Annotated in this window: 50 protein-coding genes, 6 tRNA genes and 2 pseudogenes (1 of these 58 running past the window's edge); 41 read left to right on the top strand and 17 right to left on the bottom strand. The window is 45.6% G+C overall.

Features of this window, described 5'->3' with window-relative positions:
• The 5 genes from H3001_RS05020 to H3001_RS05000 all read right to left on the bottom strand — a co-directional run.
• Positions 1 to 265, bottom strand: partial view of a glycosyltransferase family 4 protein gene (locus H3001_RS05020; RefSeq protein WP_178244536.1) — the beginning only. The gene continues 1,007 nt to the left of window position 1, outside the view; only the first 265 of its 1,272 coding nucleotides appear in the window; it begins with the start codon at positions 263 to 265; its stop codon lies beyond the left edge, outside the window.
• Between the two features lie 16 nt (positions 266 to 281).
• Entirely contained in the window at positions 282 to 2,225 is a 1,944-nt protein-coding gene (locus tag H3001_RS05015) for a glycogen debranching enzyme N-terminal domain-containing protein (protein WP_181214246.1), read from the bottom strand.
• A gap of 569 nt (positions 2,226 to 2,794) precedes the next feature.
• A complete protein-coding gene (locus H3001_RS05010) occupies positions 2,795 to 3,553 on the bottom strand; it encodes a lipocalin family protein (RefSeq protein ID WP_181214245.1) in 759 nt (252 codons plus the stop codon).
• Positions 3,554 to 3,720: 167 nt separating this feature from the next.
• Positions 3,721 to 4,248, bottom strand: a complete 528-nt coding sequence (locus tag H3001_RS05005; RefSeq protein WP_181214244.1) for a histidine phosphatase family protein — start codon at positions 4,246 to 4,248, stop codon at positions 3,721 to 3,723.
• A 19-nt stretch (positions 4,249 to 4,267) separates the two neighbouring features.
• Complete coding sequence (locus tag H3001_RS05000; protein WP_181214243.1) at positions 4,268 to 4,462, bottom strand: hypothetical protein; 195 nt, start codon at positions 4,460 to 4,462, stop codon at positions 4,268 to 4,270.
• 189 nt (positions 4,463 to 4,651) lie between these two features.
• Between H3001_RS05000 and H3001_RS04995 the strand changes: the two genes are divergently transcribed.
• A complete protein-coding gene (locus tag H3001_RS04995) occupies positions 4,652 to 5,326 on the top strand; it encodes an MIP family channel protein (protein WP_178244532.1) in 675 nt (224 codons plus the stop codon).
• 67 nt (positions 5,327 to 5,393) lie between these two features.
• Here H3001_RS04995 and H3001_RS04990 read toward each other — a convergent pair whose 3' ends face one another.
• Complete coding sequence (locus H3001_RS04990) at positions 5,394 to 5,948, bottom strand: 1-acyl-sn-glycerol-3-phosphate acyltransferase (protein WP_178244531.1); 555 nt, start codon at positions 5,946 to 5,948, stop codon at positions 5,394 to 5,396.
• A gap of 5 nt (positions 5,949 to 5,953) precedes the next feature.
• Positions 5,954 to 6,226 (bottom strand): hypothetical protein, encoded by a 273-nt coding sequence (locus H3001_RS04985; RefSeq protein WP_181214242.1) that lies wholly within the window; start codon positions 6,224 to 6,226, stop codon positions 5,954 to 5,956.
• A 248-nt stretch (positions 6,227 to 6,474) separates the two neighbouring features.
• On the opposite strand from H3001_RS04985, the gene H3001_RS04980 reads away from it, so the two are divergent.
• The 3 genes from H3001_RS04980 to H3001_RS04970 all read left to right on the top strand — a co-directional run bounded on the left by H3001_RS04980 (position 6,475) and on the right by H3001_RS04970 (position 9,585).
• A complete protein-coding gene (locus tag H3001_RS04980; RefSeq protein WP_178244529.1) occupies positions 6,475 to 8,118 on the top strand; it encodes a diphosphate--fructose-6-phosphate 1-phosphotransferase in 1,644 nt (547 codons plus the stop codon).
• Positions 8,119 to 8,240: 122 nt separating this feature from the next.
• Positions 8,241 to 9,203, top strand: a complete 963-nt coding sequence (locus H3001_RS04975) for a glycoside hydrolase family 25 protein (protein ID WP_181214241.1) — start codon at positions 8,241 to 8,243, stop codon at positions 9,201 to 9,203.
• Between the two features lie 13 nt (positions 9,204 to 9,216).
• Positions 9,217 to 9,585 carry a YccF domain-containing protein gene (locus H3001_RS04970; RefSeq protein ID WP_178244527.1) on the top strand — a complete coding sequence of 123 codons (369 nt, stop codon included), beginning with the start codon at positions 9,217 to 9,219 and terminating at the stop codon, positions 9,583 to 9,585.
• Positions 9,586 to 9,734: 149 nt separating this feature from the next.
• Here the strand turns inward: H3001_RS04970 and H3001_RS04965 are convergent.
• A pseudogene (locus H3001_RS04965) lies at positions 9,735 to 11,935 on the bottom strand (DUF4838 domain-containing protein).
• A gap of 257 nt (positions 11,936 to 12,192) precedes the next feature.
• Here H3001_RS04965 and H3001_RS04960 point away from each other — a divergent pair.
• The 4 genes from H3001_RS04960 (at position 12,193) to mnmA (ending at position 18,941) form a co-directional block, all read left to right on the top strand.
• Positions 12,193 to 15,069 (top strand): golvesin C-terminal-like domain-containing protein, encoded by a 2,877-nt coding sequence (locus tag H3001_RS04960; protein ID WP_181214240.1) that lies wholly within the window; start codon positions 12,193 to 12,195, stop codon positions 15,067 to 15,069.
• 166 nt (positions 15,070 to 15,235) lie between these two features.
• On the top strand, positions 15,236 to 15,577 hold the full coding sequence (locus tag H3001_RS04955; protein WP_178244525.1) for a hypothetical protein: 342 nt from the start codon (positions 15,236 to 15,238) through the stop codon (positions 15,575 to 15,577).
• Between the two features lie 118 nt (positions 15,578 to 15,695).
• A complete protein-coding gene (locus H3001_RS04950) occupies positions 15,696 to 17,768 on the top strand; it encodes a YgiQ family radical SAM protein (RefSeq protein ID WP_246368486.1) in 2,073 nt (690 codons plus the stop codon).
• Positions 17,769 to 17,837: 69 nt separating this feature from the next.
• Complete coding sequence (gene mnmA / locus H3001_RS04945) at positions 17,838 to 18,941, top strand: tRNA 2-thiouridine(34) synthase MnmA (RefSeq protein ID WP_181214239.1); 1,104 nt, start codon at positions 17,838 to 17,840, stop codon at positions 18,939 to 18,941.
• A gap of 136 nt (positions 18,942 to 19,077) precedes the next feature.
• On the opposite strand, the gene H3001_RS04940 is transcribed toward mnmA, so the two are convergent.
• Positions 19,078 to 19,677, bottom strand: coding sequence for a MarC family protein (locus H3001_RS04940; protein WP_178244523.1), 600 nt, complete (start codon positions 19,675 to 19,677; stop codon positions 19,078 to 19,080).
• 168 nt (positions 19,678 to 19,845) lie between these two features.
• On the opposite strand from H3001_RS04940, the gene H3001_RS04935 reads away from it, so the two are divergent.
• The 5 genes from H3001_RS04935 to H3001_RS04915 are packed head-to-tail and all read left to right on the top strand — an operon-like array spanning position 19,846 to position 25,280.
• Positions 19,846 to 20,526, top strand: a complete 681-nt coding sequence (locus H3001_RS04935; RefSeq protein WP_178244522.1) for a Crp/Fnr family transcriptional regulator — start codon at positions 19,846 to 19,848, stop codon at positions 20,524 to 20,526.
• A 36-nt stretch (positions 20,527 to 20,562) separates the two neighbouring features.
• Positions 20,563 to 22,611: a M3 family metallopeptidase gene (locus H3001_RS04930; protein WP_181214238.1), complete on the top strand. Its 2,049-nt coding sequence runs from the start codon at positions 20,563 to 20,565 to the stop codon at positions 22,609 to 22,611.
• An 18-nt stretch (positions 22,612 to 22,629) separates the two neighbouring features.
• Positions 22,630 to 23,118: a DUF4847 family protein gene (locus H3001_RS04925; protein WP_181214237.1), complete on the top strand. Its 489-nt coding sequence runs from the start codon at positions 22,630 to 22,632 to the stop codon at positions 23,116 to 23,118.
• 17 nt (positions 23,119 to 23,135) lie between these two features.
• Positions 23,136 to 23,582: a deoxycytidylate deaminase gene (locus H3001_RS04920; protein WP_181214236.1), complete on the top strand. Its 447-nt coding sequence runs from the start codon at positions 23,136 to 23,138 to the stop codon at positions 23,580 to 23,582.
• Positions 23,583 to 23,594: 12 nt separating this feature from the next.
• On the top strand, positions 23,595 to 25,280 hold the full coding sequence (locus H3001_RS04915) for a S41 family peptidase (protein ID WP_181214235.1): 1,686 nt from the start codon (positions 23,595 to 23,597) through the stop codon (positions 25,278 to 25,280).
• Between the two features lie 108 nt (positions 25,281 to 25,388).
• Here the strand turns inward: H3001_RS04915 and H3001_RS04910 are convergent, their stop codons facing one another.
• Both H3001_RS04910 and H3001_RS04905 read right to left on the bottom strand, forming a co-directional pair.
• Entirely contained in the window at positions 25,389 to 26,999 is a 1,611-nt protein-coding gene (locus tag H3001_RS04910; protein WP_181214254.1) for a RagB/SusD family nutrient uptake outer membrane protein, read from the bottom strand.
• Between the two features lie 21 nt (positions 27,000 to 27,020).
• The gene (locus H3001_RS04905) at positions 27,021 to 29,900 is read right to left on the bottom strand and encodes a SusC/RagA family TonB-linked outer membrane protein (RefSeq protein WP_394367792.1); all 2,880 of its coding nucleotides are present in this window, start codon (positions 29,898 to 29,900) and stop codon (positions 27,021 to 27,023) included.
• A 442-nt stretch (positions 29,901 to 30,342) separates the two neighbouring features.
• Between H3001_RS04905 and H3001_RS04900 the strand changes: the two genes are divergently transcribed.
• On the top strand, positions 30,343 to 30,891 hold the full coding sequence (locus H3001_RS04900; protein WP_181214233.1) for a 5-formyltetrahydrofolate cyclo-ligase: 549 nt from the start codon (positions 30,343 to 30,345) through the stop codon (positions 30,889 to 30,891).
• Positions 30,892 to 30,893: 2 nt separating this feature from the next.
• On the opposite strand, the gene H3001_RS04895 is transcribed toward H3001_RS04900, so the two are convergent.
• Positions 30,894 to 31,184 (bottom strand): DUF721 domain-containing protein, encoded by a 291-nt coding sequence (locus H3001_RS04895; RefSeq protein ID WP_181214232.1) that lies wholly within the window; start codon positions 31,182 to 31,184, stop codon positions 30,894 to 30,896.
• A complete protein-coding gene (gene recF / locus H3001_RS04890; protein ID WP_181214231.1) occupies positions 31,181 to 32,302 on the bottom strand; it encodes a DNA replication/repair protein RecF in 1,122 nt (373 codons plus the stop codon). Before recF ends, H3001_RS04895 begins: the two co-directional genes overlap by 4 nt.
• A 157-nt stretch (positions 32,303 to 32,459) precedes the next feature.
• On the opposite strand from recF, the gene H3001_RS04885 reads away from it, so the two are divergent.
• The 8 genes from H3001_RS04885 (at position 32,460) to H3001_RS04850 (ending at position 34,387) form a co-directional block, all read left to right on the top strand.
• The gene (locus H3001_RS04885; protein ID WP_181214230.1) at positions 32,460 to 33,137 is read left to right on the top strand and encodes a tetratricopeptide repeat protein; all 678 of its coding nucleotides are present in this window, start codon (positions 32,460 to 32,462) and stop codon (positions 33,135 to 33,137) included.
• A gap of 123 nt (positions 33,138 to 33,260) precedes the next feature.
• Positions 33,261 to 33,758 (top strand): 6,7-dimethyl-8-ribityllumazine synthase, encoded by a 498-nt coding sequence (gene ribH / locus H3001_RS04880; protein WP_181214229.1) that lies wholly within the window; start codon positions 33,261 to 33,263, stop codon positions 33,756 to 33,758.
• Positions 33,759 to 33,825: 67 nt separating this feature from the next.
• A tRNA-Tyr gene (locus tag H3001_RS04875) sits at positions 33,826 to 33,908 on the top strand.
• Between the two features lie 9 nt (positions 33,909 to 33,917).
• A tRNA-Gly gene (locus tag H3001_RS04870) sits at positions 33,918 to 33,990 on the top strand.
• A gap of 37 nt (positions 33,991 to 34,027) precedes the next feature.
• Positions 34,028 to 34,110, top strand: a tRNA-Tyr gene (locus H3001_RS04865).
• Positions 34,111 to 34,117: 7 nt separating this feature from the next.
• Positions 34,118 to 34,190, top strand: a tRNA-Gly gene (locus tag H3001_RS04860).
• 33 nt (positions 34,191 to 34,223) lie between these two features.
• Positions 34,224 to 34,306 (top strand) — tRNA-Tyr (locus H3001_RS04855).
• A gap of 8 nt (positions 34,307 to 34,314) precedes the next feature.
• Positions 34,315 to 34,387, top strand: a tRNA-Gly gene (locus tag H3001_RS04850).
• 53 nt (positions 34,388 to 34,440) lie between these two features.
• Here H3001_RS04850 and H3001_RS04845 read toward each other — a convergent pair.
• From H3001_RS04845 to H3001_RS04830, 4 genes and pseudogenes are all read right to left on the bottom strand, one after another.
• Positions 34,441 to 34,920, bottom strand: a complete 480-nt coding sequence (locus tag H3001_RS04845) for an N-acetylmuramoyl-L-alanine amidase (protein WP_181214228.1) — start codon at positions 34,918 to 34,920, stop codon at positions 34,441 to 34,443.
• A gap of 251 nt (positions 34,921 to 35,171) precedes the next feature.
• Positions 35,172 to 35,600: pseudogene (locus H3001_RS04840) on the bottom strand (HU family DNA-binding protein); the annotation flags it as partial.
• Positions 35,601 to 35,787: 187 nt separating this feature from the next.
• Positions 35,788 to 36,060: a DUF4248 domain-containing protein gene (locus H3001_RS04835; RefSeq protein WP_246368484.1), complete on the bottom strand. Its 273-nt coding sequence runs from the start codon at positions 36,058 to 36,060 to the stop codon at positions 35,788 to 35,790.
• A 42-nt stretch (positions 36,061 to 36,102) separates the two neighbouring features.
• Complete coding sequence (locus H3001_RS04830; RefSeq protein WP_181214226.1) at positions 36,103 to 36,537, bottom strand: HU family DNA-binding protein; 435 nt, start codon at positions 36,535 to 36,537, stop codon at positions 36,103 to 36,105.
• Positions 36,538 to 36,847: 310 nt separating this feature from the next.
• On the opposite strand from H3001_RS04830, the gene H3001_RS04825 reads away from it, so the two are divergent.
• The 19 genes from H3001_RS04825 (at position 36,848) to H3001_RS04735 (ending at position 57,426) form a co-directional block, all read left to right on the top strand.
• Positions 36,848 to 37,171: a hypothetical protein gene (locus tag H3001_RS04825; protein WP_181214225.1), complete on the top strand. Its 324-nt coding sequence runs from the start codon at positions 36,848 to 36,850 to the stop codon at positions 37,169 to 37,171.
• 619 nt (positions 37,172 to 37,790) lie between these two features.
• Positions 37,791 to 38,228, top strand: coding sequence for a BT0820 family HAD-type phosphatase (locus tag H3001_RS04820; protein WP_181214224.1), 438 nt, complete (start codon positions 37,791 to 37,793; stop codon positions 38,226 to 38,228).
• A gap of 36 nt (positions 38,229 to 38,264) precedes the next feature.
• On the top strand, positions 38,265 to 39,062 hold the full coding sequence (locus H3001_RS04815) for a polysaccharide biosynthesis/export family protein (protein WP_181214223.1): 798 nt from the start codon (positions 38,265 to 38,267) through the stop codon (positions 39,060 to 39,062).
• 32 nt (positions 39,063 to 39,094) lie between these two features.
• Positions 39,095 to 41,509, top strand: coding sequence for a GumC family protein (locus H3001_RS04810; protein WP_181214252.1), 2,415 nt, complete (start codon positions 39,095 to 39,097; stop codon positions 41,507 to 41,509).
• A 58-nt stretch (positions 41,510 to 41,567) separates the two neighbouring features.
• Positions 41,568 to 42,674: an MraY family glycosyltransferase gene (locus tag H3001_RS04805; protein ID WP_181214222.1), complete on the top strand. Its 1,107-nt coding sequence runs from the start codon at positions 41,568 to 41,570 to the stop codon at positions 42,672 to 42,674.
• 19 nt (positions 42,675 to 42,693) lie between these two features.
• Positions 42,694 to 43,668 (top strand): SDR family oxidoreductase, encoded by a 975-nt coding sequence (locus H3001_RS04800; RefSeq protein ID WP_181214221.1) that lies wholly within the window; start codon positions 42,694 to 42,696, stop codon positions 43,666 to 43,668.
• A 32-nt stretch (positions 43,669 to 43,700) separates the two neighbouring features.
• Positions 43,701 to 44,966 carry a nucleotide sugar dehydrogenase gene (locus H3001_RS04795; protein ID WP_181214220.1) on the top strand — a complete coding sequence of 422 codons (1,266 nt, stop codon included), beginning with the start codon at positions 43,701 to 43,703 and terminating at the stop codon, positions 44,964 to 44,966.
• A gap of 10 nt (positions 44,967 to 44,976) precedes the next feature.
• On the top strand, positions 44,977 to 46,077 hold the full coding sequence (locus H3001_RS04790) for a glycosyltransferase family 4 protein (RefSeq protein WP_181214219.1): 1,101 nt from the start codon (positions 44,977 to 44,979) through the stop codon (positions 46,075 to 46,077).
• Between the two features lie 14 nt (positions 46,078 to 46,091).
• The gene (locus tag H3001_RS04785; RefSeq protein WP_181214218.1) at positions 46,092 to 46,712 is read left to right on the top strand and encodes a DapH/DapD/GlmU-related protein; all 621 of its coding nucleotides are present in this window, start codon (positions 46,092 to 46,094) and stop codon (positions 46,710 to 46,712) included.
• Between the two features lie 2 nt (positions 46,713 to 46,714).
• Positions 46,715 to 47,788, top strand: a complete 1,074-nt coding sequence (locus H3001_RS04780; protein WP_181214217.1) for a polysaccharide biosynthesis protein — start codon at positions 46,715 to 46,717, stop codon at positions 47,786 to 47,788.
• Between the two features lie 23 nt (positions 47,789 to 47,811).
• Positions 47,812 to 48,963: a capsular polysaccharide biosynthesis protein CapF gene (locus H3001_RS04775; protein WP_181214216.1), complete on the top strand. Its 1,152-nt coding sequence runs from the start codon at positions 47,812 to 47,814 to the stop codon at positions 48,961 to 48,963.
• Between the two features lie 17 nt (positions 48,964 to 48,980).
• Positions 48,981 to 49,376: a WbuC family cupin fold metalloprotein gene (locus tag H3001_RS04770; protein WP_181214215.1), complete on the top strand. Its 396-nt coding sequence runs from the start codon at positions 48,981 to 48,983 to the stop codon at positions 49,374 to 49,376.
• Between the two features lie 8 nt (positions 49,377 to 49,384).
• The gene (wecB, locus tag H3001_RS04765) at positions 49,385 to 50,569 is read left to right on the top strand and encodes a non-hydrolyzing UDP-N-acetylglucosamine 2-epimerase (protein WP_181214214.1); all 1,185 of its coding nucleotides are present in this window, start codon (positions 49,385 to 49,387) and stop codon (positions 50,567 to 50,569) included.
• Between the two features lie 3 nt (positions 50,570 to 50,572).
• Positions 50,573 to 51,331 carry a WecB/TagA/CpsF family glycosyltransferase gene (locus tag H3001_RS04760; protein ID WP_181214213.1) on the top strand — a complete coding sequence of 253 codons (759 nt, stop codon included), beginning with the start codon at positions 50,573 to 50,575 and terminating at the stop codon, positions 51,329 to 51,331.
• Positions 51,332 to 51,343: 12 nt separating this feature from the next.
• On the top strand, positions 51,344 to 52,696 hold the full coding sequence (locus H3001_RS04755; protein WP_181214212.1) for a lipopolysaccharide biosynthesis protein: 1,353 nt from the start codon (positions 51,344 to 51,346) through the stop codon (positions 52,694 to 52,696).
• Positions 52,683 to 53,900, top strand: coding sequence for a hypothetical protein (locus H3001_RS04750; RefSeq protein ID WP_181214211.1), 1,218 nt, complete (start codon positions 52,683 to 52,685; stop codon positions 53,898 to 53,900). Before H3001_RS04755 ends, H3001_RS04750 begins: the two co-directional genes overlap by 14 nt.
• Positions 53,897 to 55,087 (top strand): glycosyltransferase, encoded by a 1,191-nt coding sequence (locus tag H3001_RS04745; protein WP_181214210.1) that lies wholly within the window; start codon positions 53,897 to 53,899, stop codon positions 55,085 to 55,087. Before H3001_RS04750 ends, H3001_RS04745 begins: the two co-directional genes overlap by 4 nt.
• Positions 55,074 to 56,276 (top strand): glycosyltransferase family 4 protein, encoded by a 1,203-nt coding sequence (locus H3001_RS04740; protein WP_181214209.1) that lies wholly within the window; start codon positions 55,074 to 55,076, stop codon positions 56,274 to 56,276. Before H3001_RS04745 ends, H3001_RS04740 begins: the two co-directional genes overlap by 14 nt.
• Positions 56,277 to 56,313: 37 nt before the next feature.
• Positions 56,314 to 57,426 (top strand): glycosyltransferase, encoded by a 1,113-nt coding sequence (locus H3001_RS04735; protein WP_181214208.1) that lies wholly within the window; start codon positions 56,314 to 56,316, stop codon positions 57,424 to 57,426.
• Positions 57,427 to 57,671: the final 245 nt, after the last annotated feature.

Below are 57,671 nucleotides of genomic sequence, written 5' to 3'. Positions count from 1 at the left end.
AGTCGTAATACAACTGCGGATCCATATAATGTCCTACGCGGCTGTTCACATAGTCCCACTGTACATCGCGCCATACGATGGGCACACTGTTCATACCTATGATTTTCAAGAAACTCTGATCTTCATCTCCCCACGGCTTGGGAATACAGAACGTGATATCCATATCCGGCTGCTGCGACATACCTTTTGTCAGTCCATAGCTCGCAGTACCCAAACCTCCTAAAATATGAGGAGGAAATTCCCAACCAAACATTAAAACTTTCATAGTCTTTCCCCCTTATTTACTGATTTGCATATTTTTCCAATAAATTGATTGTTCTCAGAATTTGTGCCACATTCATAGCGAACGACACAGCTCCACGACCCTGGAACGGCGGGTTACCGTCGAACAGTTCAGGAATAGAGCCGATACAGTGGCATGACATCTGATCTTCGTAGCTGATAAGCTGGCGTTCTACAAATGAGATGGCACTCCGCTTGTAGATCTTCAAATATGCTTCCAGGTAAAAACCTTCCAGCCACGGCCATGCTGTACCCTGATGATAAGCATAGTCACGCTGCAACTGCGGTCCTACATAGTTCGGATTGTAACCTCCACTCTTCGGGCTCAGTGAGCGGATGCCCTTCGGAGTCAGCAATTCCTTGGTCACGATATCCAGGACTCCCTTCTTCTGTTTGGCATCGAGCGGAGAATAATCGAAGGCTGCGGCAAAAATCATGTTCGGACGGACACTCCAGTCCATTACCATACCGTCTACATAATCGAGCAGGTATCCGTATTCATTCAGGAAGGTATTTACAAAGGCTGTTTTAGTCCGTTCGGCAATTTCCTTCAGTGCATCGGCGAACTCATTGTCACCGGCTTCACCCAGCAGGTCTGCCACAAACATCAGTGCGTTATACCACAATGTATTTACTTCTACAATGTATCCGCTTCGCGGAGTCACCGGGCGGTTGTTTACCGTCGCATTCATCCAGGTAACGGCCTTATCCTTACCCTCGGCATATACCAGTCCGTTATCATGTACCTGGAAGTTCGGATGCTTGCCCTCACGCAAGTAATTCATGATGTCTTTCAGCAGGGTAGCATATTTGTTGCGGGCCTCATCCCGTGAAACCATCTTCGCATACTGCTGGATGGTCCACACTGCCCAGAGAAGCACATCCGGATGTTCCAGCTCATACACTCTCAGTGAAGAAGGCTCATTGTTCATGAACGCATAGATAGCCTTTGAGGCTGTAGCCATCACTGCTTCGAACTTATCCAGTTCATTGGTGGCGATTGTGAGTCCCGGCAATGAGATAAACATATCCCGGGCGCGGCATTTGAACCAAGGATATCCAGCCAGGATATACGATTCTCCATCCTGCTTGTTCAGGAACTGATGAGCCGCATTGATCAGGCAGTTCTTAAAGTTGTTACGCGGAATACGGCGTTCCACCTCTGATTCAAAAATCGCATTCAGTTCTGCAGGATTGATCTCAGATACACCTCCCGAGAACACGATGGGTTCTCCCATCTTGATTTCTGTCTCGAAATATCCCGGTACATACAGGTCCTCGTTGAAATCATATCCCCTTTCCTGTTCTTTCGGGTATTCAATTCCGCGATACCAGTCAGGAATAAAGCAGAACGTATTCTGGCAGCTGGTCTGCATGAACAGTTCCGGATATCCCGGATACATGCAAGTCTTGATACCATTAGGAATCTCATCGTAATGGCGGTTGGCCTGACTGTTTTCATGAGTATACTGACGTACACTTCTGAAGGCCAGGAACGGCCGCAGTCTCAAGATGGTCTTTGAATGAGCCTGAAGCAAAGTGTAACGGATCAGAATACGGTTTTCATGATGAACAAACACTTTTTCTTTTTTCAACACCACGCCCCCTACTCTATATATAGTAGTAGGAACTTTCTCAACTTCAAACTCACGGATATACTTGTGTCCGCGAGGACTGAAATTATCGCCGTGATACTTATGAAGCCCCAAATTGAATTCAGCCCCGTGCTGTATCACCGTTTCATCAAGAGATGAAAGTAACACATGGTTTTCGTCATCCAGCTCCGGTATAGGGATAACTAACAAACCATGATATTTGCGAGTGTTGCAGTCTACAATAGTAGAGCAGTGGTACGCTCCCGAACGATTGGTACGGAGAATTTCTCTAGGTAAAGATTCCTCCAAATTCGTCATCAGCGTTTTGTCAAATCGTAAATAACTCATAGCTGTATATTAAGGTTATAATAATTTAATACAAATCCAAAAAAAATGTTATCATGCCCAAATTTAGTAATTAAATAAACAAAGCAAAATTAAAATCTATATTTTTTTCATCCTCATGTACAAAAAGTTTCAACTAAAACCTTTTCTTTTTGGACATCCGTCTGAAATTATGCTGAAAGACAGTGTTTAATAATTCAAAATCAGCAAAAAGGAGAATCATCTGCTTTGGAAATTCTATTCAGGCAAATTTACATTTTATACGTATCTTATTCAACAATCTGTCATTTTTACACAATAGCCTTTCATGTGCACGCACACTTGGAAAATTATGCGATTTTTTCTTATATTTTTTGTTTTAACCCAAACATAATTGTCCATATCAAACGAGCATTTTTTCTGTATCTTCCCCTCATTTTGTCATACATTTTTTACATCATAGAAACAGTTTTATATTAATCCGGCAATGCAGATCAGTTATATAAGAAACTTTCCATATGACCCACCGGATGCCTCTCCTTCCGCTCTCCGCAATATTTCTTCAAAAACAGAAGTCGGACACGGCAAAACCGTTACTGCAACTCAAGCGAATAATTCAATTCGGACTGAATGCGGTGCATCTGACGGTCCAACATCACCAGCTTTGTTCCCATTTTCTCAAAGCTCAGCTTTTCCATTCCATCGAAAGAAACCAACTGGATAACCACCGCATCCGGGTCATCTGCATGTCCCCTCAGCGTAAACTGCCGTCCCTGGAAATAATACATACGATCTTTTCCGTCTTCCGCCTCAAGATACTTCATGGAAGCCTGAAAAACGCCGTCCCCGCTATGCTCATAATGACTGATGGAAATCCGGTATACGATTCCCGGGCAAGAAGCTGCAGGAAGTGTACCCGCATAGGTTTCCGTCACCAGCTGTCCCGCATCGGTTCTTCTCACCAGCGAGTCAAGTACGTCTCCGCTCTGTTTCACACTGTCACGGCAATACACCCGCTGATAGGTTCCATGCTTCCCCAGCACAAGGGTATCCGCCGTATGCTTCACAATGTCCATCGTATCCTCAAACTGGATAGTCTGTCCATTGCCCACACTTCTTCCGGAGAGCACCAGCCGGTCCTCAGGCAAAAGGTTCCACTTGTCATACAGCAGCGTTTTCATACCGATGGACGAAGCCTTTCCTCCTTCCTCGAGTCTGACACCCTGGATAATCTGTGAGTTGACCGGCATCACTTCATACCAGTCCCCCATCAAGTCTGTTTCAGCATGTTTCTCCTGAGTATGACAGGCCGTGCAGCACAACAGGATGCCTAAAGGAAGTATTGTTTTCATAGATAAAATTTACTAATCGATATTATTATTCCCCGATGCAAACGTACAAACAATATTTAAGAAATCAAACGATTTCCATCAACTTTATTCCTGAGTTTCTATTCTTTTCTTATGCAGAAACCAGCCTGCGCTCCAGATACTGCTTTTCCTTCTTACTGCAGGAGGAATCAGACCTCAAACCAGCGCGCTTCCCCATTTCCCATCCGGTTGACGGTATGCAGCTGCCCGACCGGTACCCCCGTGAAATGTGCGATCAGCGAGTGCAGGAACAAACCATGAGAGACCAGCAGCACCGTTTGTCCGGCATACTCAGTCCGCAACTTATCCGCTACCCTGCCGGCACGGTCATAAAGCATCTCCTTGGTTTCCACATCCGCAGGCAACTGCTGCAGGTTGACCTCGGCGATTTTCATCCCCGTCAGGCTGCCCCAGTCTATCTCCCTAAGCATCGGCCACTGGAGCCACTTTATCTGCTTCCCGTCCAGCAGCAGTTCCACGGTGTCCTTCACCCGCTTCAGGTCACTGCTGAGCACCACGTCAAAATCATTCAGGTCGAGTTGTGAGCGCAAGGATATGATCTGCATCCTGCCATTTTCCGTCAGTCTTCCGGGCATATGTCCCTGAAGGACACGGGAGATGTTTTCTTCCGTCTCTCCATGCCGCACCAGACAAATTCTCAATGTTTTCTTTTCCATAAAATAAATTCCTTTCACATTACAGACTGGCAGTCAGGGTACTCTTCGTTCCATCTGTTCCCCGGATTGCCATCCGGCGCATAAAAGTAATCATTTCACCGGTACCGTCCAACCGCAAGCGGCGGAATCTGACGGCAGACAGGGCTTCACGAAACGGCCCTTCCCCGTCCGGAATCACTTTTCCAGTGTCATCGAACGACAAAAAGCCCTTCAAAATTGTTTTTCCCGTTTTTTTTCACTATATTCGGCGTAGCATCATTCTGCAAAGATACCGTGACACAGCGGAAATCCCTCCGACAGACTTGCCGATTACTTTAATACAATCTGTGCCATCACATTCAGGATATATGCGGTCCTGCATGATAAATTAAAGAAGTAAAACCAACCATTAATTGTTTGCCCTATGAAAAAGTACGTAGCTGAATTAATCGGAACCATGGTCCTGGTATTGCTGGGATGTGGAAGTGCAGTATTTGCAGGGAGTGCCGCCGACACCGTAGGAGCCGGCACGGGAACTTTGGGAGTAGCCTTAGCCTTCGGGCTTTCTGTAGTAGCCATGGCGTATACCATCGGTAACATATCCGGATGCCATATCAATCCGGCCATCACACTGGGCGTATGGCTGAACGGCAAGATGACAAACAAAGACGCCTTCATGTACATGCTTTTCCAGATTACCGGAGGAATTATCGGCGCACTGATTCTTTCCTTGCTGGTCAGCACCGGAGGGCACGCCGGTCCGACAATGACAGGTGCCAACACCTTCGACAGCGGAGAAATGGCACAGGCATTCATCGCCGAGGCAGTGTTCACCTTTATCTTTGTACTTGTAGTATTAGGATCCACCGACGAAAAGCGTGGAGCCGGTAACCTGGCAGGCCTTGCCATCGGTCTGACCCTTACCCTGATCCACATTGTATGTATCCCCATCACGGGTACCTCCGTCAACCCGGCCAGAAGCATCGGTCCGGCCATCATGGAAGGCGGACAGGCTGCCAGTCAGTTATGGCTCTTCATCGTAGCCCCCTTCCTGGGAGCCGCATTCAGTTCACTGGTATGGAAATTCCTGAAAAAATAAGCGGTAATTCCTGAAAAATAAAAAAGAGGCCTTAGGGCCTCTTTTTTTATCTCGTCTGCTTTACCAATCAAATCTCTCCAAGATCGAATTTCTCCGGATGCTTTCCCTTGAACTGCTTGAAGTAAAGTTTGATTTCACGCATATCTTTCTCTACATCTCCGCTGGGCATAAGATACTTGCCAGCAGTAATACATTTTTTCTCATAATCGATACCTATCAAGACAATAGGCACCTCCGCTTTCAGCGCGATAAAATAAAATCCTTTTTTCCAGTTAGGATTTGCCGAGCGGGTACCTTCGGGAGTGATGGCCAGATGAAACTTGCGGCTCTCCCTGATGCGCTGGGCAACCTGATCCACCAACGACGTACGCTTGCTCCGGTTGACCGGTATGCCTCCCATCCAGCGGAAGAATATACCCAAAGGAAAGAAGAACCATTCCTTTTTCATCATGAAGCCAGACTCACGTCCGATAGCCGAGATAAAAAGCTTACCGATAAACAAATCCCAGTTCGTGGTATGAGGCGCCGCACAGATGATGCATTTATCAAAATCCGGCACCGACACCTCTGCTTTCCATCCCAGCAGGCGGAAATAAATAAAACGGCAGATAGCTTGTTTCATCCCGCTTATTTAGCCAGTTCTTCCATTTTGGCAGAGATTTTCTCTACACCTGCCTGCAAGTCCGCATTCAGTTTCTTATAGAATCCCTTCACATTACCCGGTTCAGTATAACTTACGCGGCTGATCAGATCGTCTCTGAGCTGTGCGATTTCAATGAACACATGGTAATAAGCCTGTTTCTTTTCCTGAGTAGCATTCACAGCATCCATTGCACACAAACCTGTCAACACAGTTGTAATATAATTGATATTCTTCTTCAAATCTCTTCTATTAGCCATAATTCCATTTTTTTAAGTTATAAAATTAAGTTGTCGGGGGTAAAGATAATATTTTTTCCCGAATAATCCACTTCTCTTTCAAAAAATCGAATTTTTAAATAAAACCACCCCGGCCACACTCCTCATCCCCCAAGGTTTCGCACCCATAATGGAAATTTTATCGGCATACGTTTTTATATTTCCGAAAAAAAAGCGAAATTTGCACCACAGAGTGAATTTTATACACCTTATAAAATATAAAAACAATTATGACAAAAAGTGCATTACAAATTGCGAGAGCTGCTTACCAGCCTAAATTACCAAAAGCATTGAAAGGTGCGGTTGCAGTCAAAGAAGGAGAAGCTACTCAGTCTGTAGCCGATCAGGAAGCGATTCAGAAACTGTTCCCTAACACTTACGGTATGCCACTGATTCAGTTCGTAGAAGGAACTGAAACATCACACGCTCCGATGAACGTAGGTGTAATTTTGTCTGGTGGTCAGGCTCCGGGCGGACACAACGTAATTTCCGGTCTGTTCGACGGTATCAAGAAATTGAACCCTGCCAACAAGTTGTACGGTTTCATCCTGGGTCCTGGCGGCTTGGTTGACCACAAATATAAAGAACTGACTGCCGACATCATCGACGAATACCGTAACACAGGTGGTTTCGATATCATCGGTTCAGGACGTACTAAACTGGAAACAGTTGAACAGTTCGAAAAAGGTTATGAAATCCTGAAAGAACTGGGTATCAAGGCACTGGTAATCATCGGTGGTGACGACTCTAACACTAACGCCTGCGTATTGGCTGAATACTACGCTGCAAAGAACTACGGTATCCAGGTAATCGGTTGCCCGAAGACTATCGACGGTGACTTGAAGAACGAAATGATTGAAACATCATTCGGTTTCGATACTGCCTGCAAGACTTATGCAGAAGTAATCGGTAACATCCAGCGCGACTGTAACTCAGCACGTAAGTACTGGCACTTCATCAAACTGATGGGTCGTTCAGCATCTCACATTGCATTGGAATGTGCATTGCAGGTACAGCCGAACATCTGTATCGTATCAGAAGAAGTGGAAGAAAAGAACATGTCACTGGACGATGTAGTAACTTACATCGCTAAGGTAGTAGCCGACCGTGCTGCTGACGGCAACAACTTCGGTACTGTACTGATTCCGGAAGGTCTGATCGAGTTCATCCCGGCTATGAAGAGCCTGATTGCCGAACTGAATGACTTCCTGGCTCACAACGGTGAAGAATTCAACAGCATCAAGCGTTCTAAACAGCGTGACTACATCATCAGCAAGCTGTCTGAAGCAAACTCTAAGATCTACGCTTCTCTGCCGGAAGGTGTAGCTCGCCAGTTGTCTCTGGACCGCGACCCGCACGGAAACGTTCAGGTATCTCTGATCGAAACAGAAAAGCTGTTGTCTGAAATGGTTGCTACTAAATTGGCTGCATGGAAAGAAGAAGGCAAATACGTAGGTAAGTTCGCTGCTCAGCACCACTTCTTCGGTTACGAAGGACGTTGCGCCGCTCCGTCAAACTTCGATGCTGACTACTGCTATGCACTGGGTTACACTGCATCTATGCTGATGGCTGCCGGCAAGACTGGTTACATGTCATCAGTACGCAACACAACTGCTCCTGCTGAAGAATGGATCGCAGGTGGTGTGCCTATCACAATGATGATGAACATGGAACGTCGTCACGGTGAAATGAAACCGGTTATCCAGAAAGCATTGGTTAAACTGAACGGTGCTCCTTTCAAGGCATTCGCTGCTCAGCGTGACACTTGGGCTAAGGAAACAGCTTATGTTTACCCGGGTCCTATCCAGTACTTCGGTCCGACTGAAGTTTGCGACCAGCCTACTAAGACTCTGCAGCTGGAACAAGCTAAATAATCATCTTTTTCTCTGTAAAGAATAAGGAAACTATAAAAAGGCTGTTTTGAAATAACTGGTTTTATTTTAAGACAGCCTTTTATTTACTCACTCACACTACTGACTTCTAAAGAATAATAGATATGGTAAAAGAACCGCCCATCACGGTGGTAAATAAAACTCCCCGCACCCGGACACGAAAACGAACCGCTTCCAGCTCTGCCCCGGCAGAGAAAAAGTACAGAAAGACAACGGGTGGGCAAAGACGAAGCAAGAAAAGCAACTCCCCCGGCAAGAAGGAACATTCCACACCTGCCTGGCTCTATTACCTGCTGATGGGAGTAACGGCTACCTTGTTCATCGCCGGATTCTATTATTTCTTTATCCGTCCGTATGCCTACCGCTGGAAACCTTGCTACGGGGCAAAAGCCTACGGAGTATGTGTACCGTCGGGATTCAGCGTTCACGGCTTCGATGTATCACACCACCAGGGAAGAATCAACTGGGAGAAACTGCAGAAGACCCAGCAGACACCTTTCCCTATTCAGTTCGTTTTCATGAAGGCATCCGAAGGAGGAGACTTCAGCGATACTGCTTTTATCCGCAACTTCAACCATGCGCGTGAGTACGGCTTTATCCGCGGGGCTTATCACTTTTACAACCCCAAGACAGACGCGGAAAAACAGGCCGATTTCTTTATCCGCTCCGTTCATCTGGAACCGGGCGACCTGCCTCCGGTACTCGACATCGAGAAAAAAGGCAGTGACATGGACCGCCTGCGCAACGACCTGAAAATATGGCTTCGGAAGGTAGAGCAGCATTATCGCGTGAAACCGATACTCTATACTTCCTACAAATTCAAGACCCGCTACCTGAATGATTCCATCTTCAATACCTATCCGTATTGGATTGCCCACTATTACGTGGACTCGGTACGCTATGAAGGAGAATGGAAATTCTGGCAACACACGGATGTGGGTACATTGCCGGGAATCGACGAACGGGTGGACTTGAATGTTTTCAACGGAACTTTCGAGGAACTGAAGGCGATGACCATTCCGGCTCCCGATTCTTCCGCATATACCTCTGACACATTACATCCTTAACCGGTTTTATTTCATGAACATCTTACTCAATCTACTATGGCTCATATTCGGAGGCTTCATCATCTGCCTCGAATATATTATCGGCAGTTTCTTGCTGATAATCACTCTGGTTGGAATCCCTTTCGGCCTGCAGACACTCAAACTGGGCATGCTGGCACTCAGCCCTTTCGGCAGACAAATCGTCAGCAGTCCCTGCACCGGCGGATGCCTGTCTACCCTCATGAATCTTCTTTGGATTCTGTGCGGAGGCATCTGGATTTCCATCACTCACCTGCTACTGGGCGCTGTCTGCTGCATTACCCTCATCGGTATTCCTTTCGGCATGCAGCATTTTAAGATGGCCGGACTGGCACTTACTCCTTTCGGCAAGACGATTGTCTGAACGGCCGGCATATTCCGACCTTTATTTACCCATATAAAAAGAGCTGCTCCTTCGCATTCCGGAACCTTTTCCGGTCCGACGAAAGAACAGCTCTTTTCTATTTTACCGCCTCATCCGTCCTCAAACGGACGATTGAGAACATCTGTTTCTTATTCCACAGTCACCTCATCCACGAAGAACCATGACGGATGTCCCACTCCATAATGCCAGTGCGGACATACCTTCGTACCGGTCACCTCTACCTTGATATAACGGGCTTTCAGCGGAGTGATGGATTCGGCCTTAACCTCGCGGAACAATACCTGGTTCGAACGGTCTTCCGGCATCTTGATTGAATCCCACAACGTATAGTTTTCTCCATCCAGAGAATAGCTGTACGATACTTCCAGCGGGAAGAGAATCCACGCACCAATCTGATGCAGGAAATCGGCAGACACCTTGCGCACGTCCTTCACCTCACCCAGATCGACGACAAAGGCACCGTCCTTGCCTTCCCAGCCTACCCAGCTCTCTACATAGCTTGCACCGCCATACAGTCCGTCGGTCAGGGCCGTACGTCCGGTTTCCGCATACTTGCCGGTCGGTTCTGTCAGATAAGTCACCTTAGCCCCCAGTGCCAGGTTATTCTTATTATTCGTCATATAACGTTCACGGTACAACTTACAGTAGTCGAGTGAGTAATTGGAGCGTTCGTTCAGCACCGGATTACCGAAGAATTCAGCCTGCTTCTCGAAATAATTCAACTTGCTTTCCACCAAGGCAAAATCCTTCTTCTCGTCCGTACGCAGCAGTTCAAGTTCCGAATACAGCAACGGCATGCGTGTCCGTTTCACACGTGTCAGCAGCACCTCATCATCGGCCACCGCTTTTTCAGCCGCATCAAACAGTTTGTTGTACCTGCGCATCAGTTCCGGTCTCAGCATACCCTTCTTGTGAGAAACCGGAGAATCGTAAATCCACAGGCGGTGTCCGCTGCCCAGCAACGCGCCTTCCATCACCTTGATGTACTGATAAAGATACGTACCCGCCTTACCGTAATATCCGTTCAGGAAGTGCTTCATCAGCGCATCCACATCCGCATCCGGATTCCACATCAGTTTAGAGACCAGATAAGCACGCAGTTCCGCGAAATCACCGCAGTAGCTGCCGCCGATCTGTGAGAAATGCATCTTCACATGATGGTCACGGAAAGTCTGGATATTGTCCTGCAGGATATGCAGGTTAGGGAACGGCGACATCATTCCGTCGAAATTGATTCCGTAGTCCCATACAAACAAGTTGTCCGAAATCTTCGACCATCCCTCAAGCGCCTTCATGAAATACTGGCCGCTGGCGTTCTCCTTCAGAGAAACCTCCCGTTCGCAGTCGATATCACACAACATGATTACCACGTTCGGCAACGGCTTCACGTGCTTCGGCGGATTCATCGTATACAGATAAGCCAGGGTCGCAAATTCCTTGTCCGGGAAACGGGCCGCCAGTTTATTGACAAAATGAATCACACTGCCCGAAAGAGCACCTTCCTCATCGTCAATCTTCTTACACTCCGGACACGTACAGTTAGTGTAGTTACCGTCGTTCTGGCTCACACAAATCAGTTTCTGCTCTGGATTAGCCTTGAAGATGGAGTCGATGCGCTGTGCCACAATCTCAAACACCTCCGGATTGCTCAGACACCACTGGCTGGCCTTGCCCGGATGGCGTTTTCCGTTGAAGAATGAATAATATTCCGGATGCTTCTCCCCGTATACGGCCGAAGGAAGCAGTTTGTCGAACGTATGTACCCAGTAGCCGGCCGCAAAAGCCTCATTCGGTTTTTCCAGGCGGTTCCACCACTTATAGATTGTATCCGAACGCATGGCATAGCACTGCGTCTGACGATAACGGAAAGCCGGATTGTCAATCTTCTCAATCAGCGGAAGCGAAATGTTGTCCGTCTGCTTCAGCGAATATTCATTTTCTCCCCAGTAATCTACTCCCAGATAATCCTCCAGCAAAGATACCGCACCGTATACCACTCCATTGGCATTTCCTGAAATCTTCAGGATGCCCCCGGCGGTCGACAGACTGTATCCGTCTTCAGTCACTCCGGCAGGAGCCTGTCCTCCGATCAGGATATCCCTTTGCGGGCTTCCTTGCCGGAAACTACCGGCAACTGAGAATCGGAGATCCGCTGAATAAACAACTGCAGGATATTGGCAGCCGTACGGTTTACCCGCGTATCGTCTTCGAGTACAATGGCTGCCTTCGATTTTCCGTTTTTCACTAGTTGCACCTGTGCGCTTACATTCAGACAAGCTGAAGCCCCCAACACACACAGGGCCGTTTTAGAAAGATGTCTAAGTTTCATCATAATATTACATTTATACCTATTAGTTAATAGTTCTGTCAAAGGAGTTACATAAAAGTAAGACAAAGGTAGGAAATTATCTTAAAAACCAAACAAACAATCCTTCTTAAAAGCCCCCTCTGTCCTTTCTTTTTTATTTTCTCTTCACACCGTTATCACAAATAAATCACTACTTTTGCAGTCGGTGCATGCGGTATCAACCAAAGAGAAAGATACCGGCCGCATCCGTTTTACATCAAAATAGATTAAACTGTTCCATGAACCGAAGAAATCTTTTTCATATCTTATTCATGGCAGCCGCCATGAGTCTTCAGGCACAGAGCCTGGAGAACAATGTCCAGCAGCGACTCAGCGACTTCTTCTCCAATTATCAGACCTCCTATGCCCATATCGGCACCTGCCGTCTGGACAACGTGGAGATCAATCACGAGGAAAAAGCCGTCAGCATTTATGCCAACCCCACTTTCGGATACCAGCCGTTTACGGAAGAGAATGTCCAGGCCATCTACCGCTCCATCAAGCAGGTCCTCCCGGGACCGGTCAACTACTACAGACTGACGGTATATGCCGACGGGCAGCCCATTGAGAACCTGATTCCGAACGCCTTCCGCAGCAAGACCAAGAAAGACAAGAGCCGCTTGTACACACAGGCCGACCGGCCGGTGGCTCCCTGGGTCGAGAACATCTCCCGCCCCTACACCATCAGCCGCGGTCTTCAGAACCGTCACCTTGCCGTCTGGCAAAGCCACGGACGCTTCTACAAGCAGAGCAAGGGAGAATGGGTATGGCAGCGTCCCCGTCTTTTCGCTACGACCGAAGACCTCTTCACCCAGTCGATTGTCGTCCCTTACCTGATACCGATGCTCGAAAATGCCGGAGCCGTCGTCTTCACCCCGCGTGAGCGCGACTGGCAGCGCAACGAGGTAATCGTGGACAACAATACCAGCACCCGCGGAAGCAGCTACCTGGAAATCAACTACAAACGGAAATACCGCTGGCAGGAAAGCCAGCTCCCGGGATTCGCCCAGAAATACCAGACCTATCCCGAGAACCACAATCCTTTTACCGACGGAACCGCCCGCTTCATCCGCACGCAGCCGAAACCGGAGAAAGCCTTTGCCGAATGGATTCCCAACATTCCGGAGACCGGACGCTATGCCGTATACGTCAGCTACCAGACCCTTCCGGAGAGCGTATCCGATGCCAAATACCTGGTGTTCCATAAAGGAGGTGTCACGGAATTCAAGGTCAACCAGCAGATCGGGGGCGGCACCTGGGTCTATCTGGGTACTTTCGAGTTCGACCGCGGACACAACGATTACGGTATGGTAGTACTCAGCAACGAGAGCAAGCAAGACGGAGTAGTCTGTGCCGATGCCGTCCGTTTTGGCGGGGGTATGGGAAACATCCTTCGCGGAGGACAGACCAGCGGAATGCCCCGCTACCTGGAAGGTGCCCGCTACTGGGGCCAATGGGCGGGAATGCCTTATTCCGTCTACAGCAAGAGTCAGGGAGAGAACGACTACAACGACGACATCAACGCCCGTTCACTCATGGTCAATTACCTGAACGGAGGTTCCGTGTATAACCCCGGAGAAAAAGGACTGGGAGTACCCCTCGAACTGACCCTGGGAATGCACAGCGATGCCGGCTTCAAGAAAGACGACGCACTGGTTGGCTCCCTGGGCATCTATACCACCGGATTCAACGACGGAAAACTGAACAGCGGCATTTCCCGTTATGCTTCGCGCGACCTGAACGACCTGGTGCTGACCGGTCTTCAGCGCGACATTTCTTCCCGGATGGGAGTCGAATGGGCCCGCCGCGGCATGTGGAACCGCAACTACAGCGAAACCCGCCTGCCTTCCGTCCCGTCGATGATCCTGGAAACCCTCTCGCATCAGAACTTCTCGGACATGCAACTCGGCCACGACCCAGCGTTCAAGTTCGTCGTAGCCCGCTCCGTATACAAATCCCTGCTGCGGTTCACCGCCGAGATGCACCGTAAGGAATACACCGTCCAGCCGCTGCCGGTCGACCATTTCGCCATCCGCGAAGGAGAAAAGAAAAACACCTTCCGGCTGACATGGAATCCGGTATCCGACCCGCTGGAACCCACGGCAGAGCCACAGGGATACGTTGTCTACACCCGAATCGGCTACGGCGGATTCGACAACGGCACCTATACCCGGAATCCCGAACTCACGGTCAAGGCCGAACCGGGACTGGTCTACAGTTTCAAGGTAACGGCAGTGAACCGCGGCGGCGAGAGCTTCCCGTCGGAAATCCTGTCGGCCTACCGCGCCAAGAAGAGCCGGGGCACCATCCTCATCGTCAACGGTTTCCACCGTGTCAGCGGACCCGCCTCCTTCTCTACGGCCACCCAACAGGGATTCGACCTGCAGACCGACCCCGGAGTACCCTATCTCCGTACCCCGGAATACTGCGGATACCAGCAGGACTTCGACCGCTCCAAGGCAGGCATCGAGACCAAAGGAGGCTTGGGATACAGCGGCAGTGAACTCGAGGGTACCCTCATGGCGGGCAACACCTTCGACTACCCGTTCGTCCACGGCAAGGCCATCCAGCATGCCGGAGGCTATTCCTTTGTCTCCTGCAGCAGTGAGACCCTCGAAAGCGGTTCCGTCTCACCCGAGGAATATCCCATTGTCGACTTCATCTACGGAGCCGAGAAAGCCCCTCTCAGCAGCCGGGTACAGGAAGTCCTCACCCAGTATTGCCGTCAGGGCGGAAACCTGCTGCTCAGCGGGGCCTACCTGGGTAACCTCGGAAGTCCGTCTTTCATGTCGCAGACCCTGAAGTACACCTACGGAGGCAGCCTGAAACACTTGTTTTCCGGCGAGGTCAGCGGAGCCGGCATCCGCTTCCGCGTGCCCCGTACGCCCAACGAACAGGTATATGCCATACCGGCCCCCGACTGCATCCTGCCCTCCGAAGGTGCTTATGCCTCCTTTGTCTCTACCGAAGGCGGATACGGAGCCGGCACCGCTTATCAGGGCAAGGATTACCGCACCTTCGTCCTGGGAGTGCCCCTGGAAGCCATCACCGAGGCAGACTACCGCACCCATCTCCTGCGGGCAGCCCTGCAGTTTTTCGGATATCCGGAGAAATAACAACCCCGGATATCCGGGAAGAATCGCCCCGAAAAGTGTCAGTTCTCACTTTTCGGGGCTACTTTATGACCGGTCCGGAATTTTTACCCGAAAAGTTGTCCGATTTCCGTGGCTATATCAGAAAAAAACTTAACTTTGTTCCTATAAACTCTAAAAACAAAAAGCTATGTACACTATACAGACTAACGCCTCAGGCACACGCAGCATGGAAATTTCGGATGCACATTTGCAGACCATCGAAAAATATTCACTCTTCCAGCATCTTATCGACAGCAACGGTATCATTGACGAAAGCGTGCTCGACAAACTGAAACTGAACGTACGCTCCCTGCTCTCTTCACTCGAAGGCGATACCAAGGACCTGCTCGACCTCTGCCTGGACGTCATCTACCACAATAACATGAAGGCTTTCGGCCTGCATCAGCTCGTGCTGCTCTACATCGACTGGGAAAAGAACAGACAGGAAGAGAACGACGACCAGGACCAGACAGCCACTACCGAAGGATAAGCAGACAAATCCCTCGGCAAGAGATAGTAAATCATCCAGTGTAAACACATACAGATACGGATATCAATTCCCGAATCATATTCAGATTATAGATTAGAATAAGCAAAAACCATTTATTTTGAAAGAGTATAAACTGACCGACTGGTTACCCACCACCAAAAAAGAAGTGGAACTCAGAGGCTGGGAAGAATTGGATGTCATTCTTTTCAGTGGCGATGCATACGTTGACCACCCTTCCTTCGGAGCTGCCGTTATCGGCCGCATGCTCGAAGCACAGGGACTGAAAGTAGCCATTATCCCCCAGCCCAACTGGCGAGACGATTTGCGTGATTTCAAGAAACTCGGCCGTCCCCGTCTGTTCTTCGGCGTCTCTGCCGGATGCATGGACAGCATGGTCAACAAATATACGGCCAACAAGCGGCTCCGGAGCGAAGATGCCTATACGCCCGACGGACGGCACGACATGCGCCCCGAATATCCCACCATCGTTTATACTCAGATTCTCAAAAGCCTGTACCCCGACGTACCCGTGGTCATCGGGGGAATCGAGGCTTCCTTGCGGCGTCTCACCCATTACGACTATTGGGAAGACAAGGTACGTCCTTCCATTCTGGCCGAATCGGGTGCCGACCTGCTGATTTACGGCATGGGCGAAAAGCCCCTGACCGACCTCTGCCGACGGATGAAAGCCGACGGAAAAATCCCTTCCGACCTGCTGCAGACAGCCTATCTGGTACCCCGCAGTGAATTCAAGGAGGCCGAAAACGACCTTCGTCTGTTCTCTCACGAGGAATGCCTGGCCGACAAGAAGAAGCAGGCGCAGAATTTCCGGCACATCGAAGAAGAATCGAACAAGTACGAAGCTTCCCGCATCTGGCAGGAAACCGGAAAGCAGGTAGTCGTAGTCAATCCGCCTTACCCGCCCATGACCCAGGGCGAGCTGGACATGTCCTTCGACCTGCCCTACACCCGTCTGCCTCATCCCAAATACAAAGGCAAACGCATTCCGGCTTTTGATATGATCAAATTCTCGGTCAACCTCCACCGCGGCTGTTTCGGGGGCTGTGCCTTCTGCACCATCTCCGCCCACCAGGGAAAATTCATCGTAAGCCGCAGCAAGGAAAGCATCCTGAAAGAGGTAAAAGCCATCTGCGAGATGCCCGATTTCAAAGGTTACCTGAGCGACCTGGGAGGTCCTTCAGCCAACATGTATGCCATGCACGGCCGCGACGAGCAGCTCTGCCGCCGTTGCAAGCGCCCTTCGTGCATCCACCCCAAGGTCTGCCCCAACCTGAATACCGACCATCGTCCGCTGCTCGACATCTACCACGCCGTCGATGCACTTCCGAAAATCAAGAAGAGCTTCATCGGAAGCGGGGTGCGCTACGACCTCCTGCTCCACGAGAGCAAAGACCCTGAAGTCAACCGCAGTACGGCCGAATACACCCGTGAACTGATTACGAAGCACGTCAGCGGTCGACTGAAAGTGGCCCCCGAGCACACCAGCGACCGGGTACTGTATCTGATGCGCAAGCCGCCGTTCGAGCAGTTCTACCGCTTCAAGGCGATTTTCGACCGCATCAACCAGGAGCAGAACCTCCGCCAGCAGATTATCCCGTACTTCATCAGCAGCCATCCGGGCTGTTCCGAAGAAGATATGGCAGAACTGGCAGTCATCACCAAGAAGCTCGACTTCCACCTGGAGCAGGTACAGGACTTCACTCCGACTCCCATGACCGTGGCCACCGAAGCCTGGTATACCGGTTTCCATCCCTACACCCTGGAACCCGTATTCTCGGCCAAGACTCCCAAGGAGAAACTGGCACAGCGCATGTTCTTCTTCTGGTACAAACCCGAAGAACGCCGCAACATCATCAATGAGCTGAGACGCCTCAAACGCAACGACCTCATCGACCAGTTGTACGGCAGCACCGCAGGATACGGAAACAGCGGAAACGGATACGGCGGATACGGATATGGCAGCAACAAGGGCCGCACCGACGGAAACCGTACCGAAGGGAACCGCCCGGCCGACCACCGTAGCAACGGCAATGCCGGATACAGAAGCCGGAACAACGGATACGCGGGCAATGGATACGGAGACAGCGGATACGGCACCGGCAGACCGGGGAAAAAAGAAAACCGGGCCCCTGGCAGTACACCGAAAGGCCGCAACAAAACCCGTCACTAAAACAAAAAACAAGTTTCATTTGTTTAATGAATAAAGAGAAATTAAATCATAACCCTTTATTTTAGACAAATGAACATAGCAACACTGATATCGGGAGGAGTGGACAGTGCCGTAGCCGTACACCTGCTGCGCGAACAGGGCCATCGTCCCGATTTGTTTTATATCCGCATCGGCATGGACACCGACGACGGACTGAGCTGCACCGCCGAAGAAGACATCGAACTGGCCACTGCCACCGCCCGGAAATACGGACTGAAACTGGAGATCATCGACCTCCACCAGGAATACTGGGAGCGCGTGGTCAGCTATACCCTCGATAAGGTACGCCGCGGCCTCACCCCCAACCCCGACGTGATGTGCAACAAACTCATCAAGTTCGGCTGCTTCGATGAAAAAGCCGGTCACGCCTACGACAAGATTGCCACCGGCCACTATGCCTCAACCACCGAGATCGACGGCCGCACCTGGCTCTCTACCGCCAAAGACCCCGTCAAGGACCAGACCGACTTCCTCGCCCAGATCAACTACCTGCAGGTTTCCCGCCTGCTCTTTCCCCTGGGCAACTACCTCAAGGAAGAAGTCCGTCAGATAGCCCTCGACGCCCGCCTGCCCAGTGCCCGCCGCAAAGACAGCCAGGGCATCTGTTTCCTCGGAAAAATCAACTACAACGATTTCATCCGCCGCTTCCTCGGAGAACGTCCCGGAGCCATCATCGAACTGGAGACCGGGCGGAAACTCGGCACCCACCGCGGCTTCTGGTTTCACACCATCGGCCAGCGCAAAGGACTGGGCCTCAGCGGCGGTCCCTGGTTTGTAGTCGACAAAAACATTGAAGAAAACATCATCTACGTCTCCCACGGATACGATACCGAAAAACAATACGGCCACCAGTTCCGCCTGGAAGACTTCCATTTCATTACCGACAACCCCTGGCAGCCGGTCGGCCACACACCGTCCGACGGTCAGGCAGACCACCTTTCCCACGAAGTCCGGTTCAAGATCCGCCACACCGACACCTTCCAGCGCGGCTTCATCACCCCCGACCCTCAAGGAAAAGGCTACCTCATCCGCAGCGACGAACGCATCCAGGGCATCGCCCCCGGACAGTTCGGTGTCATCTACGACGCCGACGCCCGTCTCTGCATCGGCAGCGGCGAGATCCGCCTCCGCTGATTCCCCTTTACACATCCCTCAGAAACAGAAACAGCCGGCCTGCATTGCAGACCGGCTGTTTTTTTGTCCCTTGCTGTCTATCGCTCATCTATCTTTATAATATTGTTGCCGTGTCAGCCCGACCCTTCAGGCCCACTCACTTCAACTGCTGGAACTGCTCAATCAACTGAGTCAGGTTCGCCGTAAACAGACGCGCCGAAATCGCCAGCAAAATAATTCCAAAAAATTTCCGGATGATATAAATACCTCCCTGTCCCAGCAACCGTTCCACCCGGTCGGTCAGTTTCAGTACAATGTACACCCACACCATATTCAGCGCAAGCGCCAGGATAATATTCACGGAAGCATACTCCGCACGCAGCGAAAGCAAAGTCGTAAAGGCCCCCGCCCCCGCCAGCAGCGGAAACACCAGCGGCACCAGCGTCGCCTCCTTGATAGGCCCCGTATTCTTGAAAATCTCAATATCCAGAATCATTTCCAGCGACATCAGAAAAATCACAAACGCACCCGCCACTGCAAACGAAGCGATATCCACCTGAAACAGTTTCAGCATCATATCTCCGGCGAAGAAAAACCCCACCAGCAGCGAAGAAGCAATCAGCGTCGCTTTCACCGCATTCACCGCACGTCCCTTCTGCTTCAGGTCCAGAATAATCGGAACCGCCCCGATAATGTCAATCACCGCAAACAGTACGATGAACGCACTCACCAGTTCCTGAAAATTAAAATTTCCCATACAATCAATCGTTTTTATTAGTCTAGTACCACAAAGTTAGCAATAAAAACAATTCACTCCAAGCATTATCAGACGGTAAGAAACGATAAAAAAGCTAAAAGCCCTCCGCCGTGTCGAAATAATCGCTACTTTTGTATGTTAAAATATAACTTAATAAAGTTAACGCGCATGCAAGAAACGATGTACGAGAAGCTCCTGCTACTTCCTCTTTTTCAAGGGTTATGCATGGAAGACCTTACAGCGATAATCGAGAAGGTTAAATTGCATTTTACCAAGTACAAGCCCGGAGAATACCTGGTCCGTCAGAACGAGACTTCCGGCAGCCTCATTTTCATCATACAGGGAAAAATCTGCTCCGAAGCCGTTGACAGCCACAACCGTTACACCTTGTACGAGACCCTCGACGCCCCTACCGTACTCGAGGCCTACTCCCTGCTGGGCATGCATCCCCAGTATACAGCCTCTTACGCTGCCCTCACCGAAGTCAGCAGCGTAACCGTCGATAAGGCTGCCGTACTTTCCGAACTCAACCAATACGAAATCTTCCGTCTGAACTATCTCAATCTCCTGAGCAACCGTGCCCAGACCCTGCACCACAAGCTCTGGAACACCTACAGCGGTACCACCTGGCAAAAGATAGTCCACTTTCTGCAGCTACGCTGTACCCGTCCGGTAGGCGAGAAAAAACTGTTCATCCGCATGGAAGACCTCGCCACGTTCATCGACGATACCCGCATCAACGTATCGAAGACCCTGAACGAAATGCAGAACCGGGGCCTGCTCACCCTGAGCCGCAAAGCCATTCAGATACCCCATCTCGAAAAGCTAAGCGCCCAGTGCCCCCGCTAACACTCAGTAAGAACAAAAGAAAAAAACAGAAACCATATGAATACATCAGTAAACAATCCATTTTTACAACCATACGCTACCCCGCATGAGACCGTACCTTTTCATCTCATCCGGCTGGAGCATTACGAACCTGCCATCCGCGAAGGGATGCGTCAGGAAGACGAAGAAATCGCGGCCATCGTAACCAACACCGAAGCGCCCACCTTTGCCAACACCATTCTGCCGCTGGCCGAATCCGGCAAACTGCTGGAGCGTGTCACCACTGTCCTCTTCAACCTGATGAGCGCCGAGACCTGTGACGAACTGGAAGCCATTGCCGAAAAGATGATGCCCGAACTCTCGGAACACAGCAACAACATCAGCCTGAGCCCCGAGCTCTTCGCCCGCGTCAAGGCAGTGTACGAACAGCGCGAGACACTCACCCTCACCCCCGAGGAACGACAGTTGCTCGAGAAAACCTACGACGGTTTCCGCCGCAACGGAGCCAACCTGTCGGATGCCGACAAGGAAACCTACCGTCGCCTCAGCATGGAACTCAGTACCCTCACCCTCCGCTTCTCGCAGAACCACCTGAAAGAGACCAACCGCTACGAACTGGTCCTCACCCAGGCCGAACAGCTCCAGGGACTCCCCCCGAGCGCCGTAGAAGCCGCGGCCCATACCGCCGCCGAGAAAGGCAAGGAAGGCTGGGTCATCACCCTTCAGGCCCCGAGCTACGTACCCTTCATGAAATACAGCGACTGCCGCGACCTGCGCCGCGAACTCTACATGGCCTACAACACCCAGTGCACGCACGATAACGAACAGAACAACTTCGACATCGTCCGCCAGCTAGTCAACCACCGCATGGAACTGGCCCGTCTGCTCGGTTACACCGACTATGCCGACTACGTGCTCCGCAAGCGCATGGCCGAAGACAGCGCCCACGTATACCGCCTGCTCGACGACCTGCTCGAAGCCTACACTCCGGCCGCACACCGCGAAGTAGCCGAAGTAGAAGCCCTGGCACGCCGCCTCGAAGGCGACGACTTCCAGCTCATGCCCTGGGACTTCTCCTACTACTCCGAGAAACTGAAAAACGAAAAATACCAGTTCGATGAAGAAGCCCTGCGCCCCTACTTCGAACTCAGCCGCGTCAAGGAAGGCGTCTTCGGCCTCGCCACCCGCCTCTACGGCATCACCTTCCGCCGCAACCCCGACATCCCGGTCTACCACCCCGATGTCGACGCCTACGAAGTATTCGATACCGACGGCAGCTACCTTGCCGTCCTCTATACCGACTTCCACCCCCGCGCCGGAAAGCGCTCGGGAGCCTGGATGACCAGCTACAAGGAACAGTGGACCGAAGCCGACGGCACCGACAGCCGTCCGCACGTCTCCGTGACCATGAACTTCACCAAGCCGACGGCCGACAAGCCCGCCTTGCTGACCTTCTCCGAAGTCACCACCTTCCTCCACGAGTTCGGCCATGCCCTCCACGGCATGTTCGCCCGCACCCGTTTCCAGAGCATGAGCGGTACCAACGTCTACTGGGACTTCGTGGAACTGCCCTCGCAGTTCATGGAGAACTTCGCCATTGAGAAAGACTTTCTCCACACCTTCGCCCGTCACTACCAGACCGATGCCCCCATTCCCGACGAATGGATACAGCGCATCGTCGACGCCTCCAACTTCAACGTCGCCTACTCCTGCCTCCGTCAGGTCAGCTTCGGCCTCCTCGACATGGCCTGGTACACCCGGCGCGAACCCTTCAGCGGCGACGTAGCCGCCTACGAGCGTCAGGCCTGGCAGCGCGCCCAGCTCCTTCCGCCGGTCGACGGCACCTGCATGTCCGTCCAGTTCGGACACATCATGTCGGGCGGCTACTCCGCCGGCTACTACAGCTACAAGTGGGCCGAAGTCCTCGATGCCGATGCCTTCTCCGTATTCAAGCAACACGGCATCTTCGACCGCGCCACAGCCGACTCCTTCCGCCAGCACATCCTGTCGAAAGGCGGCACCGAGCACCCGATGACCCTCTACAAGCGCTTCCGCGGCCAGGAGCCCACCATCGACGCCCTGCTCAAACGAAATGGAATCAAGTAAAAAACAAATAACCACACCATGAAGAAAAAAATCAGACTGCTGCATGTCCTCTCCCTCCTTCTGCTCCTGCCCCTTACCCTGGGCAGCTGCAAGCAGGAAGACGACATCAACGAAATCTTCGCTTCCGGCCAGATCTGGCACTGGAGCGGATCATACACCACCGACAACTGGGAACACGACAACGCCTACACCGATGCCCTCACCCGTGAGCAGAAGGCAAAGATCAACAACTCCCCCAACGCCTACCTCATCCAGTTCAAGGACGACGGCAGCCTCGAGGGAAAAGGCGAGAAAATCCAGTTCACCGGTACCTGGAGCGCCGACGGCAAGAGCAAAAGCTTCTCCGTCCGTCTGAACCCTTCGGGCCAGTACGGCGAGCTCGACCGCCTGTTCATACAAGACATCCAGAGCGCCAAGTTCTACCGTGGCGACTCACATGTCATCAAACTTTTCAGCCTCGAGAAGAACTACTTCATCCAGTTCTACCCGCAGGGATTCAACAACTAACCTCAACCACACCGATTATGGAACAAGAACAAGAAAAAAACAACGAAAAACAGCATAAGCTCGACCTCCGCTACATGCGCATGGCCACCATCTGGGCAGAAAACTCCTATTGCCAGCGCCGCAAGGTAGGTGCCCTCATCGTCAAGAACAAGATGATCATCTCCGACGGCTACAACGGCACCCCCTCCGGCTTCGAGAACGTATGCGAGGACAACCACAACCTGACCATCCCCTACGTGCTCCACGCCGAAGCCAACGCCATCACCAAGATAGCCCGGTCGAGCAACAGCAGCGAAGGCGCCACCCTCTACGTCACCGCCTCCCCCTGCATCGAATGTGCCAAGCTCATCATCCAGGCAGGCATCAAGCGCGTAGTCTATGCCGAGAAATACCGCCTCGAAGACGGTCTCGAACTGCTCCGCCGCGCCAATATCGAACTTGTATACATCAACCCTAACGAATAAAAGAGAAACACTATGGCAAACGATCAGAAACATCGTCTGGTTCCCTTCCTGCTGGCAGTCAGCCTTGTGGCAGGCGTCCTGATAGGAACCTTCTATGCCCAGCACTTCGCAGGCAACAAACTGGGCATCATCAATACCTCATCCAACAAGCTCAATGCCTTGCTGCATATCATCAACGAACAATACGTCGACACCGTCCGCATCGCCGACCTGGTAGAAGAAGCCATGCCGCAGATCCTCTCGGAGCTCGACCCCCACTCCTCGTACATCCCCGCCAAAGACCTTGAGGCCGTCAACGCCGACCTCAAAGGCAGCTTCAGCGGCATCGGTGTACAGTTCACCATCCAGGACGACACCATCCACATCAACAGTGTCATCCAGGGCGGTCCCTCTGAAAAAGTCGGACTCCTTGCCGGCGACCGCATCATTTCGGTCGACGACTCCGCCTTCGTGGGCAAGATCGTCACCAACTCCGAAGCCATGCGCCGTCTGAAAGGCGAGAAAGGCAGTAAGGTCAAGCTCGGCATCTACCGTCCCGGCGAATCCGACATCCTCTACTTCACCGTAGTCCGCGGCGACATCCCCGTCAAGAGCATCGACGCCGCCTACATGATTACCGACCAGTTCGGCTACGTCAAAGTCAACAAGTTCGGCGAAACCACATACCCCGAACTCCTCATTGCCCTTGCCAAACTGCGCCAGGCCGACATGAAAGGACTCATCATCGACCTCCGCGGCAACACCGGCGGATACATGGCAGCCGCCATCCAGATGGTCAACGAATTCCTGCCCGCCAACCGCCTCATCGTCTACACCGAAGGCCGCAAGTCGCCGCGTGAGAACTACACCTCCAACGGCACCGGCAGCAGCCAGGACATCCCCCTCATCGTGCTCACCGACGAAGGCTCCGCCTCAGCCAGTGAAATCTTTGCAGGCGCCATCCAGGACAACGACCGCGGTACCATCATCGGCCGCCGCTCCTTCGGAAAAGGCCTCGTACAACAGCCCATCGAGTTCACCGACGGATCCGCCATCCGCCTCACCATCGCCCGCTACTACACCCCATCGGGCCGCTGCATCCAGAAGCCCTACCAGAAAGGCAACGGCGGTGAATACGAACTCGACATCCTGAACCGCTACGAACACGGCGAATTCTTCTCGGCCGACAGCATCAAGCAGAACAAGGACGAAATCTACCACACCAGTCTGGGACGTACCGTATACGGCGGTGGCGGCATCATGCCCGACATCTTCGTCCCCCAGGACACTGCCGGCATGACCTCCTACTACCGGATGGCAGCCAGCCGCGGCCTCATCATCCGCTACACCCTCGACTACACCGACAAAAACCGCCAGCAGCTCAAGGAATACAACACTCCCGAGAAACTCGCCGAGTACCTGTCCCGCCAGAACCTGCTGCAGCAGTTTGCCACCTACGCCGAGCAGAAAGGCCTGAAGCGCCGCAACATCCTCATGTACAAGTCGCGCAAGCTCTTCGAGGAAAGCCTCTACGGCAACATCATCTATAACATGCTGGGAATCGAAGCCTTCATCTCCTACCTCAACCACACCGACACCACGGTACAGAAAGCCCTTGAGGTACTCGAAAAAGGCGAATCCTTCCCCAAGGCCCCCGAAGCCACAGCCCCCTCGGAAGCAACCACAGCCCCTCAGGGCACCCAGTCAGCCAAAGCCTGATACCGCTTCCGCAGGGACAACCCCATAAAAAAGCAATCCCCTTGCCGCCACCCCCTCTTTCGAGAAGGGCAGCGGACAAGGGGATTTTCTTATCTCATCCCAGGTCTGTCAACGATGCAGGTTCGGATTCAGAATGGCATCCTCATACGGATACGGCGAATACATCTTGCTGTCATCCCACGTACCGCTCACCGGCACCTTCTCATTCCGCATCACCCCCGGAGCCACCTCAATCATCGGATTCTGCTTCCGGTACTCAAAATGATCCTTCAGCCGGTACATCCGGAACATATCCCTCGCCCTGCTGGCCAGTCCGCCCCAGTAATACCCGGCAATCTCCCAGCCATGCTCATTATAAGCCGCCTCCGCCAGTTTCTCCGGTGTCAGCTCCATCGAATACACATCCGACTTCTTGCCGTCCGCCCGGTTTCTCACCCGGTTCAGCACCTCCACCGCCTTGCTGGTCACCTGACCCGAGCGGCCCATCGCCTCCGCATACCAGCAGTACACCTGCGACAGACGGATCACCTGAATCGTCTTCTCTCCCGACGCATTCACCGGACTCGGATCCGTATAATCAAACTCAGTGCCCCGCACGGCACCCTCCACCGTCTTCATGAACACCGGAGCCACCACCTCCCTCGAAGCCGGTTCCGTATCATACCACCAGTCGTACAACTTGCCGTCGCTCAGCATGATCTTCGGGAAATACGTAGCCTCCTTTCTCGGTCCCTCCGGAAACTCCTTCCAGAACTTGATCTCACCGTTCGTATCACCCCATCCCACCTGCTTCATATCCTGCAGGATATCCGTCAGCGGCACCGACTGCGCCGTCTGGTCGCGGTTGTAGAAAATACCCAGCAACACCTCCGGGTTCTTGCTGCTGTACTCCCACGAATACACCTTCTTATACTCATCCAGCAACTTATAATAATACTCACCCTGGTCCGCCTTGTCAATCACCTCTTCCGCCTTCTGCGCCGCCAGCCGGTAATACTCAGCCCCCTTGTTCATCGGCCATCCCGCCATACACATATACACATACGCCATCGTCGCCTTCACGGCCCCCTCGCTCACCGCCAGGTTAAAGCCATCCCTGCCATACGGCTCCTTCTCATACAGCGCCGGACACCACTCCTCCGCCTTCTTCAGATCCTCCACAATCAGAGTGTAAATATCCTCCACCGACGACAGCGGCGCATTATAATCAATCTCCTCCTTCAGCGTCACCGGCACCGGTCCCCACGTAGTCACCAGATAAAAATACGAGAACGCCCTCCAGTAATACGCCTGTCCCAGCGTCGAATGAATCTCCTCCTCACTCGCCCCCGGAGTCTCCCCCGCATTATTAATGATAAAATTCGCCGCCTTGATCACCTTGAAACGCTGCTCCCACATGCTCGACAGCCACGAATTATTATCCGCCACACTAAACTGGTCGTGCTCCCTCAGCGGCTGCTTGTTGCTCGACGGATGCGTCGAAATATCATCCCCCGCCAGGAAATTCGTACCACAGAAATTATTGCTCGCCTGCGACGTCGCCACAATCGAATACAGCGCATTCAGCGACGCATCCAGCGCCGACTTATCCTTGAAATACCCCTTCGAAGGCAACTGCCCCTTCGGGTTCTCCTCCAGAAAATCACTGCACGATACCGTAGTGCACGCCATCAGCGCCACCCCCACCGACATCCATATATATTTACCAAAACCTTTCATAGTCTTCACACCTTTATCGATTTAAAAATTGATTTTCGCACCAAACGTAATAGTAAACGGCACCGGATACGCCCCGTAATCCAATCCGTCATATCCCGAGTACACCTCCGGATCCATACCCTTATACCGCGTCAGCGTCAGCACATCCTGCGCACTCACCGACAGCAGCACACTTCCGAACTTCGTCACCCGCTTCGGAATCCGGTACGACAGACTCACATTCTTCAGCTTCACGAACGACGCATCCTCCAGCCAGAAATCCGAATTCGCATAATACTTGTTGTCCGGATTCTTCAGACTCGGATACTTCGCCTGCGACTTGTCCGACACATAATCCCAGCCTTCGAAATACGCCTCCCTCAGCGTCACGAACCGCGAGTCACCCGTCATCGAAGCCGTCATGAACCGGCTCATGTTCAAGCGGTCGAGCCCCACTGCCGCATTGAAGAACACATTCAGCGACCAGTTGTTCCAGCTCAGCGAGTTGTTCCATCCGAACGTCCATTTCGGGCTCGCCTGCCCCTTGATCACCAAGTCCTCCGAAGTCGGCGACGTCGTCAGACTACCGTCCGCCTTCCGGTACAAGTTCGCACCCTTCTCATCAAAGCCCTGCCACTCATACACATAGAACGAACCCAACGGATACCCCGGCTTCATGATCTGCATCGGCCCCCCCAGGTTACTGTAGTTCGCCGTCAGCACAAAATCATTCCCGGCCAGGTCAAGCACCTCATTCTTCACATACGCCGCATTCAGCGTCGTCTCCCACGTCAGTGCCCCCTGCACCGGCGTCGCACTCACCGTCATCTCCACACCCGTATTATTCATCTTACCTTCATTCACCCAGATCGTACCCCCGCCATTATAGCGCGGCACCTGCTTCTGGAACAGCAAGTCCACCGTCTTCTTCTTGAACCAGTCGAACGTCAGGTTCACCCCCGCCACGTTCAAGTCCAGTCCCAGGTCATACTGATACGTCTTCTCCCACGTAATGTCCGGAGTCGGGAACTGATACCCCCAGTACCCCGTATACGCCGTCGACGTACCCCAGCCATAACTCGTAGACGTCAGCATCCCCAGCGTAGAGAAAGGCGCGATATTCTGATTACCGCTCACCCCGAAACTACCCCTCAGCTTCAGCTGCCGGATCACCTTCTGGTTCTTCATGAACTTCTCCCGTGCGATATCCCACGCCAGCGCCGCCGACGGGAAATACCCCCACTTATTCTTGCCCTGGAACTTCGACGAACCATCCGCACGCACCGCCGCCGTCAGGAAATACCGCTTGTCGAAATCATATCCCGCTCTCACGATACCCGACGCCATCGACGACTCCGTATACGAATTCGACGCATTTCTCACCGCCGCATTCGCCACATTCCAGTAGCCCACCGTCTCATTACTCAAGTTCGAGCCCGAAATCTGCATCACCGGATCCCACGCACGGCTCACTTCCCACACCGCCATGGCCGACACACTGTGCTTTCCGAACTCCCGCTGCCAGCTCAGGTTATTCGTATTCTGCCAGTAATTATGCAACGTGTTCGAGTTCGACATACTGTTGATTGCCCCCGGTCCCACCAGACTCGAGTTGAACGAATACGACGGCCGCTGCTCATAATCATATCCCCCCTGCACCGAGAACGTCAGTCCCTTGGCAATCTTGAACAAGAGCGACACATTCGCGCTCACATTATAACTATAACTGTCACTGTAATTCACCATCATCTCCCCGTACGGGCTCGTACCGTTCGCAATATTATACGGATCCTTGTTGTACACCCCCGTCTCCGGGTCCACCAGCTCCATCGTCGGCGAATAATTGATCGCATTCAGCCAGTTCGCCGCCCCATTATGCTGATGAATGATACTCGCATTCAGCTTGCCCGACACCGTCAGCCACGGCTTCACATCCGCATCCACATTCACCCTCAGACCATACCGCTTATAATCCGACATAATCGTCACCGCCTCCTGATCCATCACATTTCCCGATACCAGGTACCTCACCTTCTCCGTACCCCCCGAGATATCCAGCTTATAATCCTGCGTCAGCGCCGTCTGCGTAATCAGATCCATCCAGTCCAGTCCCTTCGTCCCGTTCCGGTACGCCTCCAGGTCAGCAGCCGAAATCGTATTCGCCCCACGCACATCATTCAGCGCCAGCGCATACTCATACGCATTCAGCAACTCATACTGCTTTCTCACCTTCGAGATACCCACCGACGCATCGAACGACACCACCGCCCGGCCCTGCGTACCCTGCTTCGTAGTGATGATAATCACCCCGTTCGAGCCACGCGAACCATAAATCGCCGTCGACGACGCATCCTTCAGCACCTCCATCGACTGAATATCCGCCGGATTCAAGCCATCCAGTCCGCTCGGCGAAATCATCCCGTCGATCACATACAGCGGATCATTGCTCGTATTGATAGACGTCGTACCCCTCACGCGCACCTTCATGCCGCCACCCGGCATACCACTCTGCGCCGTCACCTCCACACCGGCCGACCGTCCCTGCAGGATATTCTCCACCCGCTTCACCGGCTGATCCTTAAAGCGTGCCGTAGAGATAGCCGTCACCGACCCCGTCAGGTCGCTCTTCTTCACACTGCCATATCCCACCACGACTACCTCATCCAGCACCTTATTATCCTCCTTCAAGGTAATATCATATAAATTCCGTTTGAAAATCCTCACCTCCTGCGGCGTAAAGCCCATATACGAAACCACGATGACCGACCTCAGCGGCACCTCCAGCGAGAACTTACCGTCCATATCCGTCGTCGTTCCCGTCGTCTCCTCACCTTTCACTACCACCGTAGCCCCGATGATTGTTTCCCCACGCTCGTCCGTCACCACACCCGAAATCAGTTTCCGCTTTCCCGTTTCCGTCATCTCCACCGCACCGTCCGGTTCCAGCCGGTCCTCCAGTTGCGCACGCTGCGCCATCAGCACACCCGGCAACCCTCCAACCAGCACCGCTCCCAGGAGCAAAACCCGTCTTGTATTTACCGTATTTTTCATTGCATTAAATCATTTATAATTGTTCCAATGAAAAAACACCCGCAAAAAACATGCCCTTTGTACCCATTCCCCGCACAACCCACTAACCCACAGAAAACAAGACACTTACCCCACATGCGCCCCACCATTATCCACAGACACACCCCGCCCACTGTGTAAAAAATCCACACAAAAGGGAAGAATTCCACACCCGCACACCCCCGGCCCGCAGGAAATTCCCACATTTTTCCTACATTTGCATCCGGACACTCCCCCGCGGAGCCCACTCAAAAAAAACAAAAACAACCGGAAAAATAACCAAAAGACAAGCCCTATGACCGACAAGCAACAACTCCGCCGCTACATCGCCCAGGAAAAGAAAAAACACAGTTCCGAAACCCTCGACCAGCTCTCCGACCGACTCCTGCAGCAACTCGAGCAACACCCCCGTTTCCGTGCCGCCCGCACCCTGCTGCTCTACCACTCCCTCCCCGACGAAGTGCGCACCCACACCTTCATCGAACGCTGGAGCCGTGAAAAACACCTCATACTCCCCGCGGTACTCCCCGACAACACCCTCGAACTCCGCCACTACACCGGTCCGCACGACCTCCGTACCGGCGCCTACGGCATCAGCGAACCCGTCGGCCAACTCCTTGCCGACTACCGCAGCATCGACCTCGCCCTCATTCCCGGCGTCGCCTTCGACAGCCATCACAACCGCCTCGGCCGCGGCAAAGGCTATTACGACCGCCTCCTGCCCCAGCTTCCCGCCTACAAAATCGGACTCTGCTTCCACTTCCAGCTCCTCGACGGCCCCCTGCCTACCGAGCCCACCGACATCCCTATGGACGAAATCCTCACCGACCAGGGCACCTTCTGAGCCTAGCGGAACTCAATATCCACAATCACCTGCGCCCCCACCCGGTCGTTCAGGCTCTTCACCAGCTGCTTGCGGTACATCATCAGCTCCTGCCTCAGTACCGACGACGCCAGCTGCACACACAACGTCTGGTTGCGGATAAACAGATTCAGCGTATAGCGCGCCACCGCCGGGCCCACCACATCCTTCCACGCATCCACCAGCCTGTACTCATTCAGCGGCGCCTCCAGCCGTTCCTGCCTCAGGAACTGCCTCACCACGTCCGCCAGCAACTCCGTATTCCCCCGCTTCATACCTCATCCTCCGTCCGGCTACGCTCCGCCACCACACCGTTCTCCACTACAAACACCCGGTGCTCCCCGTTCACCTTCTCCAGAATCCTGTCCAGATGATCCCGGTTCGTATCCGTAATAAAAATCTGCCCGAAACTGTCGCCCGACACCAGCTTCACAATCTGCTCCACCCGTCCCGCGTCCAGTTTGTCGAAAATATCATCCAGCAACACCAGCGGCGTCGTCCGGCTTCCCGTCCGTTTCAGAAACTCAAACTGCGCCAGCTTCAGCGCAATCAGGAACGTCTTGTTCTGCCCCTGCGAGCCCTCCCTCTTGATCGGGAAATCCCCCAGCTGCATCACCAGATCATCCTTATGCACCCCCTTCGTCGTATACCCCAGAATCCGGTCCTTCTGCCTCGACTCCCTCAGCAGCCCCAGCAAGTCGCCCTGCTGCAGATGACTCTCATACGCCAGACTCACCCTCTCCCTGTCCTGCGAGATATACGAATAATACGACTGAAACACCGGAATAAACTCATCGATAAACTCCTTGCGCTTGCGGAACACCTTCTCCCCTTCGGCCGCCATCATCTCCTCCCACACATTCATCAGTTCCTCCTCCGGCTCCATGTCCGCCTTGAGCAACGTATTCCGCTGCATCAGCGCCTTGTTATACCTGATCAGCGCCTCCAGATACTCCCTGTCGAACTGCGAGATCACCACATCCACAAACCGCCGTCTCTCCTCACTGCCCCCCGCAATCAGCCACGAGTCCGCCGGCGACACCATCACCAGCGGAATCAGTCCGATATGGTCCGACAGCCTCGGATACTCCTTCCGGTTGCGCTTGAACTGCTTCTTCTGCCTCCTCTTCAGTCCGCAGTACACCTCCTCCGGTTCCCCCGCATCCGTCTCATAACCCCCCTGCACCATGAAGAACTCCTCCCCATGCAGGATATTCTGCGAGTCCACCGCGTTCACCGCACTCTTGCAGAACGACAAATAATACACCGCATCCAGCAAATTCGTCTTTCCCATTCCGTTTTTGCCGATCACACAGTTCAGTTTCGGCGAAAACTCCAGTTCCGCCTGCGCCAGATTCTTATAATTCAATATGGATATCCGTTTCAGCCACATGACAAATCAATTCAGTTCAAAAAAGTGAAGCAAAAATACAAATAAAGCCCGAACCCAAAAAAAACTTCTCTCAAATTTCATTTATACATATAAATAAATTACTTTTGCTGACCGAAATCAACCAAAGCGGAAAATAATAATAAAATCTATAAATAAAATGACAGAACAAAAGCACACTCAAGATCCGTTGGATGTAGAAGGAGCGCTTACCAGCTCTGAAACATTCCTTCTCAAGAACAAAGGCCTTCTGGCCGGTATTGTAGTAGCCATCGTAGTAATCGTCCTCGCCGTGCTGGGCTACAAGCACTTCATCAGCGAGCCCAACGAACTCGAAGCCTCGGAAGCCCTGTTCAAAGGCGAACACTACTTCACTTCCGACAACTACGAAACCGCCCTTAACGGCGACAGTCTCGGATACGCAGGCTTCATCAAGATAGCCGACGAATACAGCGGCACCGATGCCGGTAACCTGGCCAACGCCTACGCCGGAATCAGCTACGCACAGCTTGGCAAGTACGAAGAAGCAGCCAAATACCTCGACCGTTTCAGCGCCGACGACTACATGGTAGCTCCCGCTATCCTCGGAACCCTCGGCAACTGCTACGCCCAGATGGGACAGCTCGACAAGGCAGCCGCAACCCTTCTGAAAGCCGCACAGAAAGCCGACAGTCCTTCACTCAGTCCGATTTACCTCCGTCAGGCAGGCGAAATCTTCGAAAAACTGGGCAAGAACGCCGAAGCCCTGAATGCCTACAAGCAGATCAAGAACAAGTACGGCAACTCTTTCCAGGCTATGGACATCGACAAGTACATTGACCGCGCGTCTATCAAATAACAACTGAACAGAGAAACTGAAAAACGGAGAATCCCGGCGGCACGTCCTCCAGCGGTTCTCCGTTTTTTAATTATATTCCCCGGCCCCGGCCGGCATATTAACCCCAAAACAAAAGACAAGATTATGGCAACAGCTTATCACAACCTTTCCGACTACGACTTCAACTCCGTACCCGATGCCTCACACCTTCGTTTCGGCATCATCGTATCCGAGTGGAACAGTAACATCACCGGAGCCCTTCTCGAAGGCGCAGTCCACACCCTGAAGAAACACGGAGCCAAAGAAGAGAACATCCGCGTACAGACCGTACCCGGCAGTTTCGAACTCACCTACGGCGCCGCCCTGATGATGAAAAGCCACAAAGTAGACGCCATCATCGCCCTCGGCTGCGTAGTACGCGGCGACACCCCCCATTTCGACTACGTCTGCGCCGGCACCACCCAGGGTCTGACCCAGCTCAACGCAATGGGCGAAATCCCAGTCATTTACGGTCTCATCACCACCAATGACATGCAGCAGGCCGAAGATCGCGCCGGCGGAAAGCTTGGCAACAAAGGCGACGAATGCGCCGTTGCCGCAATAAAAATGTGCAATTTTTCAAAGGAATTATTTGCAGAATAAAAAAAAAGCACTACCTTTGCATCGCAATTGAGAAAAACACCTCACCAGAGGAAAATCAATAGCGAAAGGGCAAGTACCAGAGTGGCCAAATGGGGCAGACTGTAAATCTGCTGGCTTATGCCTTCGGTGGTTCGAATCCATCCTTGCCCACTAAAAATTGCGGAAGTAGCTCAGTTGATAGAGCATTAGCCTTCCAAGCTGAGGGTCGCGGGTTTGAGCCCCGTCTTCCGCTCTTTTTTGAAGAGTTCTTTATAAGTAATGTCTTAGTGGGGCAAATACCAGAGTGGCCAAATGGGGCAGACTGTAAATCTGCTGGCTTACGCCTTCGGTGGTTCGAATCCATCTTTGCCCACTAAATTGCGGAAGTAGCTCAGTTGATAGAGCATTAGCCTTCCAAGCTGAGGGTCGCGGGTTTGAGCCCCGTCTTCCGCTCTTTTTCCTAGACATTACTTATCAACTTTTCAGGGGCAAATACCAGAGTGGCCAAATGGGGCAGACTGTAAATCTGCTGGCTTACGCCTTCGGTGGTTCGAATCCATCTTTGCCCACTAAATTTGCGGAAGTAGCTCAGTTGATAGAGCATTAGCCTTCCAAGCTGAGGGTCGCGGGTTTGAGCCCCGTCTTCCGCTCTTTACAAAAAAGACCGTACGGAATCCGCACGGTCTTTTTTTATACACCTGTTTCAGCCCCTCTTCGGCGGCCACCCCTCGGGCAGCCACTCCGGCACCTCCTTCGCCACGTCAAAGCACGGGCACACCTTCATCCACTCCTGCGGTTCCACCACCCCGTTCCCGTTCAAGTCCGGGCTCAGGTCACGGTGTCCCACCACCTTCCGGATTCCGAAATCAGCCGCCAGCACCCGTATCAGCACCCGCAACGAATGTTTCTGAGCCTCGGTCCGCGTATCCGCATTTCTTCCATTCTCATCCAGGCCCCCTTCGTAGCACACCCCGATACTGTGAGCGTTGAATCCCCTGGCATGCGCTCCCACCTTCTCCACCGGCCTCATCGAACAGATCAGACCGTCGCGGCGGATATAATAATGGTAGCCACACCCGTCGAAACCCCTCCTCCGGTGCATCCCGTCCAGTTCCTCCGGCGAAAGCCTCACCTGCGGCGGAGTAGCCGAACAGTGAATCACAATCAAATCAACCTTCCTCATGTCTCCCACCCCTCTTCCTACCCGAAAGCAGGCAGAATAAACACTTCAGCAGCGCCAGCAACACGCCTCTCACCTTCTCTTTCATACACTTTCCTCCACACAATTAAAGTTACACATCACGACCACACACGCATACGAGATTAATCACCCATTTCCTCCGAGCGCTCACCCGCACCAGGACCTTCCGTTACGGCCGGCCCCTCCGTAACCACACGGCCTTCCGTCACCGCCGGCTGTTCTGCAGCCTCCTTTCCGTCCATCTTCGGACCCAGTTCCGCCAGATCCTTTCTCTTCGGCACACGCATGAATCCCAGCTTCTGCAACGCATTTCTCAGTTCCGCACCCGGACGGAAATTAATGTGCGCCTTGCTGATAAGCCCCGTATGGAAGCCCTTCACCGTCTCACTGCCCTTACCTTTCAGGCCCACCTGGAACGCACCCAGTTCACCCAGGCGCACCACCTCGCCCTGAGCCAGGCCGTCACACATCACATCCACCAGCGCCGTGAGCACCGCCAGCGTATCCGTACGCGTCACCGTACACATCTTCTGAATACGGTCCGCCATTTCGCGGATACCCATCACACCACGCGCCTGAGCCTGCGCATAATACCGGATTTTTCTTTCCTTTTCCGCCGGATTAAATCTAGGAACTACAGAATAAGCGACCAATTTTTCCATAATGATAAAAATTTAAAAGGTTAAACAAAAAAATTAAGGTTAACAAAAAATTGAGTAAACACTCCACAACACGTTGAAAGCTTTCCGTTTGTTTCGTAGTACAAAGATAAGAAGGCCGGATCCGTCCAATGTCCTCCATTGTCCTCATCCGACCTTCACTGTCCCGATAAAACCCAAAAAAATTCATTTACGGCTCACCCAGCCCCTCGATAATCACCATCACCTCCCTTTTCGTAAAAAACTTCCGGTTCTTCCGGTACCCCATCTCCTCGAACTTCTCCACGATATACGGACACTGCTGAATCCAGCGGTACAGACTCCTCCGCGCCACCTTCGGGTGCACATGCGGAAAATACCTCGCCGCCAGCTCCGCCTTCGAATACATCCTCACTTCAAACTTCTGATCCATTTCCTGCTCCCCATTCAGAGAGCCCCTCTTATTAAAACCGTTTAATCCCATAATCCACATTTTTGCCTGTAATACTATATAATAAGGTAAACATCACAACTCCTCCTTTCCGTTCACGGCCACCCGCTCAAACCGCGTATGCGCCAGACTCTTCTTCAGCAACCCCGCCGGCCGGAACAACACCCTCAGCCGCCGGATCCTTCCCGCCGTAAAATCCCCGGGCCGTTCCACCCCCTCACTGCAGATACCCGCCTGCAGCGAGCCGATGCCGCCCAGCCTCACAATCTCACCGTTGCACAACCCCTGGCACACCTCATCCTCCAGCGCCGCCAGCACCCCGATAATATCCGAGCGCGTCAGCGTACAGTTCCGGCTGATCCGTTCCGCCATCTCCTCCAGTCCCAGTTCACCCCTGGCCCTGGACTGCGCATAATACAATCTCTGTCCGTCTTCCTTACCCGGAAGCACCTTGGGCACCAGCGTGTATGTCACCGCCGGTCCCTCATTTTTTCGATTCTTAAAATCCATTTGATTAACAAGTTAGGTTATAAAAAAAGAGGAAGGGACCGAACCACCCCCGCCCCGAATTTGTTATACACATATCCGCGGCAGTAAACCGGCCATCCAACCACCGGTAGGTTTCAGTTCCCCTCCTCATTACCTGTAGAGGCAAAATTATTGAAAACACACATACCCCGTTCTGCATTAAAATGCAGAAAATATAATTTTTACCAAAAACTAACCGGCACTTCAGTGCCACTTAACAACTTACTACTATGAATACAAAAAAAAATGCCCGGTCACACGCATTGACCGCATCGTACTGAGTGAAGCAGAAATGTACTATCTTTGCGACCAGCTGCACCAGCTTTTAGGAGAGATGTACCGCATCGGCCAGATCAGCCTCAACGAAGTCATGGAATCTACCAACCTTTGGGAGCACACCGTCTACGGTCATAAAAAGAAAAACATGACCCTCAAGACCCTCTGTAAACTCTGGTACGCCGCCCTCCAGGGCTGCCGTCTCCAGTCCTCCCTGAAAGACCTTCCCCCGCTGATCCTCGAGAGCTGCCGCCAGCGCAAAAACCTGGTCGTCTACCTCCACCCGTCCGACGAGCCCCTGCCCGACGGACACATCCTCATTCTGAGTCCTAAGAAATAGCCCCTTCACGGCCGCGAAGAAAATTTCCTTACGCGCCGCCTGAAGAAACGTAAAAGCCCGCGATGTTTTTCGAAAACATCGCGGGCTTTTTTTAAGACCTCCCCAGCCTTTTCCCCACGCATAACGATGCGTTCCCACACCCTTCCCTATCCGTCTCCCCACCCGCCATTACGATTTTTCCATCTTTCATATTATTACCATCTCCCAAAAATCACTGTTACATTTCATGAAATAAAAGTGTCACATCTTTCTATTTCTAAGTTCAAAGATGTGAAGATTTGTTAATAAGATGATTAAAACTCACACATATATAACAATTTTCATAAAAAGATTGTTACTTTTGTGACGAATGATTGTATGTCCGTGCGGCTGTGGGATACTCATTCCTAGACGGAAGCACACCATACCGGTCACTCATCTTATCGGATAATTATCTGATTCCCAGTAAGATGAATACACTGGGGACGAGAGAGAAATATATCCAATAACAAAAGCCATACTATTTAATATAAAAAGCAAGGAAAATAATAAAATATTTTTACATAAAGACTGCCGGCAGAACGCTGGCGAAACCTAACTATTTAAGTTTTTAAACAGGTTAATCCAGACAATTTTTTAAATGACTATCGCAACTGATTTCGACGGAACCATTGTAGAACACCGGTATCCGGCTATCGGAAAGGAAATTCCTTTCGCCATCGAAACCTTAAAGCGCTTGCAGGAAGAGCGTCATCGCCTTATCCTGTGGACAGTACGTGAAGGCAAGCTGCTGGACGAAGCAGTAGCCTTTTGCCGCGAGCGCGGATTGGAGTTTTACGCCATCAACCGTGACTACCCCGAAGAGGAGGCCGCCAGGAACAATCACTTCTCACGCAAACTTAAAGCCGACCTTTTTATTGACGACCGCAATTTAGGCGGCCTGCCCGACTGGGGCACCATTTACGAAATGGTCACCCGGAAAATGAGCTATCAGGACCTCATGGAGCAGCAATACGGTGAAGAATACCCTTCCGAACGGAAGAAAGGCTTCTTTGCCCGCCTGTTCGGCTCTAAATAATACCCATTTCATGAAATAAAAAAATTAACCATTTATATGAAAATCAGAAATTTATTTGTTATCTGTAGCTTGTCACTTGCCGTGGCGAGCTGTACTTCGTACAAAAAAGTACCTTACTTGCAGGACCCGGAAACCGTAAACAATTACGGTAAGGAAATTCCTTTGTATGATGCCAAGATTATGCCTAAGGATTTGTTGAGTATTACAGTGAATACTACAGATCCGGCAGCTGCTGCGCCATTTAACCTTTCTGTACAAACTGCATTAAACGCAGCATCAGACAATATATATACAACTACTCAACCAAGTTTACAACAATATTTGGTAAACAATCAGGGAGAAATTGATTTTCCAGTTATCGGACGTATCAAGGTGGGAGGAATGACCAAGAACGAAGCCGAAGATATGATTCAGGAAAAACTGATGCCTTATCTGAAAGAAACTCCGATTGTAACCGTACGCCTTTCCAATTATAAAATTGCAGTTTTAGGGGAAGTAGCCCGTCCTGGCAGTTTTACAGTCACAAATGAAAAAGTAAACGTGTTGGAAGCCCTTGCTATGGCAGGCGATATGACCGTTTATGGCCTCCGTGATAATGTAAAATTAATTCGTGAGGATGCGAATGGAAAACGTGAAATTATCGAAATGGACCTCACTCGTAGTGATTTAGTTCTTTCTCCTTATTTTTACTTAAAACAAAATGATATTATCTATGTTACTCCTAATAAAACTAAAGCACGAAATTCAGACATCGGTAATGCTACTACTATAGCTATTTCAGCGACTTCCATATTGGTATCACTCGCGAGTCTTTTAGTTACTGTATTCAAATAATCAGTTATAATCATCTAATTTTGGAAATCAATATGATTGAAAATAATCAGATAAATACATCAAACATAGAAGAACAGGAAGAAAATATTAATCTGCGTACTCTCCTAATGAAATACCTAGTTTATTGGCCTTGGTTTATTGCCAGTGTCATTATCTGCTTAGGAGTAGCCTTCCTTTACCTGCGCTTTCAGACTCCAGTTTACAATAGCACAGCTGCTGTTCTAATTAAAGAAACTGACCCGCGCAGTAAAGCCATGACTCAAGCTAATGGAGCTGTTGCAGCCCTACAGGACATTGGGGGGTTTTCAATGACTAGTAACTTCGATAACGAAGTGGAAATCTTAAAGTCACGCACCCTTATTAAAAAAGTAGTGAGCGAATTAGGTCTATATATTCAGCACAGTAAGGATCAAACCTTTGGATATGACATTCCTTTGTATCATAATACTCCAGTAAAAGTACATATAACCCCTGAAGAAGCAGAGAAATTACAAGGAGGAGCCAAATTGAATATGACTTATAGCCCAGAGGGCAAATTAAACTTAACTGCTAAATACACATTAAAAGGTGAAGTAGCAGAAACCTCTGCTAGTTTTGATAGTCTCCCAGCTGTTCTTCCTACACCAGTAGGTGTATTCAGTTTTACCCGTAATGATTCTGCAAGAATAGAAAAAACAATTAAATTAAATGCATGGATAGCATCACCTACAGTAGTAGCACAAAACTATGCAACTAATTTAACAGTAACTCCTAGTTCTAAAACTACAACTATTGCTAAAATTAGCGTAAAAAACACCCATAAACAGCGAGCTGTCGATTTTATAAATCGTTTGGTAGCAGACTACAATCAAGACGCCAATGACGAAAAAAACGAAGTTGCAGAGAAAACAGCTGAATTTATCGAAGAACGTATTGGTATCATTAATACTGAATTGGGAGCAGCCGAAAACCAATTAGCAACTTTTAAACAACAAGCAGGCCTAACTGACTTAAGTAGTGATGCACAACTTGCTTTACAAGAAAGTTCCAAATACGAGCAGCTTCGCGTAGAAAATGCTACTCAAATTCAGCTCGTGGAATTTTTGAAAGCATATATCAATCAAGAAGAAAATGCCAATGAAGTTCTTCCTGCAAATGTCGGCTTAAAAGATCAAAATCTAAGTACAGTCATCGAACAGTACAATGCCATGATCATTGAACGTAAACGTCTACTTCGTACTTCCTCTGAAAGCAATCCTACAATAATTAACATGAATACAGGCATTGAGGCTATGCGTCGTAGCGTTCAGACCACAGTAGAAAGTGTACTGAAAGGACTTTATATAACTAAAGCTGATATTGACAAGCAAACTAGTAAATTCGAGGCTCGAATCAATAAAGCTCCACAGCAAGAAAAAGAATTTCTAACTATTGCACGTCAACAAGAAATTAAAGCAGCCCTTTACACCATGCTGTTACAAAAGCGTGAAGAAAATGCAATTACATTGGCATCTACAGCTACTAATGGACGTATCATAGAAGAAGCTCTTGCAGCAACGGCACCAATAGCCCCCAAAAAAATGATGCTTGTTCTTGCAGCTTTAGTCATTGGCATCGGACTCCCTATAGGTTTAATTTTTATACGTGATTTATTAAAATATAAAATAGAAAACCGAGAAGACATACAGAAAATAACTCAAGCCCCTATTATTGGAGAACTACCTCGCTGCGATGTTAGAACTAATGGTTCTATCGTTATTCAAGAAAACAAAAATAATATGATGGAGGAGTGCTTCCGCAGTTTACGTACCAACCTTCTTTTTATGTTAGAAAAGGGACAACAGGTTATTCTTTTTTCTTCAACTCAACCTGGAGAAGGGAAATCCTTTGTAGCAGGAAACACTGCTGCCTCACTAGCATTTCTAGGTAAAAAAGTATTGATTATGGGTATGGATATCCGAAAACCCGGTCTAAATAAAGTTTTCCGTTTATCTAATCGAGCTGTAGGAATCACTAATTATCTTAGTGACCCAGAACATACCAACTTACTTAATACAATACAGCATTCGGATATTAGCCCCAATCTTGATATTCTTCCTGGCGGTCCGGTTCCACCTAACCCAACTGAGTTGGTTGCACGAGAACATTTAGACCATGCCATTGAAGAACTAAAAAAGCATTACGATTATATCATACTGGATACAGCTCCTATAGCAATGATTGCTGATACTGCGATCATTGGTCGTGTTGCTGATATGTGTGTGTACGTATGCCGCGCAGATGTTACTCCAAAAGATGGATTTGAATATATCAACATATTACAAAGAGAAAAGAAATTAAAAAAAATAGCCACCGTAATCAATGACATTGATATGAGTAAACGCAAGCATAGTTACGGATACGGATATGGAAGAAGATACGGATATGGATATGGATACGGATATGAAACAGACCAAAAGAATAAATAATCTCTAAACCATTTACCGTTGACACAAAAACGCATTCAAGGATTAATACACATACAATATGGACTACATTGTTTTATTCTCAGGTTTTCTAATAGCCTTTTTAGCAGGATGGATTATTATACCCAAAGTCTTATTGATTTCACATAAGAAAAAACTATTTGACATTCCTGATGCTAGAAAGGTGCATACACGCCCTATCCCACGATTAGGAGGAATAACCTTTTTCCCTGTAATATTAATAACTTTAGGACTAGTAACCGGTTTTTGTTATTTCGAAGAAATTCCTGCACAGATACCTTTCGCCGGAGATTTGTTTTTTCGAGTAATTTTTTTAATCGTAGGGTTAACACTCCTTTATCTAGTAGGCATAGCTGACGATTTAATTGGAGTAAGTTATCGATACAAATTTTTAATACAAGTAGTATCTGCAGCACTTTTAACAATAACAGGACTTTGGTTTAATTCTTTAGGAGGACTTGTTGGCATATACGAAATTCCCAAATGTTTAGGCATTATACTTACAATAATTGCAGTTGTATACATTACAAATGCAATTAACCTAATTGATGGAGTTGATGGATTGGCTTCTGGATTAAGTTGCATCGCTTTAACAGTATTAGGCATAGCTTTCACTATTAACAATTTATATATATATGCTTTATTAGCTTTCTCCTGTTTAGGAATTGTTATTCCATTTTGGTGCTATAATGTATTTGGAAATGAAAATCGTGGTAGAAAACTTTTTATGGGAGATACCGGTAGTTTAACATTAGGCTATATTTTAAGTTTCCTTTTTATCCGCTATTGTTTTGATTCAACAGCAAATATGCAAATTTCTGGTTCGAAAATGATTTTTGCATTTTCCACATTACTAGTTCCATTGTTTGATGTCATACGTGTAGTATTAGTTAGACTACGAAATAAGACAAATCCCTTCATGCCAGATCGTAATCATTTCCATCACAAATTATTACGAATGGGATTACGTTCTCGAGCTGTGATGAGTAGTATTCTATTGGTTTCATTATTTTTCATCCTTTTAAACACCTTATTAATGAACCACCTTAATATTACTTTCATTTTAATAATCGACATTTTATGTTGGATAATATTACATTTAGGAATCAATTGGAAAATAAAACGATTTCATTTATTGAATAATTAATTTGTCAAAAGATATATATATGCGTAAAGTTTTAGTAACCGGTGGAGCAGGTTTTATTGGCTCTAATTTATGTGAGACTCTTTTAAAACAGGGAGATTCTGTAGTTTGTTTGGACAATTTTGCCACAGGTCATATTGAAAACATAATGCCATTAATAGCAAAATATCCTCATTCTTTTAAACTTATAGTTGGTGATATTCGAAATATTGAGGATTGTCGTAAAGCAACTGAAGGGGTCGAATATGTATTACATGAAGCAGCTCTTGGTTCTGTTCCACGTAGCATAAAAGATCCAATTACCACCAATCAAGTAAATATTGATGGGTTTCTTAATATGCTTGTTGCCTCACGTGACGCAGGGGTTAAACGGTTTATTTTTGCTGCAAGTTCTTCTACATATGGAGATAGTAAAAGTTTACCTAAAGTAGAAGATGTAATTGGACGACCATTATCTCCTTATGCAATTACCAAATATGTTAATGAATTATATGCAGATGTATTCGCACGCACATATGGTATGGAATTTATTGGTTTGAGATATTTTAATGTATTTGGCCGTCGCCAAGATCCTAATGGAGCATATGCAGCAGTAATCCCTCTGTTTGTAAAAAAATTCATGAAACACGAAAGTCCAGTTATTAACGGAGATGGAGAATATAGTCGTGATTTCACTTATATTGATAATGTTATACAAATGAATTTACGAGCTATGGAGACTACTAATCCAGAGGCAATCAATCAAATTTATAATACAGCATTTGGTGAACGTACGACCCTCAACCAACTTGTAGATTTGTTGAAAAAATATCTTAGTGAATACGACACAGAGATTGCTAAAATAGAAGTACTTCATGGTCCTAATCGCGCTGGAGATATACCTCATTCATTAGCATGCATTGATAAAGCGAAAAAACTTTTGGAATATAAGCCAGAGTTTAGCATGGAAAATGGCTTAAAAGAAGCTGTAAAATGGTATTGGGAGAATTTAAAATAATATTAAACTGCATTCAAACATAATATACAACAATGAATAAAATTAAAATTTGTGTAATCGGATTAGGTTACGTAGGTCTGCCTTTAGCACGTCTTTTCTCAACAAAGTATGAAACTATAGGTTTTGATATGAGCCAGCGTCGTGTAGACGGATTGATGGCTGGTCATGATGACACATTAGAAGTGGCAGATGATTTGCTCCAAAGTGCAATAGCAAATGGCTTTAAATGTACTACAAACATCGAAGATATTCGTGACTGTAATTTTTATGTAGTTGCAGTCCCTACTCCAGTTGATGAAAATAACAATCCAGATTTAACCCCTCTATACGGAGCAAGTACTACAGTGGGCAAGGTTATATCAAAAGGAGATATCGTCGTTTATGAGTCAACAGTATATCCAGGTGTTACAGAAGATGAATGTATCCCTGTTGTAGAGAAAGTTTCTGGTTTGAAATTTAATGAGGATTTCTTTGCTGGTTACAGTCCTGAACGCATTAACCCAGGAGACAAATTACACACCGTTGAAAAAATCAAAAAAGTCACCTCTGGTTCTACACCAGAAATTGGTAAAATTGTAAATGATATCTATGCTTCTGTAATTACAGCAGGCACTCATCTTGCATCAACAATCAAAGTTGCCGAAGCAGCTAAAGTTATTGAAAATTCCCAGCGTGATATTAATATTGCCTTTGTAAATGAGCTTTCAAAGATTTTCAATAAAATGGGAATCGACACTTTAGATGTTTTGGAAGCGGCAGGAACAAAATGGAATTTCTTACCATTCCGTCCAGGCTTAGTAGGAGGTCATTGTATCGGTGTAGATCCATATTATTTGGCTCAATGTGCACAGCGATATGGATATAATCCGGAAATTATTTTGGCTGGTCGTCGCATGAATGATGGCATGGGAGAATATGTTGCAAATGAAGTTGTTAAGTTGATGCTCAAAAAAGGTATTCAAGTTCTCAATTCACATATCTTAATTTTAGGATTTACATTCAAGGAAAATTGTCCGGATGTACGAAATACAAAAGTTATTGATATTTATCGTGCTCTGAAGGAATATAATGTAAACATTACAGTCTATGACCCATGGGCTAATCCAGAAATAGTAAAACATGAGTATGGAATTGAAGTTATCAATACTTTACCAACAGAAAAAGCTGATTCTGTAATTACAGCTGTTGCACATGAAGAATTTAAAAAATTAGATATCACGTCATTTACCCATGATAAACATATCATATATGACGTAAAAGGATTTTTAGATAAAAACATCATAGACGGCAGATTATAAGAACCTATTAATGAAAAAAATATTATTATGTTCTCCAATTACAGGAGTTGTTGGTGGCATAGCAAAATGGACTAACCATATTAAAAGTTATTATGAATCTTTAGAAGAAAAATCAATAGAATTAGAATTCCTAGATTTCTCAAGGAAGAGGAGCGGTCAGACAATTGAATCAAAACTTAAAAAAATATATTTTGCGATATCTGATTATTTCAAATTAATTATATATACGTGTAAAAAAATCAGAGAAATTCAAGGTGATATTATTCACATTACGACTCCAGCCTCTTTCCTTCTAATTAAAGATTTAATTCTTTTATGGGCGGCTTCAAATGTAGGACTCAAAACAGTTATACATTTTCGTTTTGGCCGTATTCCGGAGCTATTTAAAATAAAAAACTTTGAATACAAATTATTAATTAAAGTCATAAAAAAAGCCAATAAAGTAATTGTCATTGATAATGCTTCATATACAATATTAAGCAATCATGGCTTTAATAATATTGAAATCATTCCAAATCCATTAACTCCCAAAGTAAATGAATATATAAAAAAGTATAATTATATAGAAAGAGAAAACAATGTGATACTTTTTGCGGGACATGTAATACCTACAAAAGGCATCTATGAACTAATTGATGCTTGTAAGCAGATTCCTGGAATTAAAGTAAAAATTATTGGAGCAATATCTAATGAAATGAAACAGGAAATCATTACTAGAGCGAATACTGAATTCAGTAATAGACTTATTATTAAAGGTGAATTAGATTACGAAGCAACTATACGTGAAATGCTCGCATGCTCCGTATTTGTATTACCAACATATACTGAAGGATTTCCTAATGTTATACTTGAAAGTATGGCCTGCGGATGCCCCATTATAACTACTAATGTTGGAGCTATACCAGAAATGTTAGACATTAATCATAGTAATAATTGTGGCATTTGTGTTTCTCCTAAAAATATAGAAGAGCTCAAACAAGCAATAGAAAAAATGATAAATAATAGAACATATGCTTTAAATTGTGGTGTGAATGCCCAAAGACGTGTTAATGAACAATACTCAATGCCTATCATTTGGAAAAAATTAACATCAATTTGGGAATCCATCTAACTCTAATTTCAAATATGAATATAAAAAAATGTATGTTCCTCCGTGGCTGTTATATGCTATGGAAAACTTATTTCGGGATAAGGCGTTCTCAACTTGGATTTTGTGATAAATCTGTTAGTCTTACCCCACCTCTAATGCTACATAATCCTAAGAATGTATTTCTCTACGAAAATACTAGTATCAGAGCTAATGCATTAATTTCGGCTGTGAATGCCCGGTTTATAATGAAAAAAAACTCAGGAGCTGCTGAAGGGCTAATGGTAAGAACTGGCAATCATATGATTGTTCCAGGGAAACTATATAAAGAAATCACAGACCAATACAAAAAAGAAAGCGGTAAACTATCGGAATATGATAAAGATGTTATTGTAGAAGAAAATGTTTGGATAGGTTGTAATGTAACATTATTATCAGGCGCAATAATAGGTAGAGGAGCTACTATAGGAGCTGGATCAGTAGTAACCAAACCTATACCTCCATATGCCATTGCCGCAGGTGTACCATGCAAAGTAATCAAATTTAGATGGGACATTGAGCAAATTATTGAGCATGAAAAAATTCTTTATCCCGAAAATGAAAGATTAACAAGAGAAGATTTACAATTTTATTTTGATAAATATAATAAAAATAATTAACTATGTCCATTTTTAAAGACAAAGTCCTGTTGATTACAGGCGGTACAGGATCATTTGGAAATGCCGTACTTCGCAGATTCTTAGATTCAGATATCAAAGAAATCCGTATTTTCAGTCGAGATGAAAAAAAACAGGATGACATGCGTCATCGCCTACAGAACCCCAAAGTTAAATTTTACATCGGTAACGTACGTAACAAAACATCAGTTGATGTAGCAATGCGTGGAGTTGATTATGTATTTGCGGCTGCAGCATTAAAGCAGGTGCCAAGTTGTGAGTTTTTCCCGATGGAAGCTACGCGTACCAACGTATTAGGAACAGAAAACGTATTGCTTTCAGCTATTGAACATGGAGTAAAAAATGTAGTGGTTCTTTCTACTGATAAGGCAGCCTACCCTATTAATGCTATGGGTATATCAAAGGCCTTAATGGAAAAAGTAGCTATCGCTAAAGGCCGTGAATTAGGAGAAGATGCTGCTACTACAATCTGCTGTACCCGTTATGGCAATGTAATGGCAAGCCGTGGTTCAGTTATTCCATTGTGGGTTGACCAGATGATGGAAGGTAAACCTATCACCATTACCGATCCGAACATGACTCGTTTCATGATGACATTGGATGACGCGGTTGATTTGGTTATCTATGCGTTTACTCATGGCAAAAACGGTGATTTGTTTGTGCAAAAAGCTCCTGCTGCTACTCTAGACACATTAGCTACAGCTCTGAAGGAAATCTATGCTAAGGTTAATCCCAAATATGGCGAAACTGAGGTTAAGGTTATTGGTACTCGCCATGGTGAAAAACTATACGAGACATTGGTTACACGCGAAGAAATGGCAAAAGCAATCGATATGGGTGATTACTATCGTATTCCATGCGATACGCGTGATTTGAACTATGATAAATTTTTTGTTGACGGAAGTGAAGAAGTATCAAAGATTGAAGACTATCATAGCCACAATACCACTCGCTTGGACGTAGAGGGAATGAAAAAACAATTGATGCGTCTGCGTTTCATCCAAGAAGATTTAGGATTGATTGAAAAAGCAAAAGGTAAAGAAATTCGTTCTGAATAATATTAATATAACATCTGAAACTTATGAATATTCTAGTTACAGGTGCCAAAGGATTTGTGGGGCGCAATCTGGTATCGCAGCTCCACAATATCCGTGATGGCAAAGCTAAGTATTACGATATTGCTGGTCAGGAAATAAATGTCTATGAATATGACATAGACAGTGATCCAGCAGAACTGGAGATATATTGCAAAGATGCTGATTTTGTATTCAATTTGGCAGGAGTCAATCGCCCCAAAGACCAAAGTGAATTCATGAAAGGTAATTTTGGATTTGCTTCTTCTCTATTAGATACACTAAAAAAATATAACAATACTTGTCCGGTAATGATTTCTTCGTCTATTCAAGCAGAATTAGATAATCCTTATGGAGAATCCAAACGTGCAGGGGAAAACTTGATGTTTGACTACGCCAAAGAAACCGGAGCAAAAGTCTTGGTATATCGGTACCCTAACTTATTTGGGAAATGGTGCAGACCTAACTATAACAGTGCAGTTGCCACTTTCTGTAATAATATTGCTCATGATTTACCAATTCAAGTTAATGACCCGAATGTAGTCATGCACTTGGTATATATCGATGATGTCGTAGATGAATTGATCGCTGCGCTGAGTGGGAAAGAACACTATGAAGGCAAATTCTGCGTAGTTCCTACAGTCCATACTATCACATTAGGAGGAATCGTTGAATTACTATATTCCTTCAAGAACAGCAGATCGGATTTGAGTATTGCAGACATGAATGATCCGCTAACTAAAAAATTATACTCTACCTATTTGTCTTATTTACCAACGGACCAGTTCAGCTATCCACTTAAAATGAATGTAGATCATAGAGGAAGTTTTACTGAAATTATCCGTTCCAAGGACAGAGGACAGTTCTCTGTAAATATTACTAAACCCGGAATTATAAAGGGACAGCACTGGCATCATACGAAAAACGAAAAATTTTTAGCTGTAAGTGGTGAAGGAGTTATTCGTTTCCGTGATATGCGACAAGAAAATAGTCCGGTTATCGAATATCATGTCAGTGGTGAAAAATTGGAAGTAATTGATATTCCAACGGGATATACACACAATATTGAAAACACAGGTACTGTAGATTTGGTCACGTTTATATGGTGTAACGAATGTTTTGACCCTAATAGACCGGATACATTCTATGAAGAAGTGTAACCTAAAAACAAAAATTCATGAAAATCATCAATACAAATCTTTTAGACGAAGTTACCCAACAGGCTCAGGAAAGTCCACGTCTAAGAATGAATTATAATTTGCATGACAGTTTGGATTCAAAAGCTCAGCGTTTGTTTAATGCTTTAGAGCCAGGTACAGATTTGCCTATACATAGGCATACAACTACCTCAGAAACATATATCATTATACGAGGAAAGATGAATGTCATGTTCTATGATGATCAAAAAAACGTCATCGAAAAATGTGAATTGAACCCACTGATTGGGAATTATGGAGTGCACATTCCAGCCGGACAATGGCATACATTAGAAGTATTGGAAAAAGGGACTGTTATTTTTGAGGTAAAAGACGGACCATATACTCCATTAACTCCAGAAAATACGCTGAAATAACAGAGACTATGGAAATAAATTTAAATTATGAAAATGTAAAGTTTCAGAACAATGGTAAACTGAAACTTTTAATTATAGTTGGCACGCGCCCGGAAATTATCCGTTTAGCAGCTGTAATCAACAAATGCCGTCAATATTTTGACTGTTTACTGGCTCATACCGGACAAAATTATGATTATAATCTGAATGGCGTATTCTTCAAAGATTTAAAATTACAAAATCCAGACGTATATTTGGATGCTGTTGGTGATGACTTAGGAGCTACCATGGGGAATATTATCAATGCGAGCTACAAATTGATGGTTGCAACACAACCGGATGCAGTGTTAGTTTTAGGTGATACCAATTCCTGCCTTAGCGTAATTGGAGCAAAACGTCTGCACATTCCCATTTTCCACATGGAAGCAGGTAATCGTTGTTTTGACGAATGCTTACCAGAAGAGACCAATCGTCGTATTGTGGATATTATCTCTGATGTTAATATCTGTTATAGCGAACATGCACGTCGCTACTTAAACGCTAGTAATGTAGCCCCACAACGTACTTATGTAAGTGGTTCACCTATGGCAGAAGTATTGCATAATAACTTAGCAGATATAGAGGCAAGCGATATTCACCAACGTTTAGGATTGGAAAAAGGAAAATATATTCTGCTCTCTGCCCATCGTGAAGAAAACATTGATACAGAAAAGAACTTCACTTCCTTATTCAATGCTATTAATAAAATGGCCGAAAAATATGACATGCCAATTCTGTATAGCTGCCATCCTCGTAGCCGTAACCGCTTGGCATCAAGCAACTTCAAATTGGATAAGAGAGTTATTCAACATGAGCCTCTAGGTTTCCACGATTACAACTGCCTGCAAATGAATGCTTTTGCAGTGGTATCTGATTCCGGAACACTCCCTGAAGAAAGTTCATTCTTTATGAGTGTTGGGCATCCTTTCCCAGCTGTTTGTATCCGTACATCTACAGAGCGTCCTGAAGCATTAGACAAAGGCTGCTTTGTTTTGGCGGGTATTGACGAAGCCTCATTATTACAAGCAGTAGATACTGCTGTAGAAATGAATAATAATGGCGATCTGGGACTTCCTGTACCTAACTATGTAGATGAAAATGTATCTACTAAGGTAGTCAAACTGATTCAAAGCTACACAGGTGTTGTTAATAAAATGGTTTGGAGAAAATTCTAAAAAATGGAAACAATTTACATATGGGGGGTTAAATTCAACCCCTTATCTAAAATAGAATTTGTTGAAAATGTTCTAGAATTATTATCTAAAGGAATAACAGGAATACATCTTACGGGCGTAAATTCTGAAACTGTAAGTATAGCACAAAAGGAAAAGATTCTACAACAAGCAATCTTAGATTCTGATTTTGTAAATATAGACAACGCCTTTATTACTTTAGCTCTACGATGCCTAGGATATAAAATTCCAGAACGAGCTGCAACACCGGATATATTTGAATTATTTCTTCAAAATGCAAATGAAAAAAGGCAATCAGTATACTTCCTAGGTGCAGAAGAACATGTTGTAAAAAAAATGGTCGAATCCATTAAGAAAACTTATCCCAATATTATTATTGCAGGTTATAGAAATGGATTCTATACCTCTGAAGAGGAGCCTAAAATTGCAGCTAATATTAGTGAATTAGCCCCAACATTCCTATTTTTAGGATTACCAACTCCAATGAAAGAATCCTTTATTTTAAAATATAAAAAACAAATAAATGTTGGAGTTTTATATGGAGTAGGAGGTGCTTTTGACTGTAAAGGTGGTAAAGTTAAAAGAGCTCCTCAATGGATTGGGCATATAGGATTAGAAGGCTGCTTTAGGGTGTTACAATCTCCATCTAATTATGGAAAGAGGGTATTAAAGTACTATCCAAGGTTTTGTTCTTTATTTCTAAAAGAAATTGTAAATCGAATTATAAAAAAAACAAATAAGTAATTTTACTTATATATGAAAATAATAAATATGATAAAGGTTTTTTTTCTTACAGGTGACGAGCGTTCATCTAGAGCTAGAAAAAATTCCCTAAGGATGCTAATAAACAAAGGCTTAAGTATACTTTTAAGCCTTTGTTTTCTCCCACTTTTTTTATCTTGCTTTGACAAAATTGAATATGGCATATGGGTTACCATCCTGTCAATTATCAATTGGTTTGGTTTTTTTGACATCGGTCTTGGACAAGGGCTAAGAAACAAATTGACAGAAGCTATTGCAAATAACAATTATAAGCTAGGTAAAGAATACATCAGTACAACTTATTTTTTTGTTTCATTAATCTTTATATCCATAATTATTATTTTCTTCATAATCTATCCATTTATTGATTGGTATCAATTTATTAACGCTCCAAGCTACTTAGCAAATGATGTAAATATTTTATTTTTAATAGCTTTTACATCAACATTGCTTACATTTATTTTAAGAAATATCCTATTTGTTCTCTATGCAATTCAAAAGCCAAGTCTTGTTTCTGACATTAACCTCCTTATTCAAATATCTACATTAGTAAGTGTATATATAGCTATACATTTTTTTCATATTTCTTCATTGATTCCATTTGTTATTATAATGACTGGAATACCTATTATTATATATATCCTTTATTCAGCATGGCTATTTAAATTTAAAATACCAGAACTATCCCCATCATCCAAAAGCATTAAATTATGTCATACTGACTCACTTTTTAAACTAGGACTATTATTTTTTTTAATTCAAATAGCCAATATTGTTATTATACATAGTAATAATTTCCTTATATCTAAAGTTTTAGGTCCGCAAGATGTAGGAGAATATCAAATTACATTCCAATATTTCTCTATTTTAACTTCAGTTTTTTATATTCTTACCACACCTTATTGGTCAGCAGTTACAGATGCCTTTACACGATCTGATTTTAAATGGATAGAAAAAGCAGTTAAAGATCTTAACAAATATTATCTACTTATAGTCTTCTGTGCTATCATAATGGTTCTTTTTTCCAATCCGATTTTTAAAATTTGGATTGGAGATAAAATAACAATAAGACCTTTAATTGTTATTTTAATGGCAATCTATGTCTTAATCCAATCATTTGGTAATATCTACATATCTATAATTAATGGAATTGGAAATATCAAGATACAATTTTATATCACATTATTTGCAGCATGCATATATATACCAATAGCCTTAAAAATGATAGAGTATTATAATATATATGGCCTCTTATTTACAATGATTATTATCTCCGTCATAACAACAGTCTGGGCCCCATTGCAATATAAGTATTTATTAAAGAGAACACGAAATGAGAACCAGTAATATTAAATATTCATTATTAGATTATATCATCATAATAGTATATATTATAACAATAGCGTCAGCTTCTTCGCTATGCTATAATACTATATTTAAACAAACTATTTTAATTATATTACTGATTTTAGCTTTAATAAAAAAGAAAAAAATTCATCCTATTTTATTCGTTGTGATTTTTTTCAATATTTTTATAGAAGCATGTGCATCATATTATCTGGGAAATACTAGTTTTAATATTTTTAGAATATATAATTATATATATCCAATAGTTTTTAGCTATGCTATTCTACACATTTCAGGAGAAAAATTTATCATTAAATTGGAAAAAATAATTTTTATTCTAACCTGCATATCATTACCAATATTTTGCATACAAGTTGTAAATCTCCCATTTATTGAAAGTTTATCTTCCTCTTTCAATAATTTTCTAGCAGAACCTTTACAAAAAGGGGCATCGTGGTATATTTTTATTTTTAATTATTGTTGGCTTCCTAATTCACCAACAATTACCCGCAACTCCGGATTTATGTGGGAACCGGGAGCTTTCGCTTTAGTGTTAGTAATATTTTTAATTTATCGAATAATTAAAAATAATTATTCATTAAAAAATGATACACATGCATATATTTATTTTATAGCAATAATAACAACTTTTTCAACAAGTGGATATATTGCATTAATATTAATACTTATACCCTCCATTTTACGCACTCAAAATAAAATTTTTAAGATTATTCTATTAATTTTATTTGCTGCTTGTGTTCCCATTATATTCCAATTAGATTTTATATCTGGAAAAATAGACTCATATCTTGAAGATACAAATGCATTTAGTTATGGCTATCATTCAGAAACAGGAACAATAGAATTTAATAGATATATGTTTTTTGAATACGTTCTAAACGAAATTGCTAAATTTCCTTTAGGATATGGTTCAAATCCCGTTTTATTTTCACATTATGAAGTTGTAGCACCGAATGGACTTGCTCAATTATTATATCATTGGGGGATTATAGGATTTATATTTATAATCGTTTCATTATATAAATCAATTAAATGCTTTAGTAATAATCAAAAAAGTCGATATACTCTACTTTATTTACTAGCAATTAGTGTTTTATTATTTTCAAATCCTGTTCATTTCAATCCGATTTTATTTACTCTCATACTTATTCCTTTTCTCTTTAAAAAAATATACACAATATGAAAATTTCAGTTTTATCTTATTTCCCTTTCCCAGATGGTTTAGCTGCTACAACAAGAATTAGAGCATACCTTAAAGGGCTTAAAGAACTTGGAGTAGATTCAGAAGCAATCGTATATAATCCAACATCAAAATATACTCCCAATAAGGATATTCCGAGCATTGGATACTCTGAAGAAGGTATTAAATATTGCTATCCCAATGGTAGATATTTCTCGAAACATAAAATTTACCGTTTAATCAGTATCTATATAAATTCATGGGTAAAAACAACTTATTATATTTATAGATCTAACAAAAAAAAGAAAATAGACTTCTTATTCATAGCCAATGACAAATTACCAATATTATTTTACTACATAATGATATGTAAAATATTAAAAATAAATTCTATATTTATCACAGATGAATATCCTGGAGCTATTCGATCCAAACTAAAAAAGAATATTTCTAAAATACAAAAATGGGCATATAATTTTATTTTGAAATATACAAAGGGAGAAATTTTCATGACAGAAGCATTATGTAAATATTACAATCCTCAAAATAAAATTCCTAATCATATTTTACCCACAATTACAGATTTTTCAAGATTCGATGTTAAAAATAACATGGATACGAATAATGATAATTACATTTGTTATCTTGGGAATATGGAATTATCCAAGGATAATGTAGATAATATTATAGTTGCATTCTCTAAAATTGCAGAAAGATTTCCTAACATTAACTTCTATTTATATGGTGCTCCATCTGAAAGAGATAAAAATAAATTATCATCCCTTATAAGATCATTAAAATTAGAAAAAAGAGTCTTTTTAAAAGGGAAAGTTGATTTTAACAAAGTTCCAGAAATTTTATCCAACGCAAAAATTTTAGTATCTTCTCAACCAAACACCAAGAGAGCAGAGGGAGGATTCCCTACCAAGTTAGGAGAATATTTAGCTACTGGTAAGCCTGTCCTACTTACAGATGTCGGTGAAATTTCACAATGTGTTATTAAAAATAAACATTTATATATTGTACCTCCTGAAAATCCAGAATTATATGCAGAAAAATTAGCCTATATTTTGGAAAATTATGAAGAAGCCATAAAAGTAGGACAAGCCGGGAAAGAATACGTCAAAGCAAATTACGGTTACCAAAAAATATCACAAAACCTATTATTTTTTTTAAATGGAATCAAATAATAAAATCAAACAAATTTTAGTGTTAGCAGCATATCCTTTTCCAATAGGATTAGCTCCTACCACAAGGATAATAACATATTCTAAAGGATTAATTGCAAATGGAGTTGATGTGAAAGTTATTAATTATAGTCATGTTGCATACAATGATCCATTAGAAGATACTCCATATGGTATAATAAATACTGTACCATATATTTATTCACATAAAAGAAAAGGAAGTAAATCACCTTTTAAGCGCCGCATATGGGATAATTTAAATAGCTGGATTAAGGCAATTTACAAAATCAGGGAAATAAATAAAAGAAATAAAGTAGATTATGTTTTCTTAAGTTTTGATTCAGTCCTTTCTATTTCTATTTTTGTTTTACCTTTATATCTAATGGGAATCAAACTCATTTTTATAGGAGATGAATATCCTATTCCCATTAGAGAGAAATTAAAATCTAAAATACCTAGAAGGAAAGAAATTTTCTATAGCATAATGTCACGTATGCTCACGGCTAGAATTTTAATGACTGATAATTTGAAACAATTCTATAACAACATATATCCATTACCAACATTTATTTTGCCAACAATTGTTGATAAATCTCGTTTTACTAAATTCAAATTAAATGATAAGGAAAGAGAAAAATCAATCTGCTACATTGGTAACATGGAACTTACAAAAGACAATGTAGATAATATAATCAAAGCATATGCTTTAATAAAAAATAAACTTCCAGATTATGAACTTAAATTATATGGCCCAATAAATTCGAAAAATAAATCATTAATTAGCTTAGCTGAAAAGTTGGGTGTTAAAGATTCCGTTAAATTTATGGGAAGTATAACGAATAAAGAAGTGCCTCAAATTTTATGTAGTGCATCTTTATTAGTATCATCTCAACCTAATACAAAAAGAGCACAAGGTGGATTTCCCACCAAATTAGGTGAATACCTTTTATCAGGTACACCAGTTTTAATGACAAATTCAGGAGAAATAACTAAATATGTTCAAGACGGACAAGAACTTTGGATTGTTGAACCTGAGAATCCTGAAGAATACGCAAATAAGATAATTTATATTTTTGAAAACTATAATAAGGCTTTATCGGTAGCGAAACAAGGGAAAAACTACATCTTAAATAATTGCGAAGCACAGAATATGACATTAAAATTGATAGATTTTTTAACAGAACTCAAATAGGGTTAAAAATTCACATGATACATATAAAATTTAATTTATGAACAATTATACTATATACATAATAACAACCCTTGGAATAGGAGATGCACATTCCAACCGTATAATTGCATATGCAAATGCTTTAGTACAGAAAGGCAAAAAAGTAAAAATTATATCTCTATCCTATAATAAGGGAAAAATCTCAACATTAGACCCATCGATACATATTATTTATCTCCAAAATAAACCGATAAAGTCAAGGCTTTTAAAATTTATTACAAACGCCATTAAATTAGCATTAGTAACTAAAAGAGAGATACACAAAGAGGACTGTATATATGTATATTCATTAATTGACTATCTTCCTATTATTTATTTTTTAAAAAAGAGAAATTTATTCCATGAAATGACAGAATGCCCTGAGATACTCAGATCCCATCTACCCAGAAATATATATTATAACACATGTAAAAATTTATCAGGCATTTTTGTAATAACTAAAGGACTAAAAGAATTATTCATTAAAAAAGGCATAGAAAAGAACAAAGTACATATTATCAATATGATTGTTGATTCAAAACGCTTTAATAATATACAAGAAAAAAAAGTCTCAGAAGAATACATAGCATATTGTGGTACAGTCGGTAATAAAAAAGATGGAGTTGATAAATTATTACGCATATTTTTTAAATATCATCAAATATATCCTAATAAAAAAATTTATATAATTGGTCCATTTTACAATAAAGAAACCGAGATATATTATAGGCAGTATGTATCTGACAATAAATTAGATAATAATGTTATCTTTTGGGGATTAGTACCACAAGATCAAATTCCAAGACTCCTTTTAGGGGCAGAAATGTTATTGTTAACACGACCTAATAATCTCCAAGCGAAATATGGCTTTCCTACAAAATTAGGAGAATATCTTTTAACCAAAAAACCTGTAGTCATTACCAAAGTGGGTGAAATAGAGTTTTTTTTAAAAGATCATGAAAATGCAATGCTCGCATCCCCAGAAAACGAAGATGAATTTCTCGAAAAAATGATTTACTTGACAAGATATCCAAATGAAGCCAAAAAAATTGGAATAAATGGTTATGAAACTGCTATAACTTATTTCAATAGTATTAAAGAAGTTGACAAAATTATAGCTCAATTACCTTAACAAAAACGAAACAAATTAAAAAATTACACAGTAAAAAAATAAATTTGAGTCTATGTAATTTTCATCTAAATTGAGATGAATTATTCAATGCTCTGATATTCAGCAAATAGAATACAATTGTAAGCTTCCAAAATTGGCGTATTGACTAGCATGTTTCTTTCCCATACCTTCGTGCTAAACTTAAAACTTGAAAGATTATGTTTAGCGAAAAAGATTTTGAAAGACTGTGGTTCCTCTACAAGACC

Source organism: Phocaeicola faecicola (genome assembly GCF_013618865.1).
Classification (GTDB): Bacteria; Bacteroidota; Bacteroidia; order Bacteroidales; family Bacteroidaceae; genus Phocaeicola; species Phocaeicola faecicola.
The sequence above is the reverse complement of the archived record's forward strand: the minus strand, read 5'-3'. Positions and strand labels throughout refer to the sequence as shown.

Bases quoted from the DNA above. Each gene is read 5' to 3' on its own strand.
- H3001_RS04935 (WP_178244522.1), top strand. From the start codon at position 19,846: ATGCAAGAAACGATGTACGAGAAGCTCCTGCTACTTCCTCTTTTTCAA.
- H3001_RS04770 (WP_181214215.1), top strand. From the start codon at position 48,981: ATGAAAATCATCAATACAAATCTTTTAGACGAAGTTACCCAACAGGCT.
- H3001_RS04815 (WP_181214223.1), top strand. From the start codon at position 38,265: ATGAAAATCAGAAATTTATTTGTTATCTGTAGCTTGTCACTTGCCGTG.
- H3001_RS04995 (WP_178244532.1), top strand. From the start codon at position 4,652: ATGAAAAAGTACGTAGCTGAATTAATCGGAACCATGGTCCTGGTATTG.
- H3001_RS04785 (WP_181214218.1), top strand. From the start codon at position 46,092: ATGAATATAAAAAAATGTATGTTCCTCCGTGGCTGTTATATGCTATGG.
- H3001_RS04825 (WP_181214225.1), top strand. From the start codon at position 36,848: ATGTACTATCTTTGCGACCAGCTGCACCAGCTTTTAGGAGAGATGTAC.
- H3001_RS04940 (WP_178244523.1), bottom strand. From the start codon at position 19,677: ATGGGAAATTTTAATTTTCAGGAACTGGTGAGTGCGTTCATCGTACTG.
- wecB (WP_181214214.1), top strand. From the start codon at position 49,385: ATGGAAATAAATTTAAATTATGAAAATGTAAAGTTTCAGAACAATGGT.
- H3001_RS04905 (WP_394367792.1), bottom strand. From the start codon at position 29,900: ATGACGGAAACGGGAAAGCGGAAACTGATTTCGGGTGTGGTGACGGAC.
- mnmA (WP_181214239.1), top strand. From the start codon at position 17,838: ATGAACATAGCAACACTGATATCGGGAGGAGTGGACAGTGCCGTAGCC.
- H3001_RS04915 (WP_181214235.1), top strand. From the start codon at position 23,595: ATGGCAAACGATCAGAAACATCGTCTGGTTCCCTTCCTGCTGGCAGTC.
- H3001_RS04910 (WP_181214254.1), bottom strand. From the start codon at position 26,999: ATGAAAGGTTTTGGTAAATATATATGGATGTCGGTGGGGGTGGCGCTG.
- H3001_RS05015 (WP_181214246.1), bottom strand. From the start codon at position 2,225: ATGAGTTATTTACGATTTGACAAAACGCTGATGACGAATTTGGAGGAA.
- H3001_RS04750 (WP_181214211.1), top strand. From the start codon at position 52,683: ATGAGAACCAGTAATATTAAATATTCATTATTAGATTATATCATCATA.
- H3001_RS04800 (WP_181214221.1), top strand. From the start codon at position 42,694: ATGCGTAAAGTTTTAGTAACCGGTGGAGCAGGTTTTATTGGCTCTAAT.
- H3001_RS04985 (WP_181214242.1), bottom strand. From the start codon at position 6,226: ATGGCTAATAGAAGAGATTTGAAGAAGAATATCAATTATATTACAACT.
- H3001_RS05010 (WP_181214245.1), bottom strand. From the start codon at position 3,553: ATGAAAACAATACTTCCTTTAGGCATCCTGTTGTGCTGCACGGCCTGT.
- H3001_RS04900 (WP_181214233.1), top strand. From the start codon at position 30,343: ATGACCGACAAGCAACAACTCCGCCGCTACATCGCCCAGGAAAAGAAA.
- H3001_RS04925 (WP_181214237.1), top strand. From the start codon at position 22,630: ATGAAGAAAAAAATCAGACTGCTGCATGTCCTCTCCCTCCTTCTGCTC.
- H3001_RS04975 (WP_181214241.1), top strand. From the start codon at position 8,241: ATGGTAAAAGAACCGCCCATCACGGTGGTAAATAAAACTCCCCGCACC.
- H3001_RS04760 (WP_181214213.1), top strand. From the start codon at position 50,573: ATGGAAACAATTTACATATGGGGGGTTAAATTCAACCCCTTATCTAAA.
- H3001_RS04755 (WP_181214212.1), top strand. From the start codon at position 51,344: ATGAAAATAATAAATATGATAAAGGTTTTTTTTCTTACAGGTGACGAG.
- H3001_RS04920 (WP_181214236.1), top strand. From the start codon at position 23,136: ATGGAACAAGAACAAGAAAAAAACAACGAAAAACAGCATAAGCTCGAC.
- H3001_RS04775 (WP_181214216.1), top strand. From the start codon at position 47,812: ATGAATATTCTAGTTACAGGTGCCAAAGGATTTGTGGGGCGCAATCTG.
- H3001_RS04830 (WP_181214226.1), bottom strand. From the start codon at position 36,537: ATGGATTTTAAGAATCGAAAAAATGAGGGACCGGCGGTGACATACACG.
- ribH (WP_181214229.1), top strand. From the start codon at position 33,261: ATGGCAACAGCTTATCACAACCTTTCCGACTACGACTTCAACTCCGTA.
- H3001_RS05005 (WP_181214244.1), bottom strand. From the start codon at position 4,248: ATGGAAAAGAAAACATTGAGAATTTGTCTGGTGCGGCATGGAGAGACG.
- H3001_RS04960 (WP_181214240.1), top strand. From the start codon at position 12,193: ATGAACCGAAGAAATCTTTTTCATATCTTATTCATGGCAGCCGCCATG.
- H3001_RS04955 (WP_178244525.1), top strand. From the start codon at position 15,236: ATGTACACTATACAGACTAACGCCTCAGGCACACGCAGCATGGAAATT.
- H3001_RS04790 (WP_181214219.1), top strand. From the start codon at position 44,977: ATGAAAAAAATATTATTATGTTCTCCAATTACAGGAGTTGTTGGTGGC.
- H3001_RS04980 (WP_178244529.1), top strand. From the start codon at position 6,475: ATGACAAAAAGTGCATTACAAATTGCGAGAGCTGCTTACCAGCCTAAA.
- H3001_RS04930 (WP_181214238.1), top strand. From the start codon at position 20,563: ATGAATACATCAGTAAACAATCCATTTTTACAACCATACGCTACCCCG.
- H3001_RS04745 (WP_181214210.1), top strand. From the start codon at position 53,897: ATGAAAATTTCAGTTTTATCTTATTTCCCTTTCCCAGATGGTTTAGCT.
- H3001_RS04795 (WP_181214220.1), top strand. From the start codon at position 43,701: ATGAATAAAATTAAAATTTGTGTAATCGGATTAGGTTACGTAGGTCTG.
- H3001_RS04895 (WP_181214232.1), bottom strand. From the start codon at position 31,184: ATGAAGCGGGGGAATACGGAGTTGCTGGCGGACGTGGTGAGGCAGTTC.
- H3001_RS04735 (WP_181214208.1), top strand. From the start codon at position 56,314: ATGAACAATTATACTATATACATAATAACAACCCTTGGAATAGGAGAT.
- H3001_RS04740 (WP_181214209.1), top strand. From the start codon at position 55,074: ATGGAATCAAATAATAAAATCAAACAAATTTTAGTGTTAGCAGCATAT.
- H3001_RS04835 (WP_246368484.1), bottom strand. From the start codon at position 36,060: ATGGGATTAAACGGTTTTAATAAGAGGGGCTCTCTGAATGGGGAGCAG.
- H3001_RS04990 (WP_178244531.1), bottom strand. From the start codon at position 5,948: ATGAAACAAGCTATCTGCCGTTTTATTTATTTCCGCCTGCTGGGATGG.
- H3001_RS04780 (WP_181214217.1), top strand. From the start codon at position 46,715: ATGTCCATTTTTAAAGACAAAGTCCTGTTGATTACAGGCGGTACAGGA.
- H3001_RS04820 (WP_181214224.1), top strand. From the start codon at position 37,791: ATGACTATCGCAACTGATTTCGACGGAACCATTGTAGAACACCGGTAT.
- H3001_RS04845 (WP_181214228.1), bottom strand. From the start codon at position 34,920: ATGAGGAAGGTTGATTTGATTGTGATTCACTGTTCGGCTACTCCGCCG.
- H3001_RS04970 (WP_178244527.1), top strand. From the start codon at position 9,217: ATGAACATCTTACTCAATCTACTATGGCTCATATTCGGAGGCTTCATC.
- H3001_RS04885 (WP_181214230.1), top strand. From the start codon at position 32,460: ATGACAGAACAAAAGCACACTCAAGATCCGTTGGATGTAGAAGGAGCG.
- H3001_RS04810 (WP_181214252.1), top strand. From the start codon at position 39,095: ATGATTGAAAATAATCAGATAAATACATCAAACATAGAAGAACAGGAA.
- H3001_RS04805 (WP_181214222.1), top strand. From the start codon at position 41,568: ATGGACTACATTGTTTTATTCTCAGGTTTTCTAATAGCCTTTTTAGCA.
- recF (WP_181214231.1), bottom strand. From the start codon at position 32,302: ATGTGGCTGAAACGGATATCCATATTGAATTATAAGAATCTGGCGCAG.